The organism is Streptomyces sp. NPDC052020 (genome assembly GCF_040680575.1).
Taxonomy (GTDB): Bacteria; Actinomycetota; Actinomycetes; order Streptomycetales; family Streptomycetaceae; genus Streptomyces.
On sequence record NZ_JBFAWY010000007.1, the window covers coordinates 171,270 to 228,940 of the forward strand.

The window sequence follows — 57,671 nt, forward strand, 5'->3', positions numbered from 1 at the left end:
CTGGCCGAGTCCGGCGAGGCGGTGGTCGCCGCGCTGCGGGAGGCCGGGCCCGACGTGAAGGTGTGGACCTGGGGCGCGACGCACACCACCGGGTTCTGGGCCCGCCGGATGACCCATGAACTGGTCGTCCACCGGGCCGACGCGGTGCTGGCCGCCGGCCACCCGTTCGAGGTCGCGCCCGAGGTGGCCGCCGACGCGATCGACGAGTGGCTGGAGATCGTACGGTTCATGCAGCGGGTGCTGCCGGAAGGCGCCTCGGTGCGGGAGCTGCGCGGCCCCGGGCGCAGTATCCATCTCCACGCCACCGACACCGCGCCCGAGCTGGACGCCGAGTGGCTGATCGAGCTGACCGGGGACGGTGTCGCCTGGCGGCGCGGCCACGAGAAGGCGACCGTCGCGCTCCGCGGGCCGCTGACCCCCCTCCTGCTCGCCTTCTACCGCAGGCTGCCCGTGGAGACGCCGGGGCTGGAGGTGCTCGGCGAGCGGGAGCTGCTGGACCTCTGGCTGGAGCGGGCCAGCTTCGGATGAGGGTGCGGCCCGCCCCCGGTCCGGGGGCGGGCCGCACGGCGCGGTGCGTCAGCGGTCGCTTTTCGCCCCGCGGCGGCGCATGCCGAGGAACACCGCACCGCCGCCGATCACGACCAGGGCGGCGGCGATACCGGCGATCAGGCCGGTACGGGAGCCGGCGCCGGTCTCGGCGAGGCCGGCCTCACCGGCCGGGGACGGCGCGCTGCCCGCGCCCCCGGCCGGAGCTGTGCTCTCGCTGACGGAGGCGGACGGGGACGACGGGGCCGGGGCGCCGGTCTCCCCGGCCGGGGCGGAGGTGCTCTCCGACGGCGTCGGCGTCGGCGTGGGCGCCGGGGCCGGAGACTGAGGCGCCGCGCAGGCGGTGGCGGGGGTCACGAGGTGCGGCTCGATGTCCTCGTCGACGTACCCCGCGGCCTTGACGTGGACGCGGTACCGGGCGTTCGGCTTCCAGTCCTCGGCGAAGACGATGGTGGTGCCCTCACGGGACCCCTTGACGACCTGCTCGCCGACCTTCACATCGGCGCCGTCGCCGTGCAGGAAGACGGCGACGGTGGCCGGGACGCCGGAGGGGTCCGCGTCGGTGACGGTGATGACGCCCTTGCCGCCGTCGCACGTCGCGGCGGCGGAGAACTCGCTGATGTCACAGGCCAGCGCGGTGCCGGCGGCGCCGGCGACGAGGGCGGCGGAGGCGGCGGCGACACCGAGGGCGCGCACGGGACGTATGACGCCGCGGCGGGACGCCGGGCGGCTGAGGAAAGACAGGACTGCCACGTTGGTCCTTACGGGATGCGTGGATGCGGGGGGTGGGCAGGGCACCGGGGCATCGCCGACGCGACATCAGTGCCCCCAGCAGACCCACAGGTCTACGAGTACTGCTCCAGCAGTGTCAACGCATCCGTCCCGCAAGGGAGTTGGCTTTGCCCTCTTATTAACCGCCGAGGCGTTTCAGCGCCGCGGGGGCCTCCTCGATCCGGTCGACCAGGGCGATCCGGGCCTCCATCGGCCGTTCCCGGGCGAGCGATGCCAGCAGCGGCCACGCCGGCAGCCGCTCCGTCCAGTGCGCCCGGTCCACCAGCACCATGGGCGTGGGCTCGCCCCGCGAGCCGTAGTAGTTCGGCGTCGCGTTGTCGAACACCTCCTGTACGGTCCCGGCGGCGCCCGGCAGGAACACCACCCCCGCGGTGCAGCGGGCCAGCAGGCCGTCCTCGCGGGTGGCGTTGGAGAAGTACTTGGCGATGTGCTCGGCGAACGCGTTCGGCGGTTCGTGGCCGTAGAACCAGGTCGGGAGGGCGACCGAGGCACCGCCGCGCGGCCAGCGCTCGCGCACCTCGAACGCCGCCCGCGCCCAGTCGGTGACCGACGGCGCGAACGAGGGGGCCTTGGCGAGCAGACTCAGGGCGTCCCCCAGCATCCCGTCGTCGAACGGGGCCGCGTAGGCGCCGAGGTTGGCCGCCTCCATCGCGCCCGGGCCGCCGCCCGTGGCCACCGTGAAGCCCGCCCGGGCCAGTTCGCGGCCCAGCCGCGCGGCGCCCGCGTACTCCCGGGAGCCGCGCGCCATCGCGTGGCCGCCCATCACGCCCACCACCCGGGCACCGGCGAGGAGTTCGTCGAGGGCGTCGGAGACGGAGTCGTCGTGGACCGCGCGCAGCATGGAGGCGAACACGTCCCCGTCCGCCTTCGTCGCCTGGAACCAGGCGTACGCGCGCGCGTCGGGCGTCGCCTCGTACCCCTCGCCGAGGCGGGCGTACAGCTCGCCGGGTGCGTAGAGGTGCCCGCGGTAGGGGTCGAAGGGCAGGCCGGGTATCGGCGGGAAGACCAGGGCGCCGGCGGCGCGCACCCGGGCCGCCGCCTCCGGGTCCATCGGGCAGCCGAGGAAGACGGCGCCCGCGGCGTCGACGCGGAGCAGGACGTCCGTACGCTCCGTCAGGTCGACGGCCTGGACGCGGTAGCGGGACAGGGTGCCGTGCGCGGAGACCACCTCGTCGAACTCGGCGAGGGTCTCGATCTCCCGGTCGTGGGCGGCGCGGGGCGGCTGGGCGGGCGGCTGGGCGGGTGTCGGATGCACCCGCCCATGCTAGGAGAGGCCTGTGTCAGCGCCAGGAGAGGCCAGTGTCAGCCCTGGACGGCGGCCGGGTCCATCCACACGACCTCCCAGGTGTGGCCGTCGAGGTCCTCGAAGGCGCGGCCGTACATGAAGCCGTGGTCCTGCGTCTCGCCGGTGACCGAGCCGCCGGCCGCCACCGCCTTCTCCACCATCTCGTCGACCTTCTCGCGGCTCTCGGCGCTCAGCGCCAGCAGCACCTCGCTGTTCTTCTTCGAGTCCACGATCTCCTTCTTCGTGAACACGGCGTACTTCTCCCGGGTGTGCAGCAGCGTGACGATGGTGTCGCTGAGCGGGATCGACGCGGTGGAGTCGTCGCTGAACTGGGGGTTGATCGTGTAGCCCAGCTCGGTGAAGAACTTCTTCGAGGCGTCGAGGTCGTCGGTGGCCAGGTTCACGAAGATCATCTGCTGGTACATCCGGGTCTCTCCCTTTGGAATCACGGTGGCGTCATGCCGTTCGCAGGGGTAGACCGGGGGCCCGGGCGGAACTCATCGCCGATCCGGAGAATTCCTCGATCTTTTTTTCGGCGGCGGGTGACGGCCCGTCGTTCACGGACGGGCCAGCGGAAGCGCCGCCAGCTCGGCCACGAGCAGGGTCAGCGGGGCGAACAGCGCCAGCAGGGCGGCGGCGCGCAGGACGGCGGCGGTGCGCAGCATCGTGCCGGGTGCCCCGAGGCGCCGCAGCGCGGCCGCGGTGTCCGCGCGGGCCTGCCTGGCCTCGACGGCCTTGGTGAGCAGCGTGGCCACGGTGCAGCCAGCCACCATCAGGGCGCCGAGGGTCCCGAGCGGCCCGAAGTCCGGTGGCCCGGCGGACAGGGCCGCCGCCGCGTACGCCGCCGACGCCACCGCGCACACCACGCCGAGAGGGCGGCCGACGCGGCCCGCCTCCTCCATCAGCATCCGGCCGGCCAGCAGGCGCAGGGCGCCCGGGTGACCGGACTGCAGCAGGCGGCCGCACAGGTGGGTCAGGCCGGGCCCGGCCAGGGCCAGTCCGAGGGCGGTCAGGACCCAGCCGGCCAGGACACCGGCCGCCGGGGCGGCGGTGTCGGGGGCGGTGCGGCTCGCGTAGGTCTCCACGGCGAGGCCCGCGGCGAGCAGGGTGACGCCCCAGGGCAGGACGGCTGCCGCCTGGCGGGGGGCGGGGGGGCCGGCCGCGGCGTCCGCCGCCGGCGGGTCGCCGTCCGCCGGGGTGACCGGCGCCCGTACGCCGGGCGCCGCCGCTTCCCGCGCGGCCGCCCCCGGCGCGCTGGCCGTCACCGCCGCCCCGGGAACGGAGGCCGCCGGGTCCCCGGCGATGACGGCGGCGAGCGTACGAGGGCCCGCGGCCCCGCCCGCCCCGCGATGGGCGCCGAACCGCCCGTACGCCCCGAAGGTCTCGCGCGCCGCGCCGAACCCGTAGGCGCCGAAGCGGCCGTACCGGCGGGCCCTGGCCGGGCCGGGACGGGGATCGCGGGGGCGCAGTGCCAGCGCGACCGCCGCCGACGCGGTCGCCGGGACGAGCGCCAGCAGGGTCAGGGCCGCCGGGAGGGGCAGGGGCCGGCCGGCGGCGAGGACGTCACCGCCGTCGCCGTCGAGGGGCGGGCCGCCGAGGTCGCCGCGCAGATGGAAGAAGTACAGCAGCGCCAGCACCGAGCCCAGGGAGCAGGACAGGGCCGTGGACATCGCCGAGATCGCCATGAGGCGGCCGGGCCCCAGGCCGATCGCCGACAGGCCCGGGCGGGGGCGGGTGCCGGGGTCGGTGCGGGCGACGGCCAGGGCGAAGTACACCGTGGCGGCCAGCGGCGCCGCGCACCAGGCCAGGCGGGACAGGGAGGCGGCGGGGGAGCCCGGGTGGCTCAGCGCGTGGCCGAGGGCGCACAGCAGCAGGAAGCCCGTGCCCGCCGAGGCCGCCGTCACCAGCAGGCGGCGCAGCTGGACGGCGAGGTGGGCGGCGCGGCTCAGACGGAGAGCGAGCACGCGGCCCGGCCTTCCGTCGCGGCGGTGGGGTCGGGGGCGGGCGGCAGGTGCACGGTGTCCACCGGCCGGCCGTCGAGCAGCGGCACGGTGCGGTCGGCCACGGCCGCGGTCTGCGGATCGTGCGTGGCGAGGACGACCGTGAGGCCGTGCGAACGGGCGGCCGTGGTCAGGGTGCGCAGGACCTGGGCGCGGTCGGCGCGGTGCAGCGGTGCCGTCGGCTCGTCGGCGAAGAGGACCGCGGGCGCGACGGCGAGGGCGCGGGCGATGCACACCCGCTGCCGCTCGGCCTGGTGCAGCTCCCGCGGGTGGCTGCGGGCCCGGTCGCCGACGTCGAGGCGCTCCAGCCACTCCAGGGCGGCGCTCTTGGCCCGGCGCCGGGCGGTGCCGCGCAGCATCAGCGGCAGGGCCGCGTTCTCCCACACGGTCAGCTCGGGGACGAGCACCGGTGCCGGGTCGATCCAGGCGAAATGGTTGCGGCGCAGCCGTTCCCGGCGCAGCGGGCCCAGCGAGTGCAGCGGCACGCCGGTGCACCAGACCTCGCCGCTGCGCGGGCGTACCAGGCCGGACAGGCAGCGCAGCAGTGTGGTCTTGCCGCTGCCGCGCGGGCCGCTCACCGCCAGGATCTCGCCCTGCCGGACGCCGAGCGAGACGCCGCAGAGCGCGGGCGAGCCGTCGTGGTGCTGGAAGTGCAGGGCGCGTGCCCAGAGCACGTCGTTCTCCGGCGGGGCCACCATGGCGTACACCTCGGTTCGGATCGAGAAATGCCGTGCGCTGTCGCGAAATCCCCCGTCCGGGGGAACGACGGCAGGGCCGATCGGTCACTGGGCACGCTAGGCAGGACGGGCGGGCAGGCCGGACAGCACGCGGCCCCGGGCGCCCGTTTCTCACTCGAACGGACGGCACCGGGGCCGCAGCCGATCCTCCTAGATGAAGATCGCGAAGCCTGATCAGAGCTTCGTCCACGCCTCCGACAGGGTGGCGCGCAGGATCTGCTCGATCTCGTCGAAGGTCCCCTGGTCGGAGATCAGCGGCGGGGCGAGCTGGACGACCGGGTCACCGCGGTCGTCGGCGCGGCAGTACAGGCCGTTGTCGAAGAGCGCCTTGGAGAGGAAGCCGTACAGGACGCGCTCGGTCTCCTCGTCGTTGAAGGTCTCCTTGGTGTTCTTGTCCTTGACCAGCTCGATGCCGTAGAAGTAGCCGTTGCCGCGGACGTCGCCGACGATCGGCAGGTCGTACAGCCTCTCCAGCGTGGAGCGGAACGCCGCCTCGTTGTCCAGCACGTGCTGGTTGAGGTTCTCCCGCTCGAACAGGTCGAGGTTGGCCAGGGCCACGGCCGCCGACACCGGGTGGCCGCCGAAGGTGTAGCCGTGCAGGAAGGTGTTGTCGCCCTTGTAGAACGGCTCGGCCAGGCGGTCGGAGATGATGCAGGCGCCGATCGGGGAGTAGCCCGAGGTCATGCCCTTGGCGCAGGTGATCATGTCCGGGACGTAGCCGAACTTGTCGCAGGCGAACGTGGTGCCCAGGCGGCCGAAGGCGCAGATGACCTCGTCGGACACGAGCAGGACGTCGTACTGGTCGCAGATCTCGCGCACGCGCTGGAAGTAGCCGGGCGGCGGCGGGAAGCAGCCGCCGGCGTTCTGGACCGGTTCCAGGAAGACGGCCGCGACCGTGTCCGGGCCCTCGAAGAGGATCTGCTGCTCGATCTGGTCGGCGGCCCAGCGGCCGAAGGCCTCGGGGTCGTCGCCGAAGAGCGGGGCGCGGTAGATGTTGGTGTTCGGGACCTTGTGCGCGCCCGGCACCAGCGGCTCGAAGGGGGCCTTCAGGCCCGGCAGGCCGGTGATGGACAGGGCGCCCTGCGGGGTGCCGTGGTAGGCGACCGCGCGGGATATGACCTTGTGCTTGGTGGGCTTGCCGACCAGCTTGAAGTACTGCTTGGCCAGCTTCCAGGCGGTCTCCACCGCCTCGCCGCCGCCGGTGGTGAAGAAGACCTTGTTCAGGTCGCCGGGGGCCTCGCCCGCCAGGCGCTCGGCGAGCTCGACGGCCTTGGGGTGGGCGTAGGACCAGATCGGGAAGAAGGCGAGCTCCTGCGCCTGCTTCAGCGCGGTCTCGGCGAGCTCGGTGCGGCCGTGGCCCGCCTGGACCACGAACAGGCCGGCGAGACCGTCGAGGTAGCGCTTGCCCTGGTCGTCGTAGATGTAGGTGCCCTCGCCCCGGACGATGGTCGGAACGGGGGAGTTCTCGTACGAGGACATGCGGGTGAAGTGCATCCACAGGTGGTCGTACGCGGACTTGCTGAGGTCCTTGGGATGGGCGGTGCTCACGGCTATCGGGTTCCCCACATGTAGGTCTGCTTCTTGAGCTTGAGGTAGACGAAGCTCTCGGTGGAGCGCACTCCGGGGACGGCCCGGATGCGGCGGTTGATGACCTCCAGCAGGTGGTCGTCGTCCTCGCAGACGATCTCCACCATCAGGTCGAAGGAGCCGGCGGTCATCACGACGTACTCGCACTCGGGCATGGCGGTCAGCGCGTCGGCCACGGACTCCACGTCGCCCTCGACGTTGATCCCGACCATCGCCTGCCGGCGGAAGCCCACGGTCAGCGGGTCCGTCACGGCGACGATCTGCATCACGCCCTGGTCGAGCAGCTTCTGGACGCGCTGGCGCACGGCCGCCTCGGACAGGCCGACGGCCTTGCCGATGGCGGCGTACGGCCGGCGGCCGTCCTGCTGGAGCTGCTCGATGATGGCGAGGGAGACGGCGTCCAGGTGCGGCGAGCTGCCGTTCCTGGATTCACGGTGGGGCTCGCGGACGGACTCGCGGGAGTCCCGGGAGTCCCTGGGGTCTGCGCTTCGACTGGCCACCACCTCACTGTGCACGACGTCTCGACAGTTTTGCAAGGCGACAGTGATGTATTTCGTTGTTTGAGGTGTCCAAGCCTGCGGATTTCGCAATCCGGAGGGGAGCGGGGGTGTTGAAAACGTGGGGCCACGGACTAGGGTGGGTGTCTCAGTGATTGGACACCCCGAACTTGGAGGGCCGGCAGTGAGCACCGAGCTGGGACGGCTGCGCAAGCTCCGTAACTACGTCGACGGTGAGTTCCGGGACGCCGCCGACGGACGGACCACCGAGGTGGTCAACCCCGCCACGGGCGAGGCGTACGCGACCGCGCCCCTGTCCGGGCAGACGGACGTGGACGCCGCGATGGCGGCCGCCGCGGCGGCCTTCCCGGGCTGGCGCGACACGACCCCGGCCGAGCGGCAGAAGGCCCTCCTGAAGATCGCGGACGCGTTCGAGGAGCGCGCCGAGGAACTGATCGCGGCGGAGGTGGAGAACACGGGCAAGCCCATCGGGCTGGTCCGCTCCGAGGAGATCCCGCCGATGGTCGACCAGATCCGCTTCTTCGCGGGCGCGGCCCGGATGCTGGAGGGCCGCTCGGCCGGCGAGTACATGGAGGGCCTCACCTCCATCATCCGCCGCGAGCCGGTCGGCGTCTGCGCGCAGGTCGCGCCGTGGAACTACCCGATGATGATGGCCGTGTGGAAGTTCGCCCCGGCGATCGCGGCGGGCAACACCGTGGTGCTCAAGCCCTCGGACACCACCCCCGCCTCCACGGTCCTGATGGCCGAGATCATCGGCTCGATCCTTCCCAAGGGCGTCTTCAACGTCATCTGCGGCGACCGCGACACCGGCCGGACGATGGTCGAGCACCCGACTCCGGCGATGGCCTCCATCACCGGTTCCGTGCGGGCCGGCATGTCGGTCGCCGAGTCCGCCTCCAAGGACCTCAAGCGGGTCCACCTGGAGCTGGGCGGCAAGGCCCCGGTCGTCGTCTTCGAGGACACCGACATCGCCAAGGCCGTCGAGGACATCTCCATGGCGGGCTTCTTCAACGCCGGCCAGGACTGCACGGCCGCCACCCGCGTCCTGGTCCAGGAGTCCATCCACGACGAGTTCGTGGCCGCGCTGGCGAAGGCCGCCTCCGAGACCAAGACCGGCATGCCCGACGACGAGGACGTGCTGTACGGCCCGCTCAACAACCCCAACCAGCTCAAGCAGGTGGCCGGCTTCATCGAGCGGCTGCCCGCCCACGCCAAGGTCGAGGCGGGCGGCCAGCGGGTCGGCGACAAGGGCTACTTCTACGCGCCGACCGTCGTCTCGGGCCTGAAGCAGGACGACGAGATCATCCAGAACGAGGTCTTCGGCCCCGTCATCACCGTCCAGTCCTTCACGGACGAGGACCAGGCCGTGGAGTACGCCAACGGCGTCGAGTACGCCCTCGCCTCCTCGGTGTGGACCAAGGACCACGGCCGCGCCATGCGGATGTCCAAGAAGCTCGACTTCGGCTGCGTGTGGATCAACACCCACATCCCGCTGGTCGCCGAGATGCCGCACGGCGGCTTCAAGAAGTCCGGCTACGGCAAGGACCTGTCGGCGTACGGCTTCGAGGACTACACCCGCGTCAAGCACGTCATGACGTCGCTGGACGCGTGAGCCCGCGGCGGTAGCGCCCCCGCCCCGCGGCCCCGGACGGGACTTCCGTCCGGGGCCGCGGTGTCGCCGTGCCGCCGGGCGCCGGGGGCCGGGGGCACGGCGTCCCGCCCGTGCGCGACGGAGGGCCGCGGGGCGCGGGCGGCCCGGGGGCGTGCGCGGCGCGGTCGCGGCCGGGCCAGCGCAGGGCGGCCGCGACGATCCGCTCGGCGTCCGGATTCATCGTCTCGGCTTTGGCGTCGGTCGCGGTGACCGAGTAGACGAGGGTGCGGCCCAGGTCGCGGGAGGCGGCGATCGCGGTGCTGTAGCCGGGCCGGGCGCCCGACTTGCCCCAGTAGACCTCGCCCTCGTGCGTGAAGCGCTGGAGCCCCGCGCTGTACGTGGCCCCCTCCACGTGCGGGACCCGGAACATCTCCCGCAGTTGCGGCCCGGGCACGATCCGGCCCCGGAAGAGCGCGGTGACCAGGCGCTCCAGATCGGCCGTCGTCGAGATCACGTCACCGGCCGCCCACCGGTCGGCGACGTTCCAGTCGGTGACGTCGACGAACCGCGCCGTGCCGTCCGGCCGCGGTACCGCCTGGTAGCCGCGGTGGTGCGGGCCCTGGATCACGGGGTCGGAGCCCGGAAAGTACGTGTCCCGCATGCCGGCGGGGCGCAGCACGAGCCGTGCGGCCTCGGCGGCGTACGTCCGTCCCGTCACCTTCTCGATCAGCAGGCCGAGGATCGTGTAGTTGATGTTCAGATAGTGCTGACGCCCGCCGGGGCGGAATTCCGGGCCCTTCGCCACCGCCGACGCCACCACCTGACGGGGCGTCAGTGCGTCGAAGCGGTGGGAGTACTGCTCCTCGAAGGAGTCCCCGAAGCCGTCGCCCGGCCGGATGCCGCTGGTGTGGTTGAGCAGCTGCCGCACGGTGACCGGCCGGAAGTCCCGGGTGAGCAGTCCGGGCAGGTAGCGCCGCACGGGCGTGCCGAGGTCCACCCTCCCCTCCGCCGCGAGCCGCAGCACGACGGCGGCCGTCACGACTTTCGTCGTCGACCCGGCCCGGAAGCGGGCGACCGGGTCCGCCGGCCGGCCGCTGGTCCGGTCCCGCACGCCCGCGCTGCCGTGCCAGGCGCCGCGGGTGCCGCCGACCCGGACCAGCGCCGAGGTGGCCGCGTCGTCGGGGAGTCCGGTGAGCGCGGCGCGCAGGGCCGCCTCGTCCGGTCCGGCCGTGCGGGCGGCGGGCGGTGCGGTGGCCGCCCGCTCCGGGGAGGCGAACGCCGGTACGGCCGGCGGCCCGGCGCCGAGCGCCAGGACGAGGCAGGCGGCGAGGACGGAGGGACGGGTGCGCATCTGCTGCCCAAAGGGGCGGGTGGTGGGTGCCGCCCCATCATTCGGGCACCGCGCCTCGCCGCGGATCATCACCGGGGAGGGCGCGGGCCCTGAACCGCACCGGACCAACTGGCCGACGCGGTAGGGGAGTTCTGGGGGATGGCCCCTACGGGCGGGAGCGGGCCGCGGTGCCGGCCGCGGGCGGCGCCCGCCCGGTGCCGGAGGGCCGGGGGAGGAGCGGATCGCCGTCCGCGCGCGCCGGCGGGCGGCGCGGCACCCGGCGAGGCACCCTCCGCGCGCGCCGGCGGCCGGTGAGGCAGAGGCACCGTGGCCCCCGTGTGCCGTTGCTCCTACGATGAAGGCCGCCGTCGGGAGGGGAGACGTGACCCGCAGCAGCAGACCGCAGCCGTCCGGGCGCCGGCTGGAGGACAGGATCGCCTGGGCGGTCCGGAACGCGGACGGTGTCGTCGCCATAGGGCTCGCCCTGGTCGTGGGCCTGCTCGACCTCCTGGACGACGACCTCGACGACAACATCGTCTCCGGCGCCACCCTCCTCGTCCTGGCCGCCCTGGTCTACGGGTCGCTGACCGAGCGCCGGCGCCGCCTGGCCGACATCCGGACCGCGACCGAGGGGACGGGCCGGGCCATCGAGGACCTGTCGATGGTGCGCAGCCTGTCCGGCCCGGAGATCGCGCTGGCCCACGAGAAGGCCCGCCGGGACACCTCCCGCTGGGTGTTCAAGGGCGGCACCGGCACCTATCTGCGCGCCGTCACCCTGCCGGAGTGCGTCCTGGAGGCCCAGCGGCAGCGCCGCTCCCTCAGCATGAAGATCGACATCGTCAACCCGGCCGACGACCGGGTGTGCGAGGCGTACGCCCGGTTCCGGCGCACCTTCGGCTACCGCAACGAGGCCGGCCCGTTCACGGAGTGGACCACCGAGCGCACCCGCAAGGAGGCGTACGCCACGGTGGTCGCCGCCGCCTGGCACCGGCAGCGGCTGGACACCCTGGAGGTCGACGTCCACCTCTCCTCGGTGGCGCCGACCCTGCGCTTCGACCTCTCCGACACCTGCCTGATCATCACCCAGGACGATCCGCGCCGGGTGAGCCTGTACGTGGAGCGGGGCCGCCCGCTGTACGACTACTACGTCACCGAGTTGCACCAGAGCCGCGAGCAGGCGGTCAAACTCGATCTGCGGGAGGCCACGCCCCTCGGCGACGAGCCGACCGTGGACGAGGTCCGACGGCTCCTCGACCGGCTCGCCCTGCCGCTGCCGGCGAGTTTCACCGACCGCGATGTCGGCGACATCATCGACAGGGCGCTGCGCGCGGAGGACCCCTACCGCAGATGAGCGGCGCGTCCGCGGCGACGACTCGGGGGGAGGGGGCGCGATGGACTACCCGGCCCTGGAACGGGCCGCCCGGCGGGAGGACGCCGCCGAGGTGATGCGGCACGCCGCGGCGGAACTGCGGCACATAGCGTCGGGGCACAGCCCCCTGCGCGCGGTGCGCCATCCCCTGGGCTTCGTCTGCCTGCCGCTCCTCAGGGACGGCCCGTACGGGGTCTGCGTCCACGTCTTCGGGGTCTCCGGGTCCGGCGAGCCGCCCGGGACGCCGCAGGACGGGCCGCCGGTGCCCGACGTCCACTCGCACAGCTGGGAACTGACCAGCACGGTGCTGTACGGGCGGCTCGGCAACCGGCGTATGAGGGTCCGCGAACGGGCCGAGGAGCCCACCCACCGGGTGTTCGAGGTGCACAGCGACCCCTCGGGGGTGGACGAAGTACGGCCGACCAGGCGGCTGGTGTCGTGTCTGCCCGGCGCGGAGCAGACGAGCGTACGCGGCCAGACGTACGCCCTGCCCGCCGGTGAGTTCCACACCACCGTGGTGCCCGGCGGCCACCCCACGGCCACCTTGGTGCTGGGGCGGACGGTCCCCGGCCGGGCGGACCTCTCCCTGGGCCCGTTACAGGCCCCGGGGCACCGCATGGTCCGCCGGATGTGCGACGCGACGCAGACCGCCCGGATCGCGCGGGCCGTCCTCAGGAGGATGCATGAGCCCGGACCCGAACCACCCGGCTGACCCTTCGGCCGGCTACGCCCGCGAACACCGCACGGCGGTGGCCGCCGCCGAGGAGGCCGGGGCGCTGCTGCGCTCGCGGATCCCGGACGGTTTCGCCGCCCGGCCCAAGGGCGGACTCGGCGACGTCGTCACCGACCTGGACCTGATGGCGGAACGCCTCGCGGTCAGCCGGATCCGCGACCGGTTCCCCCACGACCGGATCCTCGCCGAGGAGACCGGGGAACACCACGGTGACGGCGGCGGCCGCACCTGGCTGGTGGATCCGCTCGACGGCAGCAACAACGTCGTGATCGGGCTGCCCGTCTACGTCGTGGGCGTCGCCCTGTGCGTCGACGAGGCGCCGGTGGTCGGCGTGGTCCACGATCCCGTGGCCGGGCGGACCTGGTCGGCGGTGCGCGGCGGCGGCGCACACGGCCCGCACGGCGCGCTCGCCGGGGGCCGGGGCGGCCGCCCCCTGCCGCCGGCGGGGCCGCTGCTGGCCTGGACCCAGGGGCACGCGGTGTGCCGCGACGACCCGGCGGCGCGCACGCTGCGGCACACCCTGGAGGCCCGGTCCAGGCGGCTGCTCCAGCTGTGGGCGCCGCTGGTGGCCTGGGCCATGCTGGCCCGGGGGGACATCGACGGGTTCGTGGGCTACCGGGCGGAGGCGATCGACCTGCCGGCCGGGGCGCTGCTGGCCCGCGAGGCCGGAGTGGCCGTCCGGCACCTGGACGGCCGGGAGTTCGGCTGCGGCTTCAGCGGGCCGGACACCGACCGCTCCTTCGTCGCGGGGCGGCCGGAGGTGCTGCCGCACCTGCTGGAACTGGTGGCCCCGTGCCTGCCCGCGGACCCTCCCCGGCAGCCGCTCTCCCGGGCCGGGCGCGGCTCGTCGTCGTGACGGACGCCCGCGCCCCGCGCCGCGTCCGGGGGCGGCGGTCGCGGCCCGGAGCCGCCGTGGCCCGGAGACGCCGGCCGGCGGAAGCGGGGGCTGGTGCGGCCGGGGTTGGGCTACGCCCGGCGGGGGCCGGCGGGGCCGGGGATGAAGCGCCTTCCGGCGGGGACCGGTGTCGCGGTGGCGTCGCCGGGGGCAGGGGCCGGCCCGCTACCCGGTCAGCGCCAGGGCCGCCACCGACGCCGCCACGGCGGCCACGGCCAGCACCGCGCCGGTGCCCAGCAGCCGGGTGACCGGCACCCGCACCCCGTACGCGTGGCACCGCTCGTACCACAGCAGCGTCGCCAGCGAGGCCCACGGCGTCACCACGGGGCCCACGTTGGTGCCGATGAGCAGCGCCAGCAACTGGTCGTGGTTGCCCGGGGGCACGGCCGCCTCCCCGGCCAGGTAGACGGGGAGGTTGTTGAGGACGTTCGACAGCCCCGCGCCCACCCCGGCCGCCCGGAGCAGGCCCGGCAGGCCGCCGTCGTCGCCGACCGCGGCGGCCAGCAGCTCGTGCAGCCCGTTGGCGTTGACCGTCTCCACCACCAGGAACATCCCCGGCACCATCACCAGCAGCCGCCAGGGCACCAGCGACAGCCGCAGCTCCGACCGGCGGCGCACGGCGAAGGCGGCGACGGCGACGGCCGCCGCCGCCGCGGACGCCGTCCACAGCTCGACGTCGGCGACCAGGATCGCGACCAGGAACCCGGCGCAGGCCAGCGCGCAGGCCCGGAACAGCACCGGATCGGCGGGCCGGTGCGCCGGCGGCGTCCGGTAACGGTCACGGCTGCGCGCCCGCACGTCCTTGGGCGCGTCTTCCCGTACGTCCTCCGGACGGGCCGCGCCCGGTCCCGCGGGACCGGATCCCGTACGGCCCCGCGCGGCCCGTGCGGCGTCCCGCCCGGCCTCCCCGGCACCCTCCGTGCCCTCCCCGCGTCTCCCGCGCCGCCAGAAGAACACCCACAGACACACCATCGTCACCGCGATGGCCGCCAGCTGCGGTGCCCACATCCGGGCCGCCAGGCCCGCCGGGGACAGCGCCACCCGGTCCGCCGCCAGCAGATTGGTCAGGTTGGACACCGGCAGCAGCAGACTCGCCGTGTTGGCCAGCCACACCGTGGTCATCGCCAGCGGCACCACCGCGATGCCGACCCGCGAGGCGAGCGCCAGCATCACCGGCGTCAGCAGCACGGCGGTGGTGTCCAGGTTCAGGGCGATGGTGGTGACCGAGGCGAAGGCCACGCAGAGCAGGAACAGGGCCGCGTAACTGCCCCGCCCGGCCCGGGCCACGCGCGCCGCCACCACGTCGAACACCTCGGCCTTGCTGGTCAGTTCGGCCAGCACGATCACCGTGCCGAGAAACGCCAGCAGCGGGGCGATCCGCTCCATCGCGTCGCTCGCCGGCCCGGTCGGCAGCAACCCCGTGGCCAGGCACACCAGTCCCGTCACCAGCAGCCCGATCGCCAGCCGGTCCAGCACATGCAGACGCAGAAAGACACGCACGGATGGAAGGGTCGCACATCCGTGCACCGCTGTGGCCGGGGATGCGCCCGACATGCGTGAGGACAAGCCCGCTCGACCGGGAGCGAGGCCGGTAAAACCGCCGGAACCCAGGGACCGCGGAGGCATGATGGACCCATGGTGGCTCGTCGATACACCCCGGGGGACACCGGGCCATGGGACTTCTTCATCAGCTACTCACCGGCCGACGAACGCTGGGCGTCGTGGATCGCCTGGACCCTGGAGGAGGCCGGCTACCGCACGGTCCTCCAGGCCTGGGACTTCGTCCCCGGCACCAACTTCGTCGACTTCATGGACCGCGGCGTCAGCGAGTCCGCCGCCGTCATCGCCGTCCTGTCCCGCAACTACGAACGCTCCCGGTACGGCCGTATGGAGTGGCAGGCCGCCCTGCGCGCCGACCCCGACACCCCGGAGCGGCGGCTGCTCACCGTACGCGTCGAGGACATCCCGGTGGAGGGCCTGCTGGCCACTATCACCTACGTCGACCTGGTCCCGGTCACCGACCCCTCCGCCGCCCGCGACCTGCTCCTCACCCGGGTCCGCCAGGCCCTCGACGGCCGCGCCCGGCCCAGCCTGCGGCCCGACTACCCGGGCGGCCCCGGCCACCCGGCCCCGCCCGGGCCCTCGGTGCCCGTCGCGCCGCCGCCCGGACGGCCGCTGGGCCGTCCCGGCTGGGCGGGCCGGCGCAGGCCCGCCGCGCCACCGGCCTACCCGAGGGCCGCCCAGGACGCCGGGGCCCGCGAGGCCGTCACCGTGCTCCACCTGGCCGGGCCCGCCTTCGGCCGCGGCCAGGACCCGGCCGACTTACAGGCGGCGATCTGGGGCGACCTGGTGGAACTCACCGACACCGGCGCCCCCGCCCCCGACCTGCTGGTGGTCACCGGCGACCTGACCGCCTCCGGCAGCCCCCGCGAGTTCGAACAGGCACTGGCCTTCCTCACCGGGCTGCGCGCGCTGCTCGGCCTGGAACCGCACCGGGTGGCCGTCGTCCCCGGCGGCCGGGACGTCAACCAGGCCGCCTGCCGCGCCTACTTCGCCACCTGCGAGGCCGACGAGATGCCGCCCCGGCCGCCGTACTGGCCCAAGTGGCGGCACTACGCCCGGCTCTTCCGGGAGCTCTACCAGGGCCTCGACGCGGTCTTCGACAGCGACCAGCCCTGGACCCTCTTCCCCGTGCCCGAACTGCACACCGTCGTCGCGGGCCTGAACTCCTCGATGGCCTACAGCCACCGCCTCGACGACCAGTACGGCATGGTCGGCCCCGAGCAGGCCGCGTGGTTCGCGCAGGCGCTGCGCCCGTACGAGAACGAGGGCTGGCTGCGCCTCGGCGTCCTGCGCCACCCGCCCGGCGACCCCCGGCACCCCGGCGCCCGCCGCGCCGCCGGCGCGCGCGGCCCGGCCGCCCAGGACGGCGCCGGGCCGCTGCGCGACACCGACGTGCTGGCCCGGCTGACCGCCCCCCGGCTGCACCTGCTGCTGCACGGCCCCGCCGAGCCCGGGGCGGACCCGGCCCTGGCCACCGCCTCCGGCGAGGTGCCCGTGCTCGGCGCGGCCGGACCCGGCCGGCACCAGCTGCTGCGTATCGGCCGCGACGGCCTGGCGAGCTGGCACGCCCCCGGCGAGCCACGCCGCCACCCGGCCGAGTGGCGGCGGGCCCACCGCGCCTTCGGCCCCGCCCCGGACGGCCAGGCGGGCCCCGCCGGCCCGCGGGACACCGCCCCCTCACCCGCCGGGCCCGGCGCAGCCGCCCCCGAACCCGAGCCCGAGCCGCGCGCGGTGCAGTCCCCGGCCGAGGTGCTGCTCGCCCGGGTCGCCGAGGTCTGCCGCACCCGCCACGACGGCGCCCAGATCCGCCCGGTGGCCGGACCGGTGCCCCAACTGCTGGTCACCTGGACCGAGTCGGGCTTCGTCCGGCAGCAGCGGGTCGCCGTGCACACCGACACCCCCACCGCCGACGACATCGAGCGCTTCACCGCACTCGTCCACGCCGCCGACTCCGAGACCGACGCCGAACTCGTCCACGACGGCCCGCCGCCCGCCCGGGAGCTGCGCGACGCGGCCCGCCGCAGAGGCGTCCGGGTGCGCAGCTTCACCGAGTTCCAGGGCCTGCTCGACCTGCGCGGCTACGTCGCCGCCCAGAACGAGCGGCTGCGCACCGACCCCCGCTACCCACCGGGCATGTACCTGCCCCAGCGGTACCGGGAGGTGGAACGCCTCGGCGCCGAGGACCGCGACGGGCTGGTCGACGACATGCTCCGGCTGCTCGACTCCGACCAGGGCCGCTTCCTGCTGCTGCTCGGCGACTTCGGGCACGGCAAGACCTTCGCGCTGCGGGAGCTGGCCCGCCGCATCCCGGCCGAACTGCCCCACGTCATCCCGCTGCTGGTGGAACTGCACGCACTGGACCGCGCCTACTCCTTCGAGGGGCTGGTCGCCGCCCACCTCGCCGCCCACGGCGTCGACAACATCGACCTGCGCGCCTTCCGCTACATGTTCCAGCAGGGCCGGATCGTGCTGCTCTTCGACGGCTTCGACGAACTGGTCACCCAGGTCAGCTACGACCGCGCCGCCGAACGCCTCCAGGTGCTGCTGGACTCCGTCGTGGACAGCGCCAAGATCGTGGTCAGCAGCCGCACCCAGCACTTCCGCTCCCAGGACCAGGTGCTCACCGCGCTCGGCGAACGCGTCGGCCTGCTCCCGCAGCGCCGGGTGCTGGCCGTGCGGGAGTTCACCCCGCGGCAGATCCGCGCCTACCTGGTCAACCGCTACGACGGCGACGAGCGCGCCGCCGACCGCCGGCTGCGGCTGCTGGACGCCATCCCCGACCTGCTCGCCCTGTGCCGCAACCCCCGGCTGCTCGGCTTCGTCGCCGACCTCGACGACGACCAGCTGCGCGCCGTCGCCGGAGCCGGCCGCGCGCTCAGCCCCGCCGGGCTCTACCAGGAGGTGCTCACCGCCTGGCTGCGCTTCGAGGAGCACCGCGGCACCGGCGGCCCCGGCCGGGCGCCCGGACTCAGCCTGGAACAGCTCTGGAACGCGGTCACCGTGCTCGCCCTGCGGCTGTGGGAGAGCGGCCAGGAGGCGCTGCGGCTGGACGAACTGACCGATGTCGCCGGGACGCTGGCCGGGCTCGCCGACACCCGGCTGTCGGTGCCCCAGACCGCGCACGCCATCGGCTCCGGCAGCCTGCTGGTGCGCAGCGACGACGGCGTGTTCCGGTTCATCCACGGCTCGGTGGTGGAGTGGCTGATCGCCCGCGAGTGCGCCCTCAGGCTGGCCGCCGGGGACACCGCGCTGCTGGCCCGGCGGCAGCTGAGCCGGCTCGCCGTGGAGTTCCTGTGCGACCTCGCCGACCACCGCGCCTGCCAGGAGTGGGCCGAGCGGACGCTCGGCGCCGCCGACCCCGACGAGCGGGACCCCGCCGCCCGGGGCGAGGAGGTCGCCCGCGCCAACGCCGTCAAGATCCTCGCCCGGCTCCGGGTGCCCGCCCACACCGACCTGCGCGGCGCCTCCCTCGCCGGGGAGGACCTGTCCTACCGCGACTTCTCCGGGGTCGACCTGACCCGCGCCGACCTCACCGACGCCCGCCTGGTCGGCGCCAACCTCTCCGGCGCCGTGCTGCGCCAGGCGCGGCTGACCGGCGCCCGGCTCGACGGCGCCGACCTGTCCGGCGCCGACCTGCGCGGCGCCGACCTGCGGCGGGCCCGGCTGATCCGCACCGACCTGACCGGCGCCCGGGTCGAGGGCGGCCGGTGGCGGCGCGCGGCGCTGATCTCCGCCACCACCGGGCCCGCCCTGCCGGCCACACCCGAGCTGGCCACGGCCGCGATCGCGCCCGGCATGACCGTCGAAGCAGGGTTCCGCCCCTCCGCGGTCGGCGTGCCCTACGGCTTCGACATGCGCACCAGCCGGCTGCCCGAGCCCATCTCCTACAGCCCGGACGGCGAACTGCTCGCCGTGGGCAGCGAGGACGGCGGCGTCCTGCTCTGCGACGCCGTCACCGGCACCGCCCTGCGCACCCTCCCGGGCCACACCGGCCGGGTCTACGCCGTCAAGTTCCGCGAGCGGGTGCTGGCCACCGGCAGCGCCGACGGCACCGTACGGCTGTGGGACCCGGTCTCCGGCCACTGCCTGCACCGGCTGGAGATCCACCCGGGCGGCGTCTGGCCGGTCGTCCTGAACGCGGACGGCTCGCTGCTGGCCACCGGCGACGCCGACGGCCGGGTCACCGTGTGGGACACGGCCTCGGGCACGCCCGTGCACCGGCTGCCCGGGCACGCGGCGCCCGTCTACACGGTCGCCTTCGCACCGGACGGTGGCACCCTCGTCACCGGCGACGCCTCCGCCGCCGTACGCCTGTGGGACCTGGCCGACGGGCGGCCGGCCGGTGAGCTGCCGGGCCACCGGGGCGCGGTCTTCCGGGCCCGGTTCAGCCCGGACGGCACCCTGCTGGCCACCGGCGACATGGGCGACGGGCGGGCCGGCACCGTCCGCGTGTGGGACCTCGCCGCCCGCCGGGTCCGGCACGCGTTCACCGGGCACGCGGGCCGCGTCTACACCCTGGACTTCCACCCCGGCGGCCGGTTCCTGGTGAGCGGCGACACCGAGGGGGAGGTACGGCTGTGGGACCTGGCGGAAGGCGGCTCGGCGGGGCTGCTGGGCGGCTGCCGCGGCGCCGTCTACCAGGTGCTGTTCGACCCGGACGGGACGCTGCTCGCCGCCGGGGACAGCGCCGGGGCGGTCCGTCTGTGGCGGTTCGGGCCCGAGGCCGGCGCGGCCCCCGACGGCCGGCCGGCCGCCGTGCCGCTGAGCCGGCAGCCCCCGGAACACCGCGGCTCGGTCTGGGTGTGCAAGTTCCGCCCGCACGGCGACACGCCCGCCCCGGAGACCGGCCCCCTGCTGGTGACGGGCGGCAACGACGGGGTGGTACGGCTGTGGGACCCGGCCGGCGGTCAGGGCCGGCGCATCCTGCGCGGCCACGGGCGCCGGATCGGCAGCCTGTCCTTCAGCGCCGACGGCTCGATACTGGCGGCCGGCGGCAACGACGGTGTCGTCCGCCTGTGGCACGCGTCCTCCGGGCGGCGGCTGCGCGAGCTGACCGGGCAGAGCGACCGCCTCGTCTCGGCGGTGTTCAGCCCCGGCGGCCCCCTGCTGGCCACCGCGAGCAGCGACGGCAACATGTACCTGTGGAACGCCGCCACCGGCGAGTACCAGCGGGAGATGGACGTCGAGACCGAGCACGTCTGGGCCGAGGCGTTCAGCGCCGACGGCGAGGTGCTCGCCACCGCCAACGACGACGACACCGTACGGCTGTGGTACCGGGCCACCGGCGCGCACCTGACCACCCTCGCCGAGCACTACGGCCGGGTCCGCTCGATCGCCTTCCGGTCCGACGGCGCGGTCCTGGCCACCGGCTGCGACGACCGCCGGGTCCGGGTCTGGGACATGGACGGCGGCCGGCTCACCGAGGTCCTCGACGGCCACACCGACCGCGTGTACGCCGTGGCGTTCGCGCCGGACGGCTCCTGGCTCGCCAGCGCCTCCTGGGACGGGGAGGCCGTGATCTGGCGGGACGGGGCGGTCGCGCACCGGCTGACCGGCCACACCGGCAGGCTGTGGACGGCCGCGGCGCATCCGCGCCTGCCGCTGCTCGCCACGGCGGGCGACGACCGCACGGTCCGGCTGTGGGACGCCCACACCGGACGGGAGAAGGCCGTCCTGACCGGCCACACCGGCCGGGTGCTGGCGGTCGCCTTCAGCCCGGACGGCTCGCTGCTGGCCAGCGGCGGCGAGGACGGCACGGTCCGGCTGTGGGACGTCCCCGCCGACGCCCCGGCCGGCCTGCGCGCCACCCTGGTCGGGATGCCGGAGGGCTGGGCCGCGCTGGCGCCGTCCGGCGGCTACAAGTACGAGGGCGACGTCACGGGCGAGTTCTGGCACGCCATCGGGATGTGCCGCTTCGAACCGGGCGAACTCGACGGCCATCTGCCCGGCCTGCGCAACGTGCCCCTGGAGGATCCGCTGGAGGAGCCGCAGGGCGGCCCGCCGCGGTGAGGAAGGCCCGCGGGGCGGCGGTCAGCCGCCGTCCCGCAGGGCGCACAGGGTGCCGATGCGGTTGGTGGTGATCGAGTCCACGCCCAGGCCCAGGAGCCGGCGCATGGACCGGCGGGTGTCGGGCGTCCACACCGAGAGCAGGTGGCCGCCGCGGCGGACCCGCTCCGACAGAGCGCGGTCCACCAGCGAGAAGCGGTAGTTGAGCCACCGCGGCCGGACCGCCTCCAGCAGGGCCGGCCGCGGCGGCGCCAGCGTCGTCCAGGTCAGCGCGATCTCGGCGGCCGGGTCGGCGGCGCGGACGGCGAGCATGGCGCGGGCGCCCGCGCAGTAGTACACGCGCTCCCGCGCCCCGCACTCCCGCACCACGTCCATCACGCGGCGCACCGCCCGCGCGTCCGGGGCGCCGGGCAGGTCCAGCATCACCCGGCTCCCCTGAGTCGCGGCCAGGGCTTGGGCCAGCGTCGGCACCCGGCCGTCCGTCAGCGCGGAGACCTCGGCCGCCGTCAGCGCGCGCAGCGGACGGTCCCGCTCCCACAGCCGCCGCAGCGTCTCGTCGTGCAGCAGCACGGGGACGCCGTCGCGGGTGAGCCGTACGTCGATCTCGACCGCGTCCGCGCCCCGGCCGAGCGCGGAACGCAGCGAGTCGATCGTGTTCTCGCGGACGCGGTAGGGGTCGCCGCGGTGGGCCACGGCCGTCACGGTGTGCATGCGGGCCATTGTGACCGCAGGGCGGGGCCCGTCGTCGGGCGGGGCGCGGGAAGGCTCAGGAGGTCCCGGAGGCGAGCCACCGCGCGGTGCAGGTGTCGATCTCGTCCTTGATCCGGGCCTTGCCCGCCGGGTCGAGGAAGGACGCCTCGACGGCGTTCTTCGCCAGTCCGGCCAGGCCCCGCTCGTCGAGGTCCAGCAGCCGGGCGGCCACCGCGTACTCGTTGTTGAGGTCGGTGCCGAACATCGGCGGATCGTCGGAGTTGATCGTCACCAGGACCCCGGCGCGCGCGAACTCCTTGAGGGGGTGCTCGTCGAGCGTGCGGACCGCGCGGGTGGCGATGTTGGAGGTCGGGCACACCTCCAGCGGGATCCGGTGCTCGGCGAGGTGCGCCAGCAGCTTCGGGTCCTGCGCGGAGCTGGTGCCGTGGCCGATGCGTTCGGCCCGCAGGTGGGTGAGGGCGTCCCACACCGTCCGCGGTCCGGTGGTCTCCCCGGCGTGCGGCACCGAGCGCAGCCCGGCGGCGATCGCCCGGTCGAAGTACGGCTTGAACTGGGGCCGCGGGACGCCGATCTCGGGTCCGCCCAGCCCGAAGGAGACCAGGCCCTCCGGGCGCAGCCGGTCGTCGGTGGCGAGCCGGGTGGTCACCTCGGCGGACTCCAGTCCCGCCTCGCCGGGGATGTCGAAGCACCAGCGCAGCACGGTCCCGAACTCGGCCTCGGCCGCCTTGCGGGCGTCCTCGATGGCGTCCATGAAGGCCCGCTCGTCGATGCCGCGCCGGACGGAGGAGTACGGGGTGACGGTCAGCTCGGCGTACCGGATCTGCTGCCGGGCCATGTCCCGGGCCACCTCGTACGTCAGCAGCCGGACGTCCTCCGGTGTGCGGATGAGGTCGACGACGGACAGATACACCTGGATGAAGTGGGCGAAGTCGGTGAAGGTGAAGTAGTCGGCCAGGGCTTCGGGGTCGGCGGGGACCCCGGCGTCGGGGTGACGGGCGGCCAGTTCCGCGACGATCCGGGGGGAGGCGGAGCCGACGTGGTGCACGTGCAGTTCGGCCTTGGGCAGTCGGGCGATGAAGTCGCGCAGGTCGCGCGGGACGCGCGCGTCGACGAGACGGTCGGTCAAGGTTCCTCCCCGGGACGGCGCCCTGGCCGGCGGGCCGGCGGGACGCGGGTGATCGGCTGATCGGTGGGTCGGGGATCATCGTAGGCCGCTCCCGTGCCGCGGGGAGGCGGGCCGTAGCATGGCGTGACGATCGACCCAGGGGGACGCGACATGAGCGACGCAACACAGCCGGGCGGGGACGCCGGGGGCGGCCACGACCCGTGGGCGCCCCCCGAGAACAGGACACCGCCGGTCAAGGGCCCCCAGCCGGGCGGCGGACAGCGGCCGCCGTCCGCGTACGGCCAGGGCCCGGCGGCCTCCGCGCCGGCCGGCGGTTACGGCGCCCCCGGCCCCGTCCCACCCGCCGCGATGCCCGCCGCGGGAGGCCCGGCGGCGTACGGCGCGCCCGGTTCCCCCGTGCCGCCCCCGCCCGTCGCGCCCACCGGACCGGGCGTCCCCGGCGGATACGGCTACCCCGGTTACCCGGGCCACCCCCAGGGCTACGGCTGGCCCGGTGCGCCGGTGCACCAGCAGAACGGCATGGGCGTCGCGGCCCTCGTGCTGGGCATCCTCTCCTGCTGTCTGTTCTGCCTGTACGGCGTGGTCTCCCTGGTGCTCGGCGTCCTCGCCGTGGTCTTCGGCGTCAAGGGGCGCCGGAAGGCCGAGCGCGGCGAGGCCGGCAACCACGGCCAGGCGCAGGCCGGGCTGATCATGGGTGTCATCGGCATCGTCCTCGGCCTCGCCGTGATCGTCCTGCTGGCGATCGGTATCACCCTCGCCGTCAACGAGAACGCGGACCCGGACCCTTACTACGGTGCCGCCCGCCCGGGACCCGTCGCCGTGGCGACGCCGCGCTGACTCCCTCCCCGGCCGTCCCCTCCCCCGCTCCGTCTGTCCGGACCGCCCGTCCGCACGGGGCCCGCGGGGGAGGGGGACGACTGCGATGCCCAGACGCCAACGGGGGAGAGCACGTCATGTCCCGCGTCCTTCCCGGACCCGAGGGGGGCGGGCCGCCGCCATCACAGTCGCCGCCCCAGCCGGCCGGCGGCTACGCCTGTCCGCGGTCCGCTCCGGGGCGCGGCTACCCGAACCCGGGCCAGGGCTATCCGGTGGCCCCGCCGCCTGTCCGCAGGCGCCCGGCTACGCCATGCCGGCGCAGCCGAGCAACGGCATGGGCACCACCGGACTGGTGCTCGGCCGCGCCGCGAGCGGTGTCCGTGAAGGGGGCCGGGCCCGGGGCCGGCCCCCTTCAGCGCGCCCGCAGCCGTGCCCGCGCCTCCATCAGCGCGAACCCCAGCAGGTTCAGCCCCCGCCACCGCTCCGGGTCGGCCGCCGCCTCGTCGTCCGCCGCCAGGCCGATGCCCCATACGCGGTCCACGGGGCTCGCCTCCACCAGGACCCTCTCCCCGGTGCCCAGCAGGAACGCGCGCGGTTCGGCGTGGGCGGCGAACTTGTGCACGCTGCCCTCGACGACGATCCCGAACCGCTCCCGCTCCCAGACCGCCTCATCGAACCCGCGCACCCGCCCCGCCTTCTTGGCCTCGGCGGGATGGTCTGCCGCCAGCACCCGCTCCTCGGCCTCCGGGTCCGCGAAGAGCCGCGCCTTGCCCGCCATCATCCAGTGCTCCGCGGTCGCGTACTCCACCCCGTCCACGGTGAACGGCGACGGCCACCACTGGCTCAGGCACCCCGGCCCGATCCGGCCGTCCGGCCGCGGCCGGTGACCCCAGAAGTGGAGGTACTTGACCCGCGCCCCCGCGCGGACCCGGCCGGCCAGTGCATCCCGTGCGCCGAGCGCCCCCGTGACCGCCCGCGCCACCCCGGCGCTGCCTTCTTCCGCCCCCGTGGTCTCCTCCATGCGCGCGAGTCTGGCACGCGCCACTGACACTGCGTCCGCCCTTTTCCGCCGCGACTCGACACCCGGTCGACAGATTCCGTCGCGTAACCAAAAGGCAACAACGGAATCACTTGTTGGCGTTCCAGTGCTCTGTCAGGATCGGCACTCACATCGAGCCTGAGCCACGCCGGCGCCCCACGGGAGGCGCCCTTTCGAGGGCCGCCTGACGGGCACACCGAGGAGAGCCACATGCACAACCCGGGCAACGACACCCCGGACCGGTTCCCGGTTCAGGAGCACTTCGCCGAGGGAGCGCAGTACATCGCGGGACGCCTGACCGAGGGGACGTCCGGCCGGACGCACACGGTCGTCGACCCGGCGACCGGCGCTAGCGTCCTCACCTACCGGCTGGCGGGCCCCGACGACGTCGACGCGGCCGTCGCCGCCGCGCGGGCGGCCTTCCCCGGCTGGGCGGGCGCCACCCCGGGCGAGCGGTCCGAGGCGCTGCACCGCTTCGCCGCCGTACTCGCCGAGCGCGCCGAGGAGTTCGCCCGCGCCGAGTCCCTCCAGTGCGGCAAACCGCTGAAGCTGACCCGCGAGTTCGACGTACCGGGCACGGTCGACAACACCGCCTTCTTCGCCGGTGCCGCCCGCCACCTCCAGGGGCAGTCGGCGGGCGAGTACTCCGGCGACCACACCTCCTACGTCCGCCGCGAGCCGATCGGTGTGGTGGGCTCCGTGGCGCCCTGGAACTACCCGCTCCAGATGGCCGCCTGGAAGATCCTCCCGGCGATCGCCGCGGGCAACACCATCGTGCTCAAGCCCGCCGAGATCACCCCGCTGACCTCCCTGCTGTTCGCCCGGGCGGCGACCGAGGCCGGGATCCCCGACGGCGTGGTCAACATCGTCACCGGCACCGGGAAGGAGGCCGGCGAGCACCTCGTCGGCCACCCGGACGTGGCGATGACCTCGTTCACCGGTTCCACCGCCGTCGGCCAGCGGGTCGCCGAGATCGCCACCGCCACCGTCAAGCGCCTCCACCTGGAGCTCGGCGGCAAGGCGCCGTTCGTCGTCTTCGACGACGCCGACCTCGACGCCGCCGTCCACGGCGCGGTCGCGGGCGCGCTGATCAACAGCGGCCAGGACTGCACGGCCGCCACGCGCGCGTATGTCCAGCGGCCCCTGTACGAGGCGTTCGTGCGGCGGACGGCCGCCCTCATGGAGACCGTCCGCCTCGGCGACCCCTTCGCCCCCGGCACCGACCTCGGCCCGCTGGTCTCGCACGTCCAGCGCGACCGCGTCGCCGCCGTCGTCGACCGGGCGCGCTCCTACGCGCGCGTGGTCACCGGCGGCGAGGCCCCGCGGGGCGAGCTGACGAACGGCGCCTACTACCGGCCCACCCTGATCACCGGCGCCCCCCAGGACAGCGAGGCCGTACAGTCGGAGATCTTCGGGCCGGTGCTCGTCGTGCTGCCCTTCGACAGCGACGACGAGGGCATCCGGCTCGCCAACGATACGCCGTACGGGCTCGCCGCCTCCGCCTGGACCCGGGACGTGTACCGGGCGGGCCGCGCCACCCGCGAGTTCAGGGCGGGCTGCGTGTGGATCAACGACCACATCCCGATCATCAGCGAGATGCCGCACGGCGGCTACCAGGCGTCCGGCTTCGGCAAGGACATGTCCGTCTACTCCTTCGAGGAGTACACGCAGCTCAAGCACGTCATGTTCGACAACACGGCGGCCGTCGCCAAGGACTGGCACCGCACCGTCTTCGGGGACCGATAGCCATCTCGCCAGGCCGCCGGCCACGGCCGGCCCCACCCGAAAGGGCGTCACGCGCATGGAGCAGTACGACCCCGGCCGTCTCTCCCCGGCCCAGGCGGCCGCCGTGCGGCGCGGCCTTGCCACCGGGCGGACCGGCCCGCCCCGCCGCTCGCTGCTGCGGTCCGGTGCCGGCGGCGTGCTCGCGGCGGGCGGACTCGGAACGCTGAGCGCCTGCGGCATCCCCCCGGCCGGCAAGACCGGGGGCGGCGTCCCGGCGGAGGACCACTCGGCGAAGGAGAAGCAGCTCGCCTTCTCCAACTGGACCGAGTACATGGACGTCGACGACAGCGGCAGACGCCACCCGACGCTGGAGGCGTTCACCCGGCGCACCGGCATCGCGGTCGCGTACACCGAGGACATCAACGACAACAACGAGTTCTTCGGCAAGATCAAGCCGCAGCTCGCCGCGGGCCAGGACACCGGCCGTGACCTCATCGTCGTCACCGACTGGCTGGCCGCCCGCCTGATCCGCCTGGGCTGGGCGCAGAAGCTGGACCCGGCCAACCTGCCGCACGCCTTCGCCAACCTCTCGCCCCAGTTCCGCGAGCCCGACTGGGACCCGGGCCGCGCCTACTCCTACCCCTGGCAGGGCATCTCCACGGTCATCGCCTACAACGAGAAGGCGCTGGACGGCGTCGAGGTGACGTCGGTGTCCGACCTGCTCGACAACGCCCGGCTGAAAGGGCGCGTGGGCCTGCTGACGGAGATGCGCGACACCGTCGGCATGACCCTGCTCGACATGGGCAAGGACCCGGGCCGCTTCACCGACGACGACTACGACGCGGCCATCGCCCGGCTGCAACGCGCCGTCGACCAGGGGCAGATCCGCCGCTTCACCGGCAACGACTACACCTCCGACCTCAGCAAGGGCGACTTCGCCGCCTGCCTGGCCTGGGCCGGCGACGTGGTCCAGCTGAAGGCGGACAACCCGGACATCGGCTTCCTCGTCCCCGACAGCGGTTACATCACCTCCAGCGACAACCTGCTGATCCCCAGCAGGGCCCGGCACAAGACGAACGCCGAACGGCTCATCGACTACTACTACGAGCCCGAGGCCGCCGCCGAACTCGCCGCGTACATCAACTACGTCTGCCCGGTCGACGGAGTGAGGGAAGAACTCGCGAAGATCGACGCGGACGCGGCGGACAACCCGCTGATCCTCCCCGACAAGGCCATGCAGGCCAAGTCCCGTGCCTTCCGCTCGCTCAGCCCGGCGGAAGAGACGGCCTGCGAAACGAAGTTCGCGAAACTCACCGGGGCGTGACGACGATGAAGACGACGCACACGGCCCCGGCCGTGCAGGAGGCCGGCGGCGACGTCCGCCTGTCCGGCATCAGCAAGACCTACGGCTCCTTCACCGCCGTGCACCCGCTCGACCTGACCGTGCCGCAGGGCTCCTTCTTCGCCCTGCTCGGCGCCTCCGGCTGCGGCAAGACCACCACCTTGCGCATGATCGCCGGCCTGGAGGAGCCCACCACGGGCACCGTGGCGCTGGGCGACCAGGACGTGACCCACCTGCCGCCCTACAAGCGGCCGGTGAACACCGTCTTCCAGTCGTACGCCCTCTTCCCGCACCTGGACATCTTCGAGAACGTCGCCTTCGGCCTGCGCCGCCGCGGCATCAGAAGCGTGAAGAAGCCGGTCGAGGAGATGCTCGGCCTGGTGCAGCTCGGTGAGCAGGCCCGCAAGAAGCCCCACCAGCTCTCCGGCGGCCAGCAGCAGCGTGTCGCGGTCGCCCGCGCCCTGATCAACCACCCCAGGGTGCTGCTGCTGGACGAGCCGCTCGGCGCCCTCGACCTGAAGCTGCGCCGCCGGATGCAGCTGGAGCTCAAACGCATCCAGACCGAGGTCGGCATCACCTTCGTACACGTCACGCACGACCAGGAGGAGGCCATGACGATGGCCGACACGGTCGCCGTGATGAACGCGGGACGGGTCGAGCAGCTCGGCGCGCCCGCCGACCTGTACGAGAACCCGCGCACCACCTTCGTCGCCAACTTCCTCGGCACCTCCAACTTCATCGAGGCCGAGATCGGTTCCCGCGGCGGCGACGACCTCGTCCTCCACGCGCGCGGTGGCCGGCTGGTCCTGCCCCGCGTCCGGTGCGGCGCCCCCGCGACGGCGGGCGGCAAGGTGCTGGCCGGCGTCCGCCCGGAGAAGATCTCCCTGACGCACGCCGACGACGCCGGCGCGGTCCCCGAGGGCCGCAACCGCCTCACCGGCACCATCGCCGAGGTGAGCTTCACCGGCGTCGCCACGCAGTACGTCGTCGACAGCCCCGCCTGCCCGCGCTTCTCCGTCTACGCCCAGAACGTCGACCGCGACGCCCGCCTGGTGCCCGGCGCCGAGGTCGTCGCGCACTGGAGCCCGGCGCACACCTTCGGCCTGGACGCCGCCCAGGACGCCGGGGCCGGCGCGGAAGAGGCCGCCCGATGACGACCACGCTCACCGAGGCGCCACCGCCGCTCGGCCCGGCCGCGCCGGAGCGCACCCCGCCGCGCAAGCGGCGCCGCCTCACGCCGTACTGGCTGCTGCTGCCCGGCATCCTGTGGCTGGTCGTCTTCTTCGCGCTGCCGATGATCTACCAGGCGTCCACCTCCGTGCAGACCGGCTCACTCGAACAGGGCTACGAGGTCACCTGGCACTTCGCCACCTACGGGGACGCCCTGGCCGCGTACTGGCCGCAGTTCCTGCGCTCGGTGACCTACGCCGCCGCCGCGACCGTGCTGTGCCTGCTGCTCGGCTACCCGCTCGCCTACCTGATCGCGTTCCGCGCGGGCCGCTGGCGCAGCCTGATCATGATCCTGGTGATCGCGCCGTTCTTCACCAGCTTCCTGATCCGCACCCTGGCCTGGAAGACGATCCTCGCCGACGGTGGCCCGCTGGTCGGCGCCCTCGACGCGCTGCACGTCCTGGACGTCACCGGCCGGCTTGGCTGGACGGCCGGCGACCGCGTCCTGGCCACGCCGCTGGCGGTGGTGTGCGGCCTGACGTACAACTTCCTGCCGTTCATGATCCTTCCGCTGTACACCTCCCTGGAGCGGATCGACCCGCGCCTGCACGAGGCGTCCGGCGACCTGTACGCCCGGCCCTTCACCACCTTCCGCACGGTCACCTTCCCGCTGTCGATGCCGGGCGTCGTCTCCGGCACGCTGCTGACCTTCATCCCGGCCACCGGCGACTACGTCAACGCCGACCTGCTCGGCTCCACCGACACCCGCATGGCCGGCAACGTCATCCAGACCCAGTTCCTGCGCGTCCTGGACTACCCCACGGCGGCGGCGCTCTCCTTCATCCTGATGGCCGCGATCCTCGTCCTGGTCACGGTCTACATCCGCAGGTCCGGCACGGAGGAGCTGGTGTAAATGGCCTTCCTCACCTGGCTCAGGCGCAATCTGGTCGTCCTCGCCGGACTGCTGACGCTCGTCTACCTCCTCCTGCCCAACGCCATCGTCACGGTGTTCTCCTTCAACCAGCCGAAGGGCCGTTTCAATTACGAGTGGCAGCACTTCTCCACGGACGCCTGGAAAGACCCGTGCGGTGTCGCCGGCCTGTGCGGCTCGCTGTCCCTCAGCCTCCAGATCGCCTTCTGGGCGACGCTGGGCGCCACGGTCCTCGGCACGATGACCGCCTTCGCGCTGGTCCGCTACCGGTTCCGCGCGCGGGGCGCGATCAGCTCGCTCCTCTTCCTGCCGATGGCGATGCCCGAGGTGGTGATGGCGGCCTCGCTGCTCACCCTGTTCCTCAACCTGGGCGCCCGGCTCGGCTTCTGGACCATCCTGATCGCCCACATCATGTTCTGCCTGAGCTTCGTCGTCACCGCCGTCAAGGCGCGCGTGATGTCGATGGACCCCCGGCTGGAACAGGCGGCACAGGATCTGTACGCCGGCCCGTTCCAGACCTTCCTCAGGGTCACCCTGCCGATCGCCGCCCCCGGTATCGCGGCGGGCGCGCTGCTCGCCTTCGCGCTCTCCTTCGACGACTTCGTCATCACCAATTTCAACGCGGGCTCGGCCGTCACCTTCCCCATGTTCGTGTGGGGCTCGGCCCAGCGCGGCACGCCCGTGCAGATCAATGTCATCGGTACGGCCGTGTTCGTCGTCGCCGTCCTGCTCGTCCTGGCCTCCACGGCCGTCGCCAACCGCCGGAACCGCCGCCGGGCGTGATGCCGCCGGCAGGCGTTTCGCACGCGTAGGGAGTTGAGATCATGGCCCCGAGCGCCATGAGCCGCCGTACCCGTCACTGGACGACATCCCTGTCCGAAGCCCAGCCGGTCCCCTACTGGCTGGACGACCCCGGCAAGCCCCGCCCCGAGCCCGCCCTCACCGGCGCCGAGACCTGCGACCTGCTGGTCGTCGGCGGCGGCTACAGCGGCCTGTGGACCGCGCTGATCGCCAAGGAGCGCGACCCGGGCCGGGACGTGGTGCTGCTGGAGGGCCGCGAGGCGGGCTGGGCCGCCTCGGGCCGCAACGGCGGCTTCTGCGCCGCTTCCCTCACCCACGGTCTGTCCAACGGCCTCACCCGCTGGCCGGACGAGATCCACAGGCTCCAGGAGCTGGGCGCCCGCAACCTCGACGCGATCGAGCGCGCGGTCGCCCGCCACCGCCTCGACTGCGACTTCGAGCGCACCGGCGAGATCGACGTGGCCACCGAGCCCTACCAGGCCCGGGAGCTGAAGGAGTTCCACGAGGAGCTCACCCGCCGGAACCTGGCCGACGGCATCGAGTACCTGGACGCCGAAGCGGTGCGCGAAGAGGTGAACTCCCCGACCTTCCGGGCGGGCCTGTACGACCGCCGGGGCGTGGCCATGCTGCACCCCGCGAAGCTGGCCTGGGGCCTGAAGCGGGCCTGTCTCCGCCTCGGCGTCCGCGTCTACGAGCACACCCCCGCCCTGACGCTGCGGCCCCGCGGCGCCGGCATGTCCGTCCGCACCCCTTACGGCGGCGTCCGCGCCCGCCGGGTCGCCCTCGGCACCAACGTCTTCCCCAGCCTGGTCAAGCGGGTCCGCGCCTACACCGTCCCGGTCTACGACTACGCCCTGATGACCGAGCCGCTCACCCCCGGCCGGCTCGCCTCGATCGGCTGGCGCAACCGCCAGGGCCTGGGCGACAGCGCCAACCGGTTCCACTATTTCCGCCTGACCGCCGACCACCGCATCCTGTGGGGCGGCTACGACGCCGTCTACCCCTACGGCGGCCGGGTGCGCGCCGAGTACGACGACCGCCCCGAGACCTACGCCAAGCTGGCCGGACACTTCTTCACCTGCTTCCCGCAGCTGGAGGGGGTGCGCTTCACCCACGCGTGGGGCGGTGCCATCGACACCTGCTCCCGCTTCTCGGCGTTCTTCGGCACCGCCCACCGGGGAAAGGTCGCCTACGCCGCCGGATACACGGGCCTGGGAGTGGGCGCCACCCGGTTCGGCGCCGAGGTGATGCTGGACCTGCTGGCGGGGGAGCGCACCGAACGCACCGAGCTGGAGATGGTCCGCACAAAGCCGGTGCCGTTCCCGCCGGAGCCCTTCGCCTGGGCCGGCATCGCGCTGACCACATGGTCGCTGGCCCGAGCCGACGCCCGCGACGGCCGGCGCAACCTGTGGCTGCGGACGATGGACCGGCTGGGACTCGGCTTCGACAGCTGAGCGGCCCTGCCGTCCGTGCGGCCGGGGCGGGGCCGGGCGGGTACCCGCGAGGACCGAGGCAGGCGGCTACCGAGAGGGATCCGCCGGCCGCGGCCGGCGCCGGCCGCCGGCGCGGACGGCCGACCGCAGGCAGACGAGCAGCACCGTGCCCAGGCACCATCCGGCCACCACGTCCAGCGGCCAGTGGTAACCCCGGCGCACCAGCCCGAACGAGACGCCGAGGACGAGGACGGCACCGGCCGCGAGCAGGGCGCGGCGCGCGAGGGCCGAGCGGAGCCACGGCAGCAGGAGCAGCACGGCCCCGCCGTAGGCGACGACGGCGGTGGTGGTGTGACCGGAGGGGAAGTAGCCGACGGCCGGCGGCACGACGGGGGTGCCGGGGCGGGCGGTCCACGCCTTCAAGGGGGCGACCAGCAGCGGCACCATCGCCATCGCCAGGGCGCCGGCGGCGGGCGGCAGCCACCACCGGCCGGCGGCCGCGGCCCGGCCGCGCCACGCGGCGCGGGCCAGCGCGACGGCGAGGACGGGCAGGGCCACCTGGACGTTGCCGAGGTCGGAGAGGAGTTCGGAGAGCCGGTCGGGCCGGGCCAGCGCCGCGCTGAGGCGCTCGTCGGCGCGCACCAGCGGGCCGTCGGCGACGACCTGCCAGGTGATCAGCGCGAACAGGAGTCCGGGCAGTCCGAGCGCGAGGAGAAGGAGAAGGGGAGCGGTCGGCCGCCTCGGAACAGGGGGGGTAGTTCCGGGGCGGCCGACCGGACCGGAACGCCGCACGCCCCGGGGGGTCTGGGGCGGGCGGCCGTCCGATCGGTGAGGAGATCCAGAGTTGGAGACTCCGGTTGTGTGCGCGAGGGCACGACCAGATCGAAGCTGGGGAGGCCCCGGTCTGGTGTCGCCCACGGTCTCCCGTGGGCGGGGTGTATCTCTCATCTGCGTAGAACCTACGACAGGGGGCGGGCGCAGGACAGGGCGATCGGCGTCCTGCCATCCACCTCCCACACCTTCTTCACACCCTCTGCCGCTCGCCCCGCCAGACGTGCGGCGTCCCCGCTCAGATGCGCGCGGACGCCTCTCCGGCGGCGGACGGGGGCGGGTGAAGGGAGGCGGGGCGGAGGGAGGGCGGGATCAGACGCCCGCGAACGCCTGCTCGATGATGTCGAGACCCTCGTTCAGCAGGTCCTCGCCGATGACCAGCGGCGGCAGGAAGCGCAGCACGTTGCCGTAGGTGCCGCAGGTCAGCACCAGCAGGCCCTCGGCGTGGCACGCCTTGGCCAGCGCGGCGGTCGCCTCCGGGTTCGGCTCCTTGGTGGCGCGGTCCTTGACCAGCTCGATGGCGATCATGGCACCCCGGCCACGGACGTCGCCGATGACCTCGAACTTCTCGGCCATGGCCGCGAGGCGGCCCTTCATGATCTCCTCGATCCTCTTGGCCTTGGCGTTGAGGTCGAGCTCCTTCATGGTCTCGATCGCACCGAGCGCGCCGGCGCAGGCCACCGGGTTGCCGCCGTAGGTGCCGCCGAGGCCGCCGGCGTGGGCGGCGTCCATGATCTCGGCGCGGCCGGTGACGGCGGCGAGCGGCAGACCGCCCGCGATGCCCTTGGCCGTGGTGATCAGGTCCGGGACGATGCCCTCGTCCTCGCAGGCGAACCACTGGCCGGTGCGGCAGAAGCCGGACTGGATCTCGTCCGCGACGAAGACGATGCCGTTGTCCGCGGCGAACTGGCGGACCGCGGGCAGGAAGCCCTTGGCCGGCTCGATGAAGCCGCCCTCGCCGAGCACCGGCTCGATGATGATCGCGGCCACGTTCTCGGCGCCGACCTGCTTGCTGATCTGCTCGATGGCCTGCCGGGCGGCCTCGGGGCCGCAGTTGTCCGGACCGGTCGGCCAGCGGTAGGCGTAGGCGACCGGGACGCGGTAGACCTCGGGGGCGAACGGGCCGAAGCCGTGCTTGTACGGCATGTTCTTCGCCGTCAGCGCCATGGTCAGGTTGGTGCGGCCGTGGTAGCCGTGGTCGAAGACGACGACCGCCTGGCGCTTGGTGTAGGCACGGGCGATCTTGACGGCGTTCTCGACCGCCTCGGCGCCGCTGTTGAACAGGGCGGACTTCTTGGCGTGGTCGCCCGGAGTCAGCTCGGCCAGCGCCTCGGCGACGGCGACGTACCCCTCGTACGGCGTGACCATGAAACAGGTGTGGGTGAAGTCGGCGAGCTGCGCGGAGGCCCTGCGCACGACCGCCTCGGCGGAGGCGCCGACGGAGGTCACGGCGATGCCGGAGCCGAAGTCGATCAGACGGTTGCCGTCGACGTCCTCGATGATGCCGCCGCCCGCGCGGGTGACGAAGACCGGCAGCGTGGAGCCCACGCCCTGCGCGACCGCGGCGGTACGGCGAGCCTGCAGCTCCTGCGACTTCGGGCCGGGGATGGCGGTGGCGACGCGGCGCTCCTGCGGAAGTGCGGTCATGCGGGGCTCCTGGGGGTGTTACGGACACATTCCTTCTTTTCTCGCAGGCTAGGACGGGGACAGGGGGGTGGGCATGCTCCATGTGGGCGTTGTCCGGCGGCCCGGTTGTCCGCGGTGGACATAGCGACGTCCGGTACCGGACGGGACGGCGGACCCGGGGCCCGCTGGTGCGTCCGGGCGGCTCCGGCCGTGTAAGCGGTGAACTACCCGGACGGGGGCGTTAGATTGACTCGCTGATGGGTCACGAACGGTGGACGCACAGGGCTGGTCAGGGGGCAAGGGCGATGGACAGCGACGGGAACCGTGACGCGCGGGGCACGCACGCGCATCCTGTGCCGCGCCCGGCGGGTCCGCCCGCGGTGCCCGCGGTGCCCGCCATGCCGACGGCGCCGCCGCGGCCGGCGCGCGCACCCGGGGAGCCACCGGTACCGGACGGCTCCGCCTTCCTGGCCTGGCTGCGCACGCCCCGGCCCGAGGCGCCGCCCGGGATCTGGCGGTTCGGCCACCGGCCGCGGCCGGCCGAGGAGCCCGAGCGGGTTCCGGGGCGGCAGCTGGTCAGCGGGGCGCTGATCTCCTTCCTGGTGGGCTGGCTGATCTGGTCGCTGCTGTGGAACGGCTATCTCGGCGGCTGGTGGGTGCTGCCCCTGGAACTCTTCACCCCGGACTCCTGGCGCAGGAACAACGACCGCATCGGCAACGCCGTCCTCTGGTACGGCTACTACACGGTCATCGCCCTCGTCATCCTGTTCTTCGTGGGCCGCCTGGGCCGCTGGCCCGAGGTCTGGCACCGCTACGGCCCCCCCGCCCGGCGCCGGACCCCCCCGGCCGGCGAGCCGCCGTCCGTCCCCGGTGAGGACCCCGCCGAGTGGCCGCAGCTGCGCGCCGCCGGTGCCGTGGACGCCGCCGACCGGCTCGCCTCCGACGCCCGCGCCGGGCTCATGCGGGACGTCGACCACGCCCGGATCACCCGTGCCTGGCAGGGAGTGCGCACCGGCCGGCACAGCCTCGCCGCCTTCGCCGGCGCCGTGCTGAAGGAGGGCGCCGCGGCCTGCCCGCACCCCTCCGGCGCCCGCGACCTGCCCGCCCGGCAGGCCCGGCACGACCTGGTCACCGGGCAGGTGCGGCTCGGCACCACCGCCGACGACGCCCGCAACCCGTACGCCTACCGGGGCACCGGCCTCGCCCTCGGCCCCGAGCTGCTCGGCACCTCCCTCCTCGCCGTCGGGCCGGCCGGCTCCGGCAAGACGGGCAGCGTCGTCCGGCCGCTGGCCGAGTCGCTCTGCCTGCACGCGCTCGCCGGACGCGCCGCGGTCGTCGTGGTCGGCGCGGCGGGCGCGGGGCTGGGCCCGGCCGACGCCTACGACGTCGTCGTCCGCATCGGAAACCCGGATTCGGAGTACGACCTCGACCTGTACGGCGGGACCACCGACCCCGACGAGGCGGCGGCCGTGCTCGCCGAGGCGCTGGCGGGGGACCTCGCCGACCCGCACCCCGGCAGTGACAGCCGCCGCTCCACCACGGTCCTCGCCCAGCTCCTCGGGCCGTTCCGGGCGGTCCACGGCCGTTTCCCCTCGGTGCCGGAGCTGCGGCAGCTGCTCGACGGGGCGCCCGGGCCGCTGGCCGCGCTGCGCGAGGCGCTCCAGGACGCCGGGCAGGAGTCGCTGCTGCGGGAGCTGGACGCCCGCGAGCGCCAGCTGGCGCACCCGGGCGACGTGGCCGGGGTGCTGGCCGACCGGGTGGCGCTGCTGGACCGGCCCGCCTTCGCCGCCTTCTTCGACACCTCCGGGCAGTCGCGGCCGTTCTCGCTCAAGGCGCTGGACCATCCGGTACGGGTGCGCATCGACCTGCCCGAGCGCGGGCACGCCGACGCCTCCCGGATCCTGGCCCGGCTGGTGCTGGCGCAGTTCACGGCGAGCGTGGCGGTACGGGAGGACCGGTCGCTCTTCGCCTGCCTGGTGCTGGACGACGCGAGCGGCGTGGTCACCCCGGAGGCCGTACGGGGCATCGCGCGGCTGCGGTCGGCCGGCGCCGGGGTGGTGCTGACCCTGCGCACCCTGGACGACGTGCCCAGGCCGCTGCGCGGCCCGCTGCTCGGCGCCACCGGCTGCCGGATGGCGCTGTCCGGGCTCACCCCGTGGGACGGGCAGGACTTCGCCGAGGTCTGGGGCAAGGAGTGGACCGAGGCCCGCGACGTCACCGACCGGCAGATCATCGCCGAGACCCCCGCGGGCAAGGCGGCGCACATGCTGCGCCGGGTGATCACCGGGAAGGCGCCGACCGCGCGGGCGGTGACCGTGCGGCAGGTCGAGCGGGAGCGCTGGTCGGCGTCGGAGCTGGCGCACGCCGTGCCGCCGGGGCACGCGGTGCTGTCGCTGACCACCGTCCGGGGGGAGCACGCGCCGCCGCTGCTGGTGGACCTGCGGGGCTGAGCCCCTCGGCCGGGCACGAGGACCGTACGGTGAGGCAGAATCGACACAGGCCGTTCATACGCGACGGCCAAAAGATCACGGTGATGATCACACCTCTCTGACGCAGACCTGAAGGCCCGATGCCCCCCACCCTCGCCTCGCTCGTCCACCACTCCGCGCTCAAGCTGACCGTGCGCGCGGGCGAGGACCGCCTCGACGTGCCCGTGCGCTGGGCGCACGTCAGCGAGCTCGCCGACCCGGTGCCCTACATGGAGGGCGGGGAACTGCTGCTGATCACCGCGCTCAAGCTGGACGCGGAGGACCCGGAGGCGATGCGCCGGTACGTGCGGCGGCTGGTCGGCGCCGGGGTGGTCGGGCTCGGGTTCGCCGTCGGCGTCAACTACGAGGAGATCCCCGCGGCCCTCGTCGAGGCGGCCGAGCGGGAGGGGCTGCCGCTGCTGGAGGTGCCGCGCCGCACCCCCTTCCTCGCCATCAGCAAGGCGGTGTCCGCCGCGATCGCCGCCGACCAGTACCGGGCGGTCACGGCGGGCTTCGCGGCGCAGCGCGAGCTGACCCGGCAGGCGCTGACGGACGGGCCGGAGGGGCTGCTGGGCGCGCTCGCCGCGCAGGTCGACGGCTGGGCGGCGCTGTACGACGCCTCCGGCTCGGTCGTGGCCACGGCACCGGAGTGGGCCGTCCGCCGGGCGGCGCGGCTCACGGCGGACGTGCAGCGGCTGCGGGAGCGGCCCGCGCCCGCCTCCTCGGTCGTGGGCGGCCCCGGCAACGAGGACCGCGTCGAGCTGCACTCCCTCGGCACCGGACGCCGGCCCCGCGCCGCGCTCGCCGTCGGCACCGCCGCCGCCCTCGGCACCGCCGAGCGGTACGCCGTCCACTCCGCCATCGCGCTGCTGACGCTCACCACGGAACGCTCGCGGTCGCTGCACGCGGCCGAACTGCGCATCGGCGCCGCCGTCCTGCGCATGCTGCTCGCCGGGGAGCCCGACCACGCGCGCACGGTCGCCGGGGACCTGTACGGCGGCCTGCTGGACGCCCCCTTCCGCATGATCGTCGCTGAGTCCGCGCCGGGCGGCGCCCCGCGGGCGCACGCCTCCCCGCCGCCGGCGACGCCCGCCGACGGCGGCGGCGACCCGCTCGGTGCCCTCGCCGAGACGGTGGAGTCGGCGGCGGCCCGCGCGGGCGAGGCGGTGCTGGTGGTGCCGGAGGGGGAGCGGCTGGTGGTGCTGGCCGCCGACGGGGGAGCGGCGGTCACCGCCTGCACGGAGTACGCGGTGGCGCTGGAGGCGGGGCGGACGGCCGGTACGCCGGAGTCGCCGGCGGGCGGCGAGGACGGCGAGCTGGTCCTCGGGCTGTCGGCGCCGTCCGGCCCCAGCGGCGCGTCCGCCGCCTACCGGCAGGCCGAGCAGGCGCTGTCGGTGGCCCGGCGGCGCGGCCGGGTCTGTGTGGAGCACGAGCAGCTCGCGGCCGGCTCGGTGCTGCCGCTGCTCGCCGACGACGCGGTGCGCGCCTTCGCCGACGGGCTGCTGCGCGCCCTGCGCGAGCACGACGCGACCGGGCGCGGCGACCTGGTCGCCTCGCTGCGCGCCTGGCTGTCCCGGCACGGCCAGTGGGACGCGGCCGCCGCCGACCTCGGAGTGCACCGGCACACGCTGCGGTACCGGATGCGGCGGGTGGAGGAGATCCTCGGCCGGTCGCTGGACGACCCGGACGTACGGATGGAGCTGTGGCTGGCGCTGAAGGCGACCTCGCCCGAGCGGGATTGAGCCGGCGCTGGAGGCGACCCGCCCCGAGCGGGGTCGAGCCGGCGCTGGAGGCGACCCGCCCCGAGCGGGGTCGAGCCGGCGCTGGAGGCGACCTGCCGCTAGCCGGAGTGATGAGACCCCCGGCGGCACCGGCCGGGGTCCGCCGTCGGAGGACGCCCCCCGGGACCCAGGCGACGGCATCCCCCGCGCGGGAGTGAGGGGCACCCCCGGGACGCCACCGGCAGAACCGGCCCGCCTCACCGGCCCCGCGTACGCCAAAGCGGCGTGTCCCCGCCCCCTACTACTACGTCCCGGACAAACGTCCCTCCGCCGCCCCGCCCCTACCGTGGACCCAGCAAGCACACACCCCCAACGCGGAAGGGCCGGGACTCGCACATGACTTCCACCCACGCCTTCTGGCTCGCCGGCCGCCAGGCCACCGGCGAGGACACCTTCGACGTCACCTCCCCGTGGGACGGCCACCTGGTCGGCAAGGCCGCCGTGCCGACCGAGGCGCAGGTCGAGGAGGCCGTGGCCGCCGCGTACGCGGTACGGGACGAGTTCGCCGCCACCCCCGCCCACGTGCGCGCCGCCGCGCTGGACCACGTCAGCCGGCGGCTGGCCGAGCGCACCGAGGAGATCGCCCGGCTGATCTCCGCCGAGAACGGCAAGCCGATCAAGTGGGCGCGCGGCGAGGTCGGCCGCGCGGTGTCCGTCTTCCGCTTCGCGGCCGAGGAGGCCCGCCGCCACAACGGCGGCGACGGGCAGCGCCTGGACACCGACGCCGGCGGCCAGGGCCGTCTCGCCCTGACCCGCCGCTTCCCCAAGGGCGTCGTCCTCGGCATCGCGCCGTTCAACTTCCCGCTGAACCTGTGCGCCCACAAGGTCGCCCCCGCGATCGCCGTCGGCGCGCCGATCATCCTCAAGCCGGCGCCGGCCACCCCGCTGTCCGGGCTGATCCTGGGCGAGCTGCTCGCCGAGACCGACCTGCCCGCCGGGTCGTGGAGCATCCTGACCGTCCCCAACGACCGCATGCCCGCGCTGGTCCGGGACGAGCGCCTGCCGGTCATCTCCTTCACCGGTTCCGACAAGGTCGGCTACGCGATCATGGACTCGGTGCCGCGCAAGCACTGCACGCTGGAGCTGGGCGGCAACGGCGCGGCCGTCGTGCTGGGCGACTGGGCGAGCGACGAGGACCTGGACTGGGCCGCGACCCGCATCGCGACGTTCTCCAACTACCAGGGCGGCCAGTCCTGCATCTCCGTGCAGCGCGTGATCGCCGACGCCTCCGTCTACGACCGCCTGCTGCCGCGCGTCGTCGCCGCCGTCGAGGCCCAGGTCACCGGCGACCCGAACGACGACAAGACCGACGTCGGCCCGCTGGTCAGCGAGGACGCCGCCAAGCGCGTCGAGTCCTGGGTCACGGAGGCCGTGGCGGCCGGTGCCTCGCTGCTGACCGGCGGCCGGCGCGACGGCGCCACCTACGCGCCGACCGTTCTGGCCGACGTACCCGCGGACGTCACCATCGCCTGCGAGGAGGTCTTCGGGCCGGTCCTGACGGTGCAGAAGGTGAACGGCGAGACCGAGGCGTTCGAGGCCGTCAACTCCTCCAAGTTCGGCCTCCAGGCGGGCATCTTCACGCACGACCTGCAGACCGCCTTCCGCGCCCACCGCGCCCTGGAGGTCGGCGGCGTGGTCATCGGCGACGTGCCGTCCTACCGCGCCGACCAGATGCCGTACGGCGGCGTCAAGCAGTCCGGCGTGGGCCGCGAGGGCGTCCGGTTCGCGATGGACGACTACACCTACGAGCGGGTCCTGGTCCTCACCGGCCTGGCGCTGTGACGACCACACCCTGAGGCCGGCGGCCCGAGCCCACTGTGCGGGGGCTCGGGCCGTTGCCGTCTCTCACGGGGCCTTTCCCGGACGCCGGTCCCAGGAAGGCCCCCGCGCGGCCACCCGGCCGGCGGGCGCCTCAGGCCAAGAAGCCGACGCGCGCCAGCCGCACCCGGCCGCGCAGGGTCAGCCGCAGGTCGTGCACTCCCTCGGCGGTGAACCCGGCGTCGAGGGCGGTGTAGTCGTACGGTCCCGCCGCCGGGGTGCCGGGGGAGGCGGAGAGCACCGCGCGGGCCGGGCCGCCGTCGAGGGATACCTCCACGGTGCCCTCGCCCGCCGCCTCGACGGTCACCCGCGTCACACCGGTCCCGAAGTCGCAGCGGCGGTAGAGCAGTTCGCCGGTTCCGCCGTCGGCGGCCGGGGTCACCGCGTCACCCGACACCTTGGCGCGGTCCACGATCGCGATGCCGCCGTGCTCGTCGAAGCAGGCCGCCTCCAGGCCGCGTGCGGCGACCGGGCGCGGCGCGGCGGGCTCCCCGTCGAGCGTGAGGGTCTCCCGCAGCCGGATGTCCTCGCTGGAGGCCCCGGCCAGCAGCTCGTACGGGCCCGGTTCCCGCCGCCACCGGCCGTGCGCCACGTCCCAGAACGCGAACGACGACAGGGGGACGGTGAAGGACAGCTCCGCGGACTCGCCGGGCGCGAGGGTGACGCGGCGGTGCGCCGCCAGCTCGCGGCGCGGGCGCGGCACGGACGGGTCCGCGGCCCGCGTGTAGAGCTGGGCGACCTCGTCGGCGGTGACGTCGCCGGTGTTGGTGACGGTGAACGAGACGCGCACCGCCCCGTCCTCGGCGCGGCCGCGCAGGTCCGTGTAGGAGAACGACGTGTACGACAGGCCGTGCCCGAACGGGAACAGGGGCGTGCCCTCGAAGTACAGGTACGTCTGCCGGCCGCCGATCACGTCGTAGTCGAGCAGGTCCGGCAGGTCGGCGTCGTCGGCGTACCAGGTCTGCGGCAGGCGCCCGGCGGGGGAGACGTCGCCGGCCAGCACGCGCGCCAGGGCGGTGCCCGCGGCCTGGCCGCCGTGGGCCGTCCACAGCACCGCCGGCAGCGCGGCCGGGTCGAGGGCGTACGGGTAGGACGACACCAGCGCCAGCGCCGTACGGGGGTTGGCGGCACGGGCGGCGCGCAGCAGGCGCTCCTGGTGGGCGGGCAGGCGCAGCGTCGGCCGGTCCTCGGTCTCCCGGCCGTTGATGTGCGGGTCGTTGCCGGCCACGACCACCACGACGTCCGCCTCCGCGGCCGCCCGGGACACCGCCTCCTCGCCGCGCTCGGCGACGACCAGCTCGAACACCTCCGGGTCCGCGTCGGCAACCTTCACGCCGTCGGCGGCCACACAGACATGCCGGCCCGTCCCGAGATGCCTGAGGAGGTGACCGTCCCCGTGGGGCTCCAGGCGGAACGTCTCCTGCACGATCCAGCCGCCCGGCTGGTCGGCCGAGGCGCGCAGGAAACCGTCGTCGGCCACCGACAGGTAGCGGCCGTCGGGGGCGCGCAGGGTCAGGACGCCCTCGCCCCAGTCGACGAGGGCGAGTTCGGTGCCCTCGGCGCCGGTGGTGAGCGGGGGCAGGTCGGTGCGCCCGGTGAGCAGCGCCGGGTCCAGGGCGCCCTCGGCCCCGGGCGCGGTGGCGGGGGCGTCGTCCGCCGCCGGCACGTGCAGGTATGTCCCGGCGGAGGTCTTGAGCCGGACGCGGTCCACGCCCTCCGCGAAGACGACCCGCTCGGCGCCGAACCGCTCGTACAGGCCGTCCAGGGGAGTGGAGCGGTGCAGGAGCGTGCCGCTGTACCAGTCGAGCTTGCACTCGTCGGCCAGCAGGCCGACGACGGCGACCCGGGTGTCCGGGGCCAGCGGCAGCAGGCCGTCGTTCTTGAGCAGGACGATCGCCTGCTCGGCGGCCTCCCGGGCGAGCGCGCGGTGCTCCGGGGTGTCGAAGGCGCCCGCCTCGTCGTAGGCGCCGTCGCCGTCGAACTCGCCGAGCCGGAAGCGGACCGACAGCTGGCGGCGCACCGCCGCGTCGATGTCCGCCTCGGTCAGCAGGCCCCGGTCGAGGGCCCCGCGGACGCGCGCGATGATCTTCGAGGAGTCCGTGCCGTGGTCGGTGAAGCTGTCGACGCCGGCCCGCAGCGCGGCGGCGGTGGCCTCCTCGTGGGTGTCGAAGTAGTGCTCGGAGTCGACCAGGTTGGACGGCGCCCCCGCGTCCGAGCAGACCAGCAGGTCCTCCTCGGTCCACCGGCGCAAGTGCTCGCCCAGGTACGGGGAGAGGTGGTTGGGGCGGCCGTTGACCAGGTTGTAGGCGGGCATGACGCCGGCCACCGCGCCGGCCTCGACCGTCTCGCGGAAGGCGCGCAGGTCGTACTCGTGCAGCACGCGCGGGCGGACGGAGGACGACGAGGTGTCCCGGCCGGTCTCGTTGTTGTGGGCGAGCCAGTGCTTGAGCACCGGCGCCGTGCGCCAGTACACCGGGTGGTCGCCGCGCAGGCCGCGGGTGTAGGCGGTGGCGATCGCGGAGGTGAGCTTCGGGTCCTCGGAGTAGCCCTCCTCGTTGCGGCCCCACAGGGGGTGGCGCAGCAGGTTGACGGTGGGCGACCAGACGTTGAGGCCCACGCGGTCGTCCAGGGCGCGCATCGCGCGGACCTCCTTGGACACCGCGTCGCCGACCCGCCGCACCAGCTCCTCGTTCCAGGTGGCGCCGAGGCCGACCGCCTGCGGGAACACCGTCGCCGGGCCCATCCAGGCCACGCCGTGCAGGGCCTCCTGGCCGGTGCGGAAGGCGGCGATGCCGAGCCGCTCGACGGCGGGCGCGAACTGGTGCAGGAACCCGGTCTTCTCCTCGAGCGTCAGCCGCGCCATCAGGTCGTCGATGCGCTTGCCGAACGGCAGTCGCGAATCCCGGAAGGGAGGCATGGGCGGCGTGGGTGTGGACACGTGGGGTTCCCCTAGCGATGGTGCGGCTCGGCGCTTTCGAAGCGCTTCGATGGTCATGAGGCCCCGCGCTCGTGTCAAGACAACGCGAGGTAACACCTCGCCTGTTTCCCGATGTTGCAAGCCATCTGGCCGCGCCCCGCCTCGCGGTCGGCGTTTGACGAATTGTGCGGGCGACCCTTGTGCACCCTTGGGCGTTCACTTAACCTCGCAGCAACATCGAAGCGCTTCGACTACGAGGGTCCACGGGACTGCACCTCTCCTCGCGGACCGCTTCAGCTCAGCCAGTTCCACTCGAGACACCGCAGCCGACGGCTCCACCGCCGGGTGTCCTGGTGCGCCATGAAGGGTTGACGCAATGACACCGAACGCCACCCCCGTCTCCGCCGCCCCCAGCCGGAGAAGGTTCCTCGCCTCCACCGCGGTCGCCGCCGCGGCGGTGGCGGGCGGAATGCCGTTGCTCACCGCGTGCGGCGGCGGTGGCGGGGAAGGCCGCAAGGAAGGGGCCACGTCGGGCAAGGACGCCCAGAAGATCCTTCCGACGTACGTCGCGTCGAACGTGGTGGCGCCGGACATCCCGGCGAAGAACGGCTCCGCGGCCGGGTTCGTCAAGCCGATCGACCTGAAGAACCTCAAGACCGCCGTGCCCGAGAAGCTGGGCAAGGGGAGCAAGCTGAAGATCATGGCCCCGTTCTGGGGCACGCCGCCGTCCAACGGCAACCCGTACTACCGGGCCATGAACGAGGCCATCGGCGTCCAGGTCACCTGGCAGAACCAGGACGGCAACACCTACGACGAGAAGCTCGGCGCCGTCCTCGCCTCCAGCGACATCCCGGACGTGGTGGTCGTCCCCGGCTGGAACCTGAACGGCAGGATCCCGAGCGCGATCAACGCCAAGTTCGCCGACCTCGGCGAGTTCCTCTCCGGTGACAAGGTCAAGGAGTACCCGAACCTCGCCGCCGTCCCGACCGACGCCTGGCAGCGCTCCATCTTCGGCGGCCAGCTCCGGGCGATCCCCATGCCGGCGCCGTACGTCACCGACATCGCGCCCCTGTACCGCAAGGACATCTTCGACAAGGAGGGCTACGAGCTGCCGACCTCGGCCGCCGAGTTCCTCTCCTGGGCGAAGGAGGCCACCAACGCCCGGGCCAAGGTGTGGGCCTGCGACGACATGAAGTGGACCGCCTTCACCGTCTTCGGCGTGCTCGCCGGCAGCGACAAGGCGCTGTGGTGGAACCTCGTCGACGGCAAGCTGGTCAACCGCGTCGAGACCGACGAGTACCTCGAGGCCCTGGAGTGGACCCGCAAGCTGTACGCGGCCGACGTGGTCCACCCGGACGCCAAGGCCGGCGGCAACCAGGGCAACGCGGGCAACCGGTTCACCGCCGGCCAGGTCCTGGTCTACAGCCAGAACATCTCCGACCTGTGGGGCAAGACCGCCGAGCAGCGCACCCAGAACGCGGACTTCGAGATGGGGGCCATGGACATCTGGGGCCACGACGGCGGCGATCCGACGCTGTGGGCGGTGCAGCCCGCCAACATCTTCACCTTCGTCAGCAAGAAGGCGTCCAAGGAGCAGATCCGGGACTTCCTCGCCGTCGCCAACTACTGCGCCTCGCCGTACGGCACCAAGGAGTACATGCTGACGGTCTTCGGCGTGGAGGGCGTCGACTACACGGTCAAGGACGGTGTCCCCACCAAGACCCCCCAGGGCATCAACGAGGTCAACGGCGCCTTCGACTACACCGGCGACCCGGCCGCCTACATCGCCCACCCGGACCTGCCCGAGATCGCCCGGCAGCAGGTCGAGTGGCAGCAGCGTATGGGCGCCTTCACCAAGAAGTCGTCCTTCTACGGCCTGACCGTCACCGAGCCCACCCGCTGGGCCAACCTCGCCGACGACTTCGAGCAGCTGGAGGACGACGTCGTACGCGGCCGCAAGAAGATCGCCGACGTGCAGCAGGCCGTCTCCGAGTGGAAGAAGCAGGGCGGCGACGACCTGCGCGGCTGGTACCAGAAGCTGCTCGACGACAACGGCTCGGCGAGCTGACCCGGGGCTGGAGCAAGGAGAAGGGCGTGTCCCACAGCACGGTGCCTCGCGGCAGCGCCGAGGCGAAGACATCCGGGGAGCCCGCGGCGCCGCCCGGCGGCGCCGTGCGCTCCGGGACCGGACGGCGAGCGGGGAAGCGGAAGGAGGGGAAGGTCGGCTTCCGTATCCGCTTCCGGCGGGACCGGACGCTCATCCTGATGACGCTGCCGGCGGTCCTGCTGCTGCTCGTCTTCAACTACGTACCGGTCCTGGGCAACGTCGTCGCCTTCCAGGACTACGACCCCTACCTCAGCGAGAACGGCTTCGTCGCCATCTTCGAGAGCCCCTGGGTGGGCCTGGAGCAGTTCGAGCGGGTCTTCGCCGACTCGGAGTTCTGGCACGCGGTGCAGAACACCTTCGTGCTGTTCTTCCTCCAGCTGGTGCTCTTCTTCCCGGTGCCGATCCTGCTCGCGCTGCTCATCAACAGCCTGATCAGGCCCCGGGTCAGGGCGGTCGCCCAGGCGATCATGTACCTGCCCCACTTCTTCTCGTGGGTGCTGGTGGTCACCGTCTTCCAGCAGATCTTCGGCGGTGCCGGCATCATCGCGCAGACCCTGCGCGACCACGGGTACAGCGGCTTCGACATCATGACCGACCCCGGCGTCTTCAAGTACCTGGTCACGCTGGAGATGGTCTGGAAGGACGCCGGCTGGGGCATCATCGTCTTCCTCGCCGCCCTGTCCGCCGTGAGCAACGACCTGTACGAGGCCGCCGCCATGGACGGCGCCGGGCGCTGGCGCCGCATGTGGCACATCACCCTGCCGGCGCTGCGGCCCGTCATCGCCCTGCTGCTGGTGCTGCGCGTGGGCGACGCCCTCACCGTCGGCTTCGAGCAGCTGCTGCTCCAGCGCGACGCGGTGGGGCCGGACGCCTCCGAGGTGCTGGACACCTACGTGTGGTGGAACGGCATCCGCAACCAGGACTTCAGCTACGCGGCCGCAGCCGGACTGATCAAGGGCGTCGTCGGCCTGACCCTCGTCCTCGTGGCGAACAAGGTCGCCCACCTCATGGGCGAGCAGGGGGTGTACAAGAAGTGACCGCCGTCGTCGACCGACCGCCGGTGCGGGAGCCGCGCGAGCCGCGCCGCTGGGCCGCCCCGCCCCGCCCGGTGTGGGAGGAGGAGCCGCGCAAGGCCGGGCTCGCCGCCAAGGGCGTCGTGCTCTTCTTCGCCTGCTTCGCGATCCTGTTCCCGCTGTGGATCGTCATCGTCACCAGCCTGTCGTCGAAGAAGACCATCGACGAGGCCGGCGGCCTGGTGGTGATCCCGAAGGACATCACCTTCATCGCCTACCAGGAACTGCTCAGCGGCGGTCAGGTGCAGCGCGCGGCCCTGGTCAGCATCGGCGTCACCCTCGTCGGCACGCTGTTCAGCATGGCGGTCTCGGTGCTGTGCGCCTACGGCCTGTCCCGCTCCGGCTCGCTGGGCCACCGCTGGATCCTGATGACGCTGCTCGCGACGATGTTCTTCGGCGCGGGCCTGATCCCGACCTACCTGCTGGTGCAGGCGCTCGGCCTGACCGACACCTATCTGGCGCTCATCCTGCCGAGCGCGGTGAGCGTCTTCAACATCCTCGTCCTGCGGGCGTTCTTCATGGGCATCTCGCCCGAACTCATCGACAGCGCCCGCATCGACGGCGCCGGCGACTGGCGCATCCTGTGGACGATCGTGATGCCGCTGTCCAGGGCCGTGCTCGCCGTCATCGCCCTGTTCTACGCCGTCGGGTACTGGAGCGCCTGGTTCAACGCGTCGATCTACCTGACCGACCAGGACATGATGCCGTTGCAGAACGTCATGATCCAGCTCGTGCAGAAGCAGGAGCGGCCGGTCGGCCTGGCCGCCCAGATCAACACCGGGCAGATCTCGGCACTCGCCATCCAGATGGCCGTGATGGTGATGGCCCTGCTGCCCGTCGCGGTGCTGTCGCCCTTCGTCCAGCGCCACTTCAAGAAGGGCATGCTCACCGGCGCCGTCAAGGGCTGACGCGCCGGACCGGGCACCCCCGCCCCGTCGCGGCCGGCCCGCACCTGCCCGCGGCCGGCCGCGACGGCTCCACCCGCGTCGCGCCCACGCCCCGCCCGCGTCCGCGCCGCCCTCCCGGCGCGTCCCCGACCCCGCCCTCGCCCCTCCGGGCCGCACAGAACGAGGTATGTCATGCACGCGTCCCGCCTGAGCCGCCGTGCCGTTCTCGCCGGGACCGCGGCGACCGCCGCGCTCACCGCCGTCCCGCTGTCCCCCGGGCACGCACGGGCCGCCGAAGGCGCGAGCGGGGCCACCGCCTACCGCTGGCGCAACGTCGTCATCGGCGGCACCGGCTTCGTCACCGGCGTCCTCTTCCACCCCGCCGTCCGCGGCCTCGCCTACGCCCGCACCGACATCGGCGGCGCCTACCGCTGGGACCGCCGCGCCGCCCGCTGGGTCCCGCTCCTGGACCACCTCGGCTGGGACGACTGGAACCTCCTCGGCGTCGAGGCGATGGCCGTCGACCCCGCCCACCCGGACCGGCTGTACCTGGCCCTCGGCACCTATGCCCAGCCCTGGGCCGGCAACGGCGCGATCCTGCGCTCGGCGGACCGCGGCGCCACCTGGCAGCGCACCGACCTCACCGTCAAGCTCGGCGCCAACGAGGACGGCCGGGGCACCGGCGAGCGCCTGCTGGTCGACCCGCGCGACAGCGACACCCTGTGGCTGGGCACCCGCCACGACGGGCTGCTCAAGTCCACCGACCGGGGCGCGAGCTGGGGCCCGGCGACCGGCTTCCCGCCCGCCCCCACCGCCACCGGCCAGGGCGTCACCCTCCTCGTCGCGGCCGGCCGCGCCGTCTACGCCGGCTGGGGCGACGGCGGCGGCACCGCGCCGAACCTCTTCCGCACCACCGACGGCACCACCTGGCACCCCGTTCCCGGGCAGCCGGGCGGCGCCGCCGCCAAGGTCCCGATCCGGGCCGCGTACGACCGCCACACCCGCGAGCTGTACGTGACGTACGCCGACGCGCCCGGCCCCAACGGACAGACCGACGGCAGCGTGCACAAGCTGGCCACCGGCACCGGCACGTGGACCGACGTCACGCCCGCGAGGCCCGACGGATCCGCCGACACCTTCGGCTACGGCGGTGTCGCCGCCGACGCCCGCCGCCCCGGCACCGTCGTCGTCTCCACCAACAACCGCTGGGCCGCGGTCGACACCCTGTACCGCACCACCGACGGCGGCCGGAGCTGGACGTCCCTGAAGGAATCCGCCGTCTTCGACGTCTCCGAGACGCCGTATCTCAGGTGGGGCGAGGACCGGCCCAAGTTCGGCTGGTGGATCCAGGCCCTGGCCGTCGACCCGTACGACTCCCGGCACATCGTCTACGGCACCGGCGCCACCCTCTACGGCACCCGGGACCTCACCCGCTGGGCCCCGGAGATCCGCGGCCTGGAGGAGACGTCCGTGACCCAGCTGATCTCACCGCCCACCGGAGCGGCGCACCTGCTCAGCGGCTCGCGGGACATCGGCGTGATGTACCACGAGCGGCTCACCGCCTCGCCCTCGCGCGGCATGGCGACCAACCCCGTCTCCGGGTCGGCGACGGGACTCGCGCAGGCGGCGCGCAGGCCGGCCTACGTCGTCCGGGCGGGCTGGGGCGACCACGGCAACGGCGCCTACTCCACCGACGGCGGCCGAACCTGGGCGCCCTTCGCGGCCCAGCCGCCCCTCGCCAAGGACGCGCCGGGACCGATCGCCGCGGGCGCCGACGGCGGCGTGCTGCTGTGGTCCTTCGTGCACTGGGACGGCACCAGGCACCCGGCCCACCGCTCGGCGGACAACGGCACCACCTGGACCGAGATCCCCTCCTTCCCGAAGGGCGCCACACCGGTCGCCGACCCGGCCGACCCGGCGTGCTTCTACGCCTACGACACCGACACGGGAACGCTGTACGCCAGCACCGACGGCGGCCGTACCTTCGCCGCCCGCGCCGGCGGCCTGCCCGCCGGGGACAGCCAGTTCGAGCTGGTCGCGGCGCCGGGCCGGTCCGGCGACCTGTGGCTGAGCGCCAAGGAGAACGGGCTGTACCGCTCCACGGACGGCGGCGCCGTCTTCCGCAAGGTCACCAGCTGCCGGGCCTGTCACACCCTCGGCTTCGGCAAGGCCGCCGACGGCGCGGACTACCCGGCGCTCTACCAGGTCGGCTCCGTGCGGCCCGGCCTCACCGCCGTCCACCGCTCCGACGACGAGGCGAAGACCTGGGTACGGATCAACGACGACGCCCACCAGTGGGGCTGGACCGGCGAGACGATCACCGGTGACCCCCGCGTCCACGGCCGGGTCTACCTCGCCACCAACGGGCGCGGCATCCAGTACGGGGAGCCGGTCTGATGCCGAACCTCAGCGACGCGACCCGCGGCCGCCTTCTCTACGGCGGCGACTACAACCCCGAGCAGTGGCCCGAGGAGACCTGGCACGAGGACGTCCGGCTGATGAAGGACGCCGGCGTCAACTCCGTGACCCTCGGCGTCTTCTCCTGGTCGACGCTGGAACCGCGCCCCGGCGAGCGGAACTTCGGCTGGCTGGACCGCCTGATGGACCTGATGCACGGCAACGGCATCGGCGTCGTCCTCGCCACCCCCACCGCCTCGCCCCCGCCGTGGCTCGGCCGCCTCCACCCGGACACCCTGCCCCGCGACGAGGACGGCCGCACCGAGTGGTGGGGCGGCCGGCAGCACTTCTCCCACTCCAGCGCCACCTACCGCCGCCACGCCGCCGCGATCACCGAGGACCTGGCCGCCCGCTACGCGAGCCACCCCGCCCTCACCATGTGGCACATCAACAACGAGTACTGCACCTACGATCACGGCGACGAGGCCGCCGCCCGCTTCCGCGCCTGGCTCCAGGCCCGGTACGGCACCCTGGACGCCCTCAACACCGCCTGGGGCACCGCCTTCTGGAGCCAGGGCTACGGCGACTGGGCGGAGGTCATGCCGCCCCGCCGCGCCCATTACCTGAAGAACCCCGCCCAGGTCCTGGACTTCCGGCGCTTCACCTCCGACATGCTCCTGGAGTGTTACGCCGCCGAACGCGACATCGTCCGCCGCCACACCCCGCACCTTCCGGTCACCACCAACTTCATGCCGCTCTGGTTCGGCCAGGACGCCTGGCGCTGGGCCGAGGAGGAGGACGTCGTCTCCGTCGACCTCTACCCCGACCCGCGCGACCCGCTCGGCGCCCAGCACGGCGCGCTGGTCCAGGACATGACCCGCTCCCAGGCCCGCGGCCCCTGGATGCTCATGGAGCAGGCGGCCGGACCGGTCAACTGGCGCGGTGTGAACCACCCCAAGCCGCGGGGCCTGAACCGCCTGTGGTCCTTGCAGGCCGTGGCCCGCGGCGCGGACGCCGTCTGCTACTTCCAGTGGCGCCAGTCCCGGCAGGGCGCGGAGAAGTTCCACTCCGGCATGGTCGGCCACGCGGGGGCGGAGGGCCGTACCTTCCAGGAGGTCAAGCGGCTCGGCGCGGACCTGGGCACGATCGCCCCGCACGTCTCCGGCCGCCCCGTGGACGCCTCCGTCGCGATCCTGCACGACTGGCACTCCTGGTGGGCCGGCACCCAGGAGGCCCACCCCTCCCGGCGGGTGGAGTACCCGGAGATCCTGCGGGCCTGGCACCGGGCCCTGTGGGAGGCCGGCCTGCCCACCGACTTCGCCCACCCCGAGCACGACCTGTCCCGGTACCGGGTCGTCGTCGTGCCGCAGCTCTACCTCCTCACCGACGCCGCGATCACCAACCTCCTCGCCCACGTCCGCCGCGGCGCCACCCTCGTCTGCGGCTTCCTGACCGGCGTCGCCGACGAGGACGACCGCATCCGGCCCGGCGGCATGGACGCCCGGCTGCGCGCCCTGTTCGGCATCCGCACCCTGCACGAGTGGTGGCCGCTGGAGGCCGGGGAGACCGCCGGCTGCGGCGACTGGCGCGGCACGCTGTGGTCGGAGGAGATCGAACCCGACGGCACCGCCGACGAGACCCTGCCCTACCGGGGCGGCGAGCTCGACGGGCTGCCCGCCGTCCTGCGCAAGGGCCGCGCCTGGTACCTCTCCACGCTCCCCGAGCCGGAGGCGCTGCGCGCCCTGCTGACCCGCGCCGCCGCCGAGGCGGGCGTCCGCCCGGTGCTCGACGGGCTCCCGGCCGGCGTGGAGGCCGCCCGCCGCGGCGACGTGCTGTTCCTCCTCAACCACGGCCGCGACCCGGTGACCGTCCAGGTGCCCGGCACCCACCGGGACCTGCTGACCGGCGAGGCCGTCACCGGCCGGGTCACCCTCGGCCGGTACGGCGTGGCGGTGCTCGCGTCATGACCGGCGGCCCCGTGCACGGAACGTGGGAGCCGGCCCCGGCCACCCGCTGGGAGGACGCCTTCCTGAGCGGCAACGGCCACCACGGCGCCCTCGTGTTCGGCGACCCGTACGACGACCGGGTCATCGTCACGCAGCACACCCTCGTCCGGCCGGACGGCGACGACGCGCACCGCCGCCCGCCCCGGCTCGCCGCCGCCCTCCCCGCCCTCCAGGACCGCCTGCTGGCCGGGGACCTCACGGCCGCCGAGTCCTTCACCGACGGCCGCCCGCTGCGCTGGGTGCGGCCCTTCCACCCCGCCTTCCAGACCCGGCTGCGCAGGCCACCCTCCACCGCCACCGGCAGCCGCCGGAGCGTCGACTTCACCACCGGCGAGACCGAGGCCGCCGCCGGAGCGTGGCGCAGCCGCGTCTTCGTCTCCCGCGCCGACGACGTGATCGTCCAGCGGGTCACCGCCCCGCACCTCACCCTCGACCTCTGCCTGGACCCGCACCTGCCCGGCGCCCCCACCGGGCTCGGCATCGGCCACGGAGCCGTCCTCACCCCCGAGGGCGCCCTGCTGACCCTGCGCGCCCGCTACCCCGGCAGCGACCTCGCCTACACCGGCGTCACCCTGGCCGCCGTCACCGGCGGCACCACGACGCTGGCGCCCCCGGGCGTGCGCGTCACCGGCGCCCGGGAGGTCCTGCTCCTGACCCGGGTCCGCCGCCACACCGGCGAACTGGACACGGTGGCCGAAGGACGCGCCCTGCGCGACCTGCTGGCCGGGCAGTCCTACGACGACCTGCTCCGGCCGCACCTGGCCCTGCACCGCACCGCCTACGCGCGCGTCACCCTCGACCTCGGCGCCGACCCGGCCGAACGCGCCCTGCCCGGCTCGGAGCTGCTCACACGGCCCCACAGCGCGGCCCTGCTGGAACGGCTCTTCGCCGCAGGCCGCTACCACCTGCTGTCCGCCAGCGGCCTCAACCCGCCCCGCCTCACCGGCCTGTGGACCGGCGACTGGGACACGGCCTGGTCCGGCGCCTTCACCCACGACGCCAACCTCAACCTCCAGACCGCCTCCGCCGCGGCGGCCGCCCTCCCCGAAGTGACCGAGGCGCACGCCGCCCACCTCCACCGGCAGCTTCCCGACTGGCGCGACAACGCCCGCGCCGTCTTCGGCGCCCGGGGCGTGGTCGCCCCCGCGCACAGCGACGGCGAGTCCGGGCACACCTACCACTTCAACCGCGAGTACCCCCTGCACCTGTGGACCGCCGGCGCCGACTGGCTGCTCAAACCGCTCGTCGACCACGACGAGACCCGCGGCGCCCGCGATCCGCGCACCGCCGCCGCCCTGGCCGAGACCGCCCGCTTCTACGAGGACTTCCTCACCCGCACCGACGCCGACGGCCACCTCGTCGTCGTCCCCTCCTACTCGCCCGAGAACCGGCCGGCCAACGCGAGCTGGGGCGCGATCAACGCGGCCATGGACCTCTCGGCGGCCCGCCACGCCCTGCGCACCGCGGCCGACTACCACCCGGACACCCCGGACGCCGCCCGCTGGCGCGCGCTCGCCGACCGGCTGCCGCCCCACCGCGTCAACGAGGACGGCGCCCTGGCCGAGTGGGCCTGGCCCGGCCTGGAGGACTCCTACGACCACCGCCACCTCAGCCACCTCTACGGCGTGTGGCCCCTGGAGGAGATCACCCCCTACGACACCCCCGCGCTCGCCGCCGCCGCCCACCGCGCCCTGGAACTGCGCGGTGCCGAGAACGACTCCGCGCACGGGCACCTCCACCACGCCCTGATCGCGGCCCGCCTCCAGGACGCCGAACGCGTCGGCCACGCCCTCGCACGGGTGCTGGACGGCGACTTCTTCCACGCTTCCCTGATGAGCGCGCACTACCCGCGCCGCGACGTCTACAACGCCGACGCCGCGCACACCCTGCCCGCCGTGCTGATCGAGGCGCTGGTGCAGTCGACACCCGGACGGCTGGTCCTCATGCCCGCCCCGCCCCCGGCATACCCGAGCGGCGCGCTGCGCGGGGTGCGGACCCGGTTCGGGGCCACCCTCGACCTCACCTGGAACCCGCACGGCACCACCGCGGTGCTGCGCCCCACCCGCAGCCACCGCGTGGAACTCATGACCTCCTCCGGCGCCGAGCCGCTCGACCTCGTCGCCGGAGAGGACCGCGTCCTCACACTGCGGACGCGGTGACTCCCCCGCAATTCCCCCCCCACCCATGGAAGGGACGCCATGGCAGTACGCATGTCGCGCAGGATCGCCAAGGCCCTGCTGGCCCCGGCCCTCGCGCTCGGCGCCACCGTCGGTCTCGCCTCCGCCCCCGCCCAGGCCGCCGTCTGGAACTCCTGCGACCAGTGGGGCAACACGACCCTGAACGGCTACATCCTCTACAACAACATCTGGGGCTCGGGCGCCGGCAGCCAGTGCGTCTGGGCCAACTCCGGCACCAACTGGGGCGTGCGCGCCGACCACCCCAACACCGGCGGCATCAAGTCCTACCCCAACGCCAAGAAGGTGATCAACAAGCCGCTCGGCTCGATCGCCTCGCTCACCAGCAGCTACAACGTCACCGTCCCGTCGGCCGGCGCGTACAACACGTCGTACGACATCTGGGACACCGACTACGACTACGAGATCATGCTCTGGGTCAACTACAACGGCGCCGTCGGCCCGCTCGGCACCGCCCAGGGCAGCGTCACCCTCGGCGGCCACACCTGGAACGTCTACAAGGGGAACAACGGCGCCAACGAGGTCTTCTCCTTCCTGCGCACCTCCGACTCCACCTCGGGCACGGTGAACATCCTGCCGATCCTGAAGTGGATCAAGGACACCAAGGGCTGGATGGGCAACGAGACCATCGGTGACGTGCAGTTCGGCTACGAGATCACCTCGTCGTCCGGCGGACTGGACTTCACCACCAACAACCTGACCGTCAGCAGCAGCTGACCCCGCCCGCCCAAGGGGGCCGGTCCCGCCCGGGACCGGCCCCCCTCGCGTTCACTCCGCGATCGGCAGCGCGGCCCCGTCCCGCAGGAACAGCGGGATCCGCTCCAGCGGGGCGTCGACCGTCACGGCCGCCCCGCCCTCGTACGTCCGGCCGGTCCAGGCGTCCGTCCAGCGCGCGCCCGCGGGCAGGTGGACCGTGCGCTGCGTCGCGCCCGCCGTCAGCACCGGGGCGACGAGGAGGTCCCGCCCGAAGAGGTAGGCGTCGTCCACCGACCAGGCCGCCCGGTCGCCGGGGAACTCCAGGAACAGCGGCCGCATCACCGGCAGCCCCTCCTCGTGGGCCTCGCGCATGGCCCGCAGCACATACGGCTTCAGCCGTTCCCGCAGCCGCAGATAGGAGGCGAGGATCCGGTACGCCTCCTCGCCGTAGGACCACACCTCGTTCGGGCCGCCGGTCATCTCCGGGCCCAGCGGCATGCCCGGGTCGCGGAAGCCGTGCAGGCGCATCAGCGGGGACAGCGCGCCGAACTGGAACCAGCGGATCATCACCTCGCGGTAGGCGGGGTCGTCCGGGTCGCCGCCGTGGAAGCCACCGATGTCCGTGTTCCACCAGGGGATGCCGGACAGGGCCGTGTTGAGGCCGGCCGCGATCTGGCGGCGCAGGGTCGCGAAGTCGGTGCCGATGTCGCCGGACCACAGGGCGGCGCCGTACCGCTGGCTGCCCGCCCAGGCCGAGCGGTTGAGGGTGATCACCTCGTCCTCTCCGGACTCGCGCAGCCCCTCGTAGAACGTGCGGGAGTTCTCGGCGGGGTACAGGTTGCCGACCTCCAGGCCCGGGCCCGCCCAGTAGCGCAGGTTCTCCGGGAAGCCGGGCTTCAGCTCCGGCTCGCAGGCGTCCAGCCAGAACGCCGTGATGCCGTACGGGTCGAGGTAGTTCTCCTTCACCCGCGACCACACGAACCGGCGGGCCTCGGGGTTGGTGGCGTCGTAGAAGGCCACCTGGACCGTGGACGCCACCTCCTTGTCGGGCCAGTCGGCGTGGGCCAGCGGGCCGTACTGGGTGCCGATGAAGTAGCCGCGCTGCTCCATCACCGGGTGGTTCTCGCTCAGCGGGGACACCGACGGCCACACGGAGACGACCAACTTGATGCCGAGCTCGTCCAGCTCGCGCACCATCGCCGCCGGGTCAGGCCACTCCTTCGGGTCGAACTTCCACTCGCCCAGGTGGGTCCAGTGGAAGAAGTCGCAGACGATCGCGTCGATCGGCAGGCCCCGGCGCTTGTACTCCCGGGCGACGGCGAGGAGTTCGTCCTGGGTGCGGTAGCGCAGCTTGCACTGCCAGAAGCCCGCCGCCCACTCGGGCAGCATCGGCGTGCGGCCGGTCACCGCGCTGTAGCGGCGCTGCGCGCCGGCCGGGTCGCCGGCGGTGATCCAGTAGTCGATCTGGCGGGCGGAGTCGGCCACCCACCGGGTGCCGTTGTGCGCCAGTTCCACCCGGCCGATCGCCGGGTTGTTCCACAGCAGGGTGTAGCCGCGGCTGGAGGTGAGCACCGGGATGCCGACCTCCGCGTTGCGCTGCACCAGATCGATCACCAGGCCCTTCTGGTCCAGCCGCCCGTGCTGGTGCTGGCCGAGGCCGTACAGCCGCTCGCCGTCGTAGGCGGCGAACCGCTGCTCCAGGCGGTGGTGGCCGTTGCCGACGGCCGTGTACAGGCGGGAGCCCGGCCACCAGAAGTGGGCGCGCTCCTCGGCCAGCAGCTCCTCGCCGTCGTCGGTGCGGGTGAAGCGGATCAGGCCCTCGGCGTCGACGACGACGGTGAGCGCGCCGACCGTCAGCCGGCCGGTCCCGTCATCGATCTTGATCGTGTGCTCCGTCGGCGGCGCGTCGTCGAGGAGGGCGCCCGGCAGCCCCTGGAGGACCGGTCCGCCGAGCCGGGCCCGGACCCGGACGGCGTCCGGCCCCCACGGCTCGACGCGTACGGTCTCCTGGCGCCCGCTCCACTCCAGCGCGCCGTCCCGCTCACGGAACGTGCCGACGGTGGGGGAGGACTGGGCGAGGCTGACCTGGGTCTGGTTCTCGGCAGGCAAAGTCACGTGGAGTGCTCCTGAGGAAGGTGCAGACAGGGATGTGCCCCGGCGGGCGGGACCCGTGCCGGCCAGGTGGTGCGGCAGTGCGCGGCCGGCGGGGTGCGGTGCGGAAATCGACGATCGGAGTGCGAACCCGGCGAACCGGTCGAAACCGGAGAGGCAAGGCCGAGTCGTGCGGTGGGAGGCGGTAGCGGCGGTGGCGGTGCGGAACCGGGCGCCGGGGGGACCGGGGGTGCGGAGCGGCGAACGGGGTGGTGCGCGACGGACGGACCGGGCGGTGCCGAGGCGGTGTCCGGCGGGGCGTCGGGCGGGTCAGGGGGCGGTCGGCGCGGGTCCCGAGCTGGCCCGGACCGTCAGTTCGGGCGCGAGCAGCACGACCTCGTCGCCGCCGCGCCCGTCCAGCTTGGCGACCAGGTGCTCCACGGCCCGCCGGCCCATCTCCTGCGCGGGGACGGCGACCGACGTCAGCCGTACCGACGCCTGGGTGGCGACCTGGTCGGGGCAGATCGCGACCACCGACACGTCCTCGGGCACCGCCCGCCCCTGCTGGCGCAGCAGGGCGAGCAGCGGCTCGACGGCCGACTCGTTCTGCACGACGAACCCGGTGGTGCCCGGACGCTCGTCGAAGATGCGGGCGAGGGTCACGGCCATCGCGTCGTACCCGCCCTCGCACGGGCGGTGCAGCAGCCGCAGCCCCAGCTCCCGCGCCCGGCC

Annotated in this window: 39 protein-coding genes and 1 pseudogene (2 of these 40 cut by a window edge); 23 read left to right on the top strand and 17 right to left on the bottom strand. The window is 74.0% G+C overall.

The genetic code is table 11. The annotated features are described in order from the left end of the window. Positions 1-528, top strand: partial view of a maleylpyruvate isomerase family mycothiol-dependent enzyme gene (locus AB0L74_RS09635; RefSeq protein WP_365647912.1) — the 3' portion only. 273 nt of this gene lie to the left of the window's left edge; only the last 528 of its 801 coding nucleotides appear in the window; its start codon lies off the left edge, out of view; the stop codon is at positions 526-528. 48 nt (positions 529-576) lie between these two features. Here the strand turns inward: AB0L74_RS09635 and AB0L74_RS09640 are convergent, their stop codons facing one another. The 7 genes from AB0L74_RS09640 to AB0L74_RS09670 form a co-directional block, all read right to left on the bottom strand. After that, positions 577-1,299: an LAETG motif-containing sortase-dependent surface protein gene (locus AB0L74_RS09640; protein WP_365647915.1), complete on the bottom strand. Its 723-nt coding sequence runs from the start codon at positions 1,297-1,299 to the stop codon at positions 577-579. Positions 1,300-1,456: 157 nt separating this feature from the next. Next, positions 1,457-2,593: a Rossmann fold nucleotide-binding protein gene (locus tag AB0L74_RS09645; RefSeq protein ID WP_365647918.1), complete on the bottom strand. Its 1,137-nt coding sequence runs from the start codon at positions 2,591-2,593 to the stop codon at positions 1,457-1,459. Positions 2,594-2,640: 47 nt separating this feature from the next. Beyond that, positions 2,641-3,048, bottom strand: coding sequence for a VOC family protein (locus AB0L74_RS09650; RefSeq protein WP_365647920.1), 408 nt, complete (start codon positions 3,046-3,048; stop codon positions 2,641-2,643). A gap of 132 nt (positions 3,049-3,180) precedes the next feature. Next, positions 3,181-4,587: a hypothetical protein gene (locus AB0L74_RS09655; protein ID WP_365647923.1), complete on the bottom strand. Its 1,407-nt coding sequence runs from the start codon at positions 4,585-4,587 to the stop codon at positions 3,181-3,183. Continuing rightward, entirely contained in the window at positions 4,569-5,321 is a 753-nt protein-coding gene (locus AB0L74_RS09660) for an ATP-binding cassette domain-containing protein (protein WP_365647926.1), read from the bottom strand. The genes AB0L74_RS09655 and AB0L74_RS09660 overlap by 19 nt, the downstream gene beginning before the upstream one ends. 213 nt (positions 5,322-5,534) lie before the next feature. Then, positions 5,535-6,908: an aspartate aminotransferase family protein gene (locus AB0L74_RS09665; RefSeq protein WP_365647929.1), complete on the bottom strand. Its 1,374-nt coding sequence runs from the start codon at positions 6,906-6,908 to the stop codon at positions 5,535-5,537. 2 nt (positions 6,909-6,910) lie between these two features. After that, positions 6,911-7,462, bottom strand: a complete 552-nt coding sequence (locus AB0L74_RS09670; RefSeq protein WP_365647932.1) for an Lrp/AsnC family transcriptional regulator — start codon at positions 7,460-7,462, stop codon at positions 6,911-6,913. 166 nt (positions 7,463-7,628) lie between these two features. Here AB0L74_RS09670 and AB0L74_RS09675 point away from each other — a divergent pair, with 166 nt between their 5' ends. After that, positions 7,629-9,077, top strand: coding sequence for a gamma-aminobutyraldehyde dehydrogenase (locus tag AB0L74_RS09675; RefSeq protein WP_365647935.1), 1,449 nt, complete (start codon positions 7,629-7,631; stop codon positions 9,075-9,077). Positions 9,078-9,255: 178 nt separating this feature from the next. On the opposite strand, the pseudogene AB0L74_RS09680 reads toward AB0L74_RS09675, so the two are convergent. Beyond that, positions 9,256-10,407, bottom strand: a pseudogene (locus AB0L74_RS09680) (serine hydrolase domain-containing protein); the annotation flags it as partial. Positions 10,408-10,768: 361 nt separating this feature from the next. Between AB0L74_RS09680 and AB0L74_RS09685 the strand changes: the two are divergent. The 3 genes from AB0L74_RS09685 to AB0L74_RS09695 are packed head-to-tail and all read left to right on the top strand — an operon-like array spanning position 10,769 to position 13,344. Next, on the top strand, positions 10,769-11,737 hold the full coding sequence (locus tag AB0L74_RS09685) for a hypothetical protein (RefSeq protein WP_365647938.1): 969 nt from the start codon (positions 10,769-10,771) through the stop codon (positions 11,735-11,737). Between the two features lie 40 nt (positions 11,738-11,777). Then, the gene (locus AB0L74_RS09690; protein WP_365647940.1) at positions 11,778-12,467 is read left to right on the top strand and encodes a hypothetical protein; all 690 of its coding nucleotides are present in this window, start codon (positions 11,778-11,780) and stop codon (positions 12,465-12,467) included. Next, on the top strand, positions 12,439-13,344 hold the full coding sequence (locus AB0L74_RS09695; protein WP_365647943.1) for an inositol monophosphatase: 906 nt from the start codon (positions 12,439-12,441) through the stop codon (positions 13,342-13,344). Before AB0L74_RS09690 ends, AB0L74_RS09695 begins: the two co-directional genes overlap by 29 nt. 204 nt (positions 13,345-13,548) lie before the next feature. Here AB0L74_RS09695 and AB0L74_RS09700 read toward each other — a convergent pair whose 3' ends face one another. Further along, positions 13,549-14,856 carry an SLC13 family permease gene (locus tag AB0L74_RS09700; protein ID WP_365648184.1) on the bottom strand — a complete coding sequence of 436 codons (1,308 nt, stop codon included), beginning with the start codon at positions 14,854-14,856 and terminating at the stop codon, positions 13,549-13,551. Positions 14,857-15,018: 162 nt separating this feature from the next. Here AB0L74_RS09700 and AB0L74_RS09705 point away from each other — a divergent pair, with 162 nt between their 5' ends. Next, positions 15,019-20,955 carry a TIR domain-containing protein gene (locus AB0L74_RS09705; protein ID WP_365647945.1) on the top strand — a complete coding sequence of 1,979 codons (5,937 nt, stop codon included), beginning with the start codon at positions 15,019-15,021 and terminating at the stop codon, positions 20,953-20,955. 21 nt (positions 20,956-20,976) lie between these two features. Here AB0L74_RS09705 and AB0L74_RS09710 read toward each other — a convergent pair whose 3' ends face one another. Then, positions 20,977-21,663, bottom strand: coding sequence for a glycerophosphodiester phosphodiesterase (locus tag AB0L74_RS09710; RefSeq protein ID WP_365647948.1), 687 nt, complete (start codon positions 21,661-21,663; stop codon positions 20,977-20,979). 55 nt (positions 21,664-21,718) lie between these two features. Beyond that, complete coding sequence (locus AB0L74_RS09715; RefSeq protein WP_365647950.1) at positions 21,719-22,789, bottom strand: adenosine deaminase; 1,071 nt, start codon at positions 22,787-22,789, stop codon at positions 21,719-21,721. A gap of 150 nt (positions 22,790-22,939) precedes the next feature. On the opposite strand from AB0L74_RS09715, the gene AB0L74_RS09720 reads away from it, so the two are divergent. Beyond that, positions 22,940-23,626 carry a DUF4190 domain-containing protein gene (locus AB0L74_RS09720; RefSeq protein WP_365647953.1) on the top strand — a complete coding sequence of 229 codons (687 nt, stop codon included), beginning with the start codon at positions 22,940-22,942 and terminating at the stop codon, positions 23,624-23,626. Between the two features lie 391 nt (positions 23,627-24,017). Here the strand turns inward: AB0L74_RS09720 and AB0L74_RS09725 are convergent, their stop codons facing one another. Beyond that, positions 24,018-24,626: an NADAR family protein gene (locus AB0L74_RS09725; RefSeq protein WP_365647956.1), complete on the bottom strand. Its 609-nt coding sequence runs from the start codon at positions 24,624-24,626 to the stop codon at positions 24,018-24,020. Between the two features lie 228 nt (positions 24,627-24,854). On the opposite strand from AB0L74_RS09725, the gene AB0L74_RS09730 reads away from it, so the two are divergent. From AB0L74_RS09730 to AB0L74_RS09755, 6 genes are read left to right on the top strand one after another with little or no spacing between them, the layout of a single operon-like run. Continuing rightward, a complete protein-coding gene (locus tag AB0L74_RS09730) occupies positions 24,855-26,390 on the top strand; it encodes a gamma-aminobutyraldehyde dehydrogenase (protein ID WP_365647958.1) in 1,536 nt (511 codons plus the stop codon). A gap of 55 nt (positions 26,391-26,445) precedes the next feature. After that, the gene (locus AB0L74_RS09735; RefSeq protein ID WP_365647961.1) at positions 26,446-27,693 is read left to right on the top strand and encodes a spermidine/putrescine ABC transporter substrate-binding protein; all 1,248 of its coding nucleotides are present in this window, start codon (positions 26,446-26,448) and stop codon (positions 27,691-27,693) included. Positions 27,694-27,698: 5 nt separating this feature from the next. Further along, the gene (locus tag AB0L74_RS09740) at positions 27,699-28,865 is read left to right on the top strand and encodes an ABC transporter ATP-binding protein (protein ID WP_365648187.1); all 1,167 of its coding nucleotides are present in this window, start codon (positions 27,699-27,701) and stop codon (positions 28,863-28,865) included. Next, on the top strand, positions 28,862-29,794 hold the full coding sequence (locus AB0L74_RS09745; RefSeq protein WP_365647963.1) for an ABC transporter permease: 933 nt from the start codon (positions 28,862-28,864) through the stop codon (positions 29,792-29,794). The genes AB0L74_RS09740 and AB0L74_RS09745 overlap by 4 nt, the downstream gene beginning before the upstream one ends. Further along, entirely contained in the window at positions 29,795-30,595 is an 801-nt protein-coding gene (locus AB0L74_RS09750) for an ABC transporter permease (RefSeq protein WP_365647966.1), read from the top strand. A gap of 41 nt (positions 30,596-30,636) precedes the next feature. Further along, positions 30,637-32,067, top strand: coding sequence for an FAD-dependent oxidoreductase (locus tag AB0L74_RS09755; RefSeq protein ID WP_365647969.1), 1,431 nt, complete (start codon positions 30,637-30,639; stop codon positions 32,065-32,067). A 66-nt stretch (positions 32,068-32,133) separates the two neighbouring features. Here AB0L74_RS09755 and AB0L74_RS09760 read toward each other — a convergent pair whose 3' ends face one another. Then, the gene (locus AB0L74_RS09760; protein WP_365647972.1) at positions 32,134-32,964 is read right to left on the bottom strand and encodes a phosphatase PAP2 family protein; all 831 of its coding nucleotides are present in this window, start codon (positions 32,962-32,964) and stop codon (positions 32,134-32,136) included. A 225-nt stretch (positions 32,965-33,189) separates the two neighbouring features. Then, positions 33,190-34,524: a 4-aminobutyrate--2-oxoglutarate transaminase gene (gene gabT / locus AB0L74_RS09765; protein WP_365647975.1), complete on the bottom strand. Its 1,335-nt coding sequence runs from the start codon at positions 34,522-34,524 to the stop codon at positions 33,190-33,192. Between the two features lie 284 nt (positions 34,525-34,808). Between gabT and AB0L74_RS09770 the strand changes: the two genes are divergently transcribed. From AB0L74_RS09770 to AB0L74_RS09780, 3 genes are all read left to right on the top strand, one after another. Then, positions 34,809-36,953: an ATP-binding protein gene (locus tag AB0L74_RS09770; RefSeq protein ID WP_365647978.1), complete on the top strand. Its 2,145-nt coding sequence runs from the start codon at positions 34,809-34,811 to the stop codon at positions 36,951-36,953. A 119-nt stretch (positions 36,954-37,072) separates the two neighbouring features. Continuing rightward, positions 37,073-38,713 carry a PucR family transcriptional regulator gene (locus AB0L74_RS09775; protein ID WP_365647981.1) on the top strand — a complete coding sequence of 547 codons (1,641 nt, stop codon included), beginning with the start codon at positions 37,073-37,075 and terminating at the stop codon, positions 38,711-38,713. A gap of 375 nt (positions 38,714-39,088) precedes the next feature. After that, complete coding sequence (locus tag AB0L74_RS09780) at positions 39,089-40,534, top strand: aldehyde dehydrogenase family protein (RefSeq protein ID WP_365647984.1); 1,446 nt, start codon at positions 39,089-39,091, stop codon at positions 40,532-40,534. 130 nt (positions 40,535-40,664) lie between these two features. Here AB0L74_RS09780 and AB0L74_RS09785 read toward each other — a convergent pair whose 3' ends face one another. Beyond that, positions 40,665-43,508 (bottom strand): glycoside hydrolase family 3 C-terminal domain-containing protein, encoded by a 2,844-nt coding sequence (locus tag AB0L74_RS09785; RefSeq protein WP_365647987.1) that lies wholly within the window; start codon positions 43,506-43,508, stop codon positions 40,665-40,667. A gap of 355 nt (positions 43,509-43,863) precedes the next feature. Between AB0L74_RS09785 and AB0L74_RS09790 the strand changes: the two genes are divergently transcribed. The 7 genes from AB0L74_RS09790 to AB0L74_RS09820 all read left to right on the top strand — a co-directional run bounded on the left by AB0L74_RS09790 (position 43,864) and on the right by AB0L74_RS09820 (position 54,869). Further along, entirely contained in the window at positions 43,864-45,555 is a 1,692-nt protein-coding gene (locus AB0L74_RS09790; RefSeq protein ID WP_365647989.1) for an extracellular solute-binding protein, read from the top strand. A gap of 26 nt (positions 45,556-45,581) precedes the next feature. Beyond that, the gene (locus tag AB0L74_RS09795) at positions 45,582-46,631 is read left to right on the top strand and encodes an ABC transporter permease subunit (protein ID WP_365647992.1); all 1,050 of its coding nucleotides are present in this window, start codon (positions 45,582-45,584) and stop codon (positions 46,629-46,631) included. Next, complete coding sequence (locus tag AB0L74_RS09800; protein WP_365647995.1) at positions 46,628-47,575, top strand: carbohydrate ABC transporter permease; 948 nt, start codon at positions 46,628-46,630, stop codon at positions 47,573-47,575. The genes AB0L74_RS09795 and AB0L74_RS09800 overlap by 4 nt, the downstream gene beginning before the upstream one ends. Positions 47,576-47,746: 171 nt before the next feature. Continuing rightward, positions 47,747-49,951 (top strand): 1,4-beta-glucanase, encoded by a 2,205-nt coding sequence (locus AB0L74_RS09805; RefSeq protein ID WP_365647998.1) that lies wholly within the window; start codon positions 47,747-47,749, stop codon positions 49,949-49,951. Continuing rightward, positions 49,951-51,918 (top strand): beta-galactosidase, encoded by a 1,968-nt coding sequence (locus AB0L74_RS09810; protein ID WP_365648001.1) that lies wholly within the window; start codon positions 49,951-49,953, stop codon positions 51,916-51,918. Before AB0L74_RS09805 ends, AB0L74_RS09810 begins: the two co-directional genes overlap by 1 nt. Then, positions 51,915-54,116: a glycoside hydrolase N-terminal domain-containing protein gene (locus AB0L74_RS09815; protein ID WP_365648004.1), complete on the top strand. Its 2,202-nt coding sequence runs from the start codon at positions 51,915-51,917 to the stop codon at positions 54,114-54,116. Before AB0L74_RS09810 ends, AB0L74_RS09815 begins: the two co-directional genes overlap by 4 nt. A gap of 39 nt (positions 54,117-54,155) precedes the next feature. Next, positions 54,156-54,869, top strand: a complete 714-nt coding sequence (locus tag AB0L74_RS09820) for a hypothetical protein (RefSeq protein ID WP_365648006.1) — start codon at positions 54,156-54,158, stop codon at positions 54,867-54,869. A 51-nt stretch (positions 54,870-54,920) separates the two neighbouring features. Here AB0L74_RS09820 and AB0L74_RS09825 read toward each other — a convergent pair whose 3' ends face one another. Together AB0L74_RS09825 and AB0L74_RS09830 are read right to left on the bottom strand one after the other, a co-directional pair. Next, a complete protein-coding gene (locus AB0L74_RS09825) occupies positions 54,921-56,963 on the bottom strand; it encodes a glycoside hydrolase family 31 protein (protein WP_365648009.1) in 2,043 nt (680 codons plus the stop codon). A gap of 306 nt (positions 56,964-57,269) precedes the next feature. Then, positions 57,270-57,671, bottom strand: the final stretch of a protein-coding gene (locus AB0L74_RS09830) for a LacI family DNA-binding transcriptional regulator (protein WP_365648012.1). Its footprint extends 612 nt past the window's final position; only the last 402 of its 1,014 coding nucleotides appear in the window; its start codon lies off the right edge, out of view; its stop codon occupies positions 57,270-57,272.

Excerpts from the sequence above, each read along its gene's own strand:
- AB0L74_RS09695 (WP_365647943.1), top strand. The coding sequence starts at position 12,439 with ATGAGCCCGGACCCGAACCACCCGGCTGACCCTTCGGCCGGCTACGCC.
- AB0L74_RS09740 (WP_365648187.1), top strand. The coding sequence starts at position 27,699 with ATGAAGACGACGCACACGGCCCCGGCCGTGCAGGAGGCCGGCGGCGAC.
- AB0L74_RS09755 (WP_365647969.1), top strand. The coding sequence starts at position 30,637 with ATGGCCCCGAGCGCCATGAGCCGCCGTACCCGTCACTGGACGACATCC.
- gabT (WP_365647975.1), bottom strand. The coding sequence starts at position 34,524 with ATGACCGCACTTCCGCAGGAGCGCCGCGTCGCCACCGCCATCCCCGGC.
- AB0L74_RS09815 (WP_365648004.1), top strand. The coding sequence starts at position 51,915 with ATGACCGGCGGCCCCGTGCACGGAACGTGGGAGCCGGCCCCGGCCACC.
- AB0L74_RS09725 (WP_365647956.1), bottom strand. The coding sequence starts at position 24,626 with ATGGAGGAGACCACGGGGGCGGAAGAAGGCAGCGCCGGGGTGGCGCGG.
- AB0L74_RS09705 (WP_365647945.1), top strand. The coding sequence starts at position 15,019 with ATGGTGGCTCGTCGATACACCCCGGGGGACACCGGGCCATGGGACTTC.
- AB0L74_RS09745 (WP_365647963.1), top strand. The coding sequence starts at position 28,862 with ATGACGACCACGCTCACCGAGGCGCCACCGCCGCTCGGCCCGGCCGCG.
- AB0L74_RS09710 (WP_365647948.1), bottom strand. The coding sequence starts at position 21,663 with ATGCACACCGTGACGGCCGTGGCCCACCGCGGCGACCCCTACCGCGTC.
- AB0L74_RS09720 (WP_365647953.1), top strand. The coding sequence starts at position 22,940 with ATGAGCGACGCAACACAGCCGGGCGGGGACGCCGGGGGCGGCCACGAC.
- AB0L74_RS09805 (WP_365647998.1), top strand. The coding sequence starts at position 47,747 with ATGCACGCGTCCCGCCTGAGCCGCCGTGCCGTTCTCGCCGGGACCGCG.
- AB0L74_RS09660 (WP_365647926.1), bottom strand. The coding sequence starts at position 5,321 with ATGGTGGCCCCGCCGGAGAACGACGTGCTCTGGGCACGCGCCCTGCAC.
- AB0L74_RS09775 (WP_365647981.1), top strand. The coding sequence starts at position 37,073 with ATGCCCCCCACCCTCGCCTCGCTCGTCCACCACTCCGCGCTCAAGCTG.
- AB0L74_RS09780 (WP_365647984.1), top strand. The coding sequence starts at position 39,089 with ATGACTTCCACCCACGCCTTCTGGCTCGCCGGCCGCCAGGCCACCGGC.
- AB0L74_RS09650 (WP_365647920.1), bottom strand. The coding sequence starts at position 3,048 with ATGTACCAGCAGATGATCTTCGTGAACCTGGCCACCGACGACCTCGAC.
- AB0L74_RS09730 (WP_365647958.1), top strand. The coding sequence starts at position 24,855 with ATGCACAACCCGGGCAACGACACCCCGGACCGGTTCCCGGTTCAGGAG.
- AB0L74_RS09790 (WP_365647989.1), top strand. The coding sequence starts at position 43,864 with ATGACACCGAACGCCACCCCCGTCTCCGCCGCCCCCAGCCGGAGAAGG.
- AB0L74_RS09820 (WP_365648006.1), top strand. The coding sequence starts at position 54,156 with ATGGCAGTACGCATGTCGCGCAGGATCGCCAAGGCCCTGCTGGCCCCG.
- AB0L74_RS09810 (WP_365648001.1), top strand. The coding sequence starts at position 49,951 with ATGCCGAACCTCAGCGACGCGACCCGCGGCCGCCTTCTCTACGGCGGC.
- AB0L74_RS09735 (WP_365647961.1), top strand. The coding sequence starts at position 26,446 with ATGGAGCAGTACGACCCCGGCCGTCTCTCCCCGGCCCAGGCGGCCGCC.
- AB0L74_RS09750 (WP_365647966.1), top strand. The coding sequence starts at position 29,795 with ATGGCCTTCCTCACCTGGCTCAGGCGCAATCTGGTCGTCCTCGCCGGA.
- AB0L74_RS09770 (WP_365647978.1), top strand. The coding sequence starts at position 34,809 with ATGGACAGCGACGGGAACCGTGACGCGCGGGGCACGCACGCGCATCCT.
- AB0L74_RS09690 (WP_365647940.1), top strand. The coding sequence starts at position 11,778 with ATGGACTACCCGGCCCTGGAACGGGCCGCCCGGCGGGAGGACGCCGCC.